Raw genomic sequence first — 57671 nt, 5'->3', positions numbered from 1 at the left:
TTTCACGGCGTTGATGATTTTCGGCAGTGCGGCCGCGGCGGCGTCGTTGGTGTCGAACACGGCCAGGCTCACATACGCGCTGTAGTTGTAGTCATCCCCGGGTTTGTCGGTGTAGACCGCGCTGGCCATCGAGATGGCTTGGCCGGCGATGGTTGCGGTGTCGGTGTTATCGACCAGGGTGCAGCTGGCCGGATCGGTCGTCTGGTCCGGGTATACGGCGGTGTCGACGTCGCCCTTCTTGGCCAGGTTCAGCAGTGTCGCCTGCTGAACCTGCTGATCGGTCGGCAGGACTGTGGTCGGTACTACCCGCACGGTCGCTGCGGACAGGGCTGTGGTTGGCACCGCGGCCGATGTCCCTGCCCCGGCGTTCGACGACGAGGTGCCCGACCCGAACATGACGTAGGCGCCCACACCGCCGGCCACCACGATGACGATGCCCGCGACCGCGCCGAACAGGACCTTGTGAGTGGGCCGTCGCGGTGGTGATGGCGGCAACGGTTGCCCCCACTGCTGGCCTTGGGGCGGGCTCGGGTGGGGGCGGTAGGGGGGGGTGGGAGGGGGGCTGTAGCTGCCTTGCGGATCGCTGGGCGGCTGACCCTGTGGGGCGCCCCATCCGTGGTGCGGATTCCAGCCCGCGCCCGGTCCACTCATCATTGATCCCCCTTGTTCGTGGCGCCTAAACACCGATATGTGCAGGTTACAAGCATTCGGGTAGCCCCTCGGTCACCTCTTCGGCCCTGGCGACGCCCGAACGTTGTCGCGGCAGGCGTGCGTGCTCAGGGCTGGACGTTCCGCAGGATTGTTGCGGGTGTGTTGTTCGGTGGTAGGGGCGTCAGTGCCCTGGCCGCGCACAGGTGGTGCACGGTTAACCGGCGCTGGCGGTTTCCGGTTGGGATGTCGACGCTGACCAGCGCCAGCCAGCTTCCTCGGGCGGATTTGACCCATCCGTGGACGAGGCCGGTGACCTCGCAGCTGACGTCGAGTCCGTCGAGTTTCGTCCACATTGGCACGGCGTCGAGTCGGAACGCGTCATCGGGCGCGGGGATCATGCGGGTGAGGTCGACCAGGACCGGGCGCGGTGGGTTCACGGCCCGCCGGACGCTGGGAGCCAGCAACCCCGCCCAACTGTCGAACATAAGTGCGAATGGTATTGGTCGACGTCTGGGCGTGTCTACCGGCGCGTCGCGGGGTCTACGGCATGCGCGGGCTGTCCAAGTCGACGATAGGGACCGGGGGCGGATCGTCGGGAATGTCACCGGCGGGGTCGGCCAGGCGCCACGACGCGGACTGCCCGCCGGCGCGGGCCGGGTGCCACTCGATGATGCCGAGCGCGGCGAGTCGCCGTAGCTGGGGATACGCCTGGGCGTACCAGCATTGACCGGGGCAGTCGTTGCCGAACTTGCAGTCACGGGGGAGTGCGGCGGGAATGTGTTGCGGGTCATCGTTCTCCCGGCGGTAACGGTGGTTGCAGCCAAACTTGATGCGGAGCCGGTTCTGGATATCGTTGGTGATCAGCGTGTTTGGGTATGCGTCGGCGAGGATGGCCAGTAGTCGTGTGCGTACACCCCGGGTCACCGGCAGGCAGTTGGACAGCACGTCATCGTTGCGATCCATGCGTTCCCCGCTTCTGTTGTCGGTCGATGGTCCTGGTGTGGATAGGTTGTGGCAGAGCGTCTTTCGGTGAATATGAAGGCTCGGTTTTGCCTACAGCCCCATGGAGTCATCTGCGCTGAGCGCGTGCAGGGTTCGTTGTTCGCGAGTCTGTAGGTAGGTGCGCAGCCAGGCTTGGTCGTCAGGGCTTAGCCCGGAGGCTTCCTCGTCGGTGTGGATGCTGTCCGCACCGCAGGTGTTGGCCCGTCCGTCCAGTGCTAGGCCGGCGCCCAGGAAGAACCTGGCGGCCACCACTTCACGCCGGGTGGCGGCGGGGTCGAGCAGCGTGGTGGCGGCGCTGTCGATCGCCGCGCGGGCGTACTGGGCTTGACGCAGGTCGTCGCCGGCGCGGAGCGCGGCTTGCGCGGAGGTGATGTCGAAGCGGGCGTCGTCGAGCGCGTCGCGGGCGGTTGTTGTGGTGGTGGGTTCGACGGTCATGGCGTCCTCCGGCGATAAATCAATCAATACGCGCACATTAACATGTTTACCCATTGTGTTGCTTGCTTCTCTCTGCAAAGATGGGGTGATGAACACACCGCGCGCCAGTGCCGAAGACTGCGGTGCCGTCTCACGGAGAGCCATCGACATTCGTGCGAACTCTGCTGGGCCAGAGCGTGTTCAGTACCCGGCGATGCGCCGACGCCCGCAGGTCTTCGCTGCCGCGCACCGGTCGACAGAACCCGTATTGCAGCACCCAGGTGAACAGTGGGCATCCGGTGTCGGCGCGCGGGTAGGGCGCTCGCGATGACTGTGTGCACCGTGCCGCACGCCGCGCAAGCGGCGCGCTCGGTGCAGCAGACCATCTTGACCCGTGACGGCGTGTCTTTGGCTGTCCACGACAGCGGCCCGGCTGATGCCGAACACACCGTCGCGCTTCTACATGGCCTGTGCCAAGGCGCGGGCAGTTGGCAGGTGATCGACGCGGCGCTGCGCGATCTGCTCGGCGGCGAGGTGCGGATCATCCGCTACGACCACCGTGGTCACGGCGATTCCGGCTGCGCGCCGATGAGCACCTACCACGTTGACCAACTCGCCGACGACTTCACCGACGTGCTGATGGCGCTGCGGGTGAGCGGCTTTCTGACGGTCGCAGGGCACTCGCTAGGAGGTATGGCGGCGATGACGTACAGCGCGCGATCGGTTGACCGGCAGCCAGTGCGTCCGCGGGGGCTGGTGCTGGTGGCCACCGCGGCGGGAAAACTGTGCGATCGTGGCCTGGGGCGGCTGTTGTCCACTCCTGCACCGGATTTCCTGTCCGCACTGGTGGCGCACACACCCGCCTACGCGGCTGAGCACGCGGTGCGGGCACTTGCCCGGCCGGTCTGCGAGCTGGTCGGTCTATGCCGGGGTTGTGCCCGGGCTGAGCGACGTGTGCTGTGCTCGATGTGCAGTGCGGCACTGTCGACGACAGCGTTGAGCACCGCTGCGGGGTTCCTGCCCCATCTGCGCCGGTTCGACCAGCGCGCCGTCTTAGGCAATATTCGTGCCGCCACCACCATCTTGAGCGGTGACGCGGACACCGTCACACCCGCAGCGCATGCGCACGAGATGGCCAGCGCGATTCCCGGTGCGCGGCATCGTCAATTCCACGGCGCTGGGCACATGCTGCTACACGAGCGGCCCGCCCAGATCGCAGACGAAATCGCCGCCACCGTCCAGTCACTGCGCACCGTCCTGAGTGGGGTGGGCGCGTGACCATCGCCCTTGCAGAACGTCCGCAAGCCAATCATCGAACGCGTCAGACGGCGACCGGCAGCCCGGCAGTCGGGGTCAATGCTGAGAACGTGTTCGCTGACGGGGTGAACGGGGCGGTGCGCGATGCGCTCTACCAATGGTACGAGCAGCGCGGCCTCACCATGGATGTGTTCGGCCCCTTCGCTTTTGAAGCGGTCACGTATGCGCGAAGGGTTGCCGGCATCGCCACGGGCGACGGTCACATGACCGCTGATCAGGCGTACCGCCGCGGCCTGTGCGTGGAATGCGCGGCATTGCCCTACAGCCCTGGCATGCTGCGCTGCGAGGAATGCCATCGCCGCTGCATCAACCGGCGAGGTGAGCGCTGATGAGCGCCATCGTCAGCATCCCCGCCGAAAAGCCTTGGTTGCGTACCCTTCTCAGCGGGCAGCCACACCAGGTCATCCGCTCCGAGCGGGGCGTCTATCTGCACCGGTACTTCCTGTGGCCGAGAAATCGTTGGCACAACTTGTATCTGCATCGCTTCGTTGGCTCCGATGATCCACCCGCGTTGCATTCGCACCCGTGGAGCTTCGCAACGCTGATCGTTTCGGGGTCCTACATGGAGGTCACTGAGGGCGGCGCGCATTGGCGCGGCCCGGGGAGCCTGGCCTTTCGGCGGGCTGGTCACCGCCACCGCGTACAGCTTCTGCGCGACAGCTCAGGGCGAGAGCAAGCGTGCCTGACCATCGTTCTGACTGGTCGCCGCACCCAGTCGTGGGGATTCTTCTGCCCCCGGCGTGACGGAACGTGGCGGTTCGTTCCGTGGCAGAACTTCGGCGCCGGCGGGTGCGGCGAGTACTCCAGCCCGACCGACGGGCATATCAGCGACACCAAAACCTCACCAGGAAAAGGATTTTGACGATGACGGCTCTGATGACGACGGCGATCGATGAAACGGTCTTTCGCTACGTGCGCCCGCTGCGCGGTGACGAACACGGTGACCTGCTGGGCATCTGGTCCGGACACGACATCCTGTTCCTGACGCGGAGCACGCCGGGGTGGGCGCTGCTCGATGCACACAATCAGGTGTGGGGCTGGCATCGTCGCGAATCGGTGTGGTCAACCGCAACTGCCGCGTTCAACGGCTTCATCGCCGACCCGATCCTGCGGGATCGTTTGGCGGCAGACGGGTTTCATGTCATCACCGACCACGGGCCGCTGCTGGAAGATTTCATCCGCGGGAACCCGAGCTATGGACTGCCGCCACTGGCCAGCGGACCCACGGGACGCCCTGCCGAGCCGATCTTGCCCAACTGGGGACACCTTCTTGATCTGGCCCAGCACGCGGTGCGCGGCGCAGACGGCCACGGTAGCGCGTCGGTGGAGGACCTGTTGCTGGCCGAGAATCGGAGCTTCGCACGGCCGGCGGTCTTTAACCGCCCTGTGATGCGGCGATGGCTGTCCAGTGATGACGCGCCCGCCGCATTGAGCGCGATGCGCGCTGCCGCCGGGCGCCACGACAGCCCCAGGACAACAGGTGAGGCATTCGCGCTGCTGGACCCCTCGGGGTGCAGCAGCTTTCCCGACCAAGACCACGTCCTGGACGTCCACCTATCGGATGCCTGCGGCGACGGCGATTGGCTGATCGGCACGTGCGCGCGCTGCTGGCACCCGATCGTCGAGCACGAACACCCAGACCTGACGGTGACCACCTGGAGCCTATTCGGCGATCTGCGCTGACACCTTGTTCCTTCAACCGCATAGGAGTTTGCGATGACCGCCGACACCCCCGAACAGACGATCATGGAAGTCGAAGCCCCCAAGGCGGTCTACGCCTTGTGCACCTTCCGGATCGACATCGAGAAATGGGCTCTGCTGCCCGTGGAGGCGGCACCGACCCAGTCTCCGTGGAAGGGGTGCGAGGCGTGGATGATCTGCGACGACGACTTTCATTACGAGCGTCCTTCCTGGTGGTGCACCTGCGGCGTGCGCGGGTACGACAGTCTGAGCAGGTTGCGCGCCGCACACCGTCAGGCCGACACGATCGTGGCCGTGATGCGGTACGACCCCACGACCTCGCTTGACGACGACAACGAGGTGCGTGCGGCCGAAGCCACCCTCGTCGCCTACTGGATCAGCCCGGACCTGCCGCTGCGTGTTCAGGCGGCGGCAGTCGTGCGCGGGCTGACCGCGCACATGTGCATCGAATACGACGACCTCGACTGCATGCTGGCGCGCTACGACATCATCGAATGGCGGGAAGCAGCAACCGATCCTGACGACGAGTTCCGGTCCGTCGGTGCCGCCGACGGTGCAGCACCCCTACCTCGGTGGGCCGGCAGGCTCGGAATGAGCCGGGCCGTACTGAACACTCGGGCGGTGCGCTCCTGGTCAACCGTCGTAGGACCCGCGCTGCTCGAATCATTCTCTGACGCAGCGCTTTACGCCAGCAAGACCACCAAGCCCATCTTGATGACGATCGTCGTCGCCTGGTGCGCCGCGTTCATCCACGTCTACATCCGCACGCACCTCACCCCGTTCGCTTTCATCGATCCGGTGCTGATGGCCGCCCATTGGCTGATCGTCGCCATCGTCGCACCGTCGGTGCTGCTGCTGACGATGTCCGCGCTGGGACTGGTCTCGCTGGTCGATGCCGTGCGCCGGGCGCGGCCGTTGCCCCGTCGTGCCGACCCGATCGCATGGGCCATGACCGTTGTGCTCCCGTTCGTCTTTCTGTTCGCCGAGAAGGTCGTGCTGGTTTTCGGCATGCTGGTCGTCCTCGCGTCGGCCAACGGGTACCCGCTACCCAGCGTGGTGGGCTGGTGCCTGGCCGTGATGTTCGTCCTGATCGTCGTGGCACGAAGCGCAGCGCCGTTGTTCGCGATCTACAGCCGGATGCGCGAACTCCGGGCGCAGTCATCCTGGGGGGCGCTGGCGGATGTATAAGGAACCTCAGACGCCGTATTGCGGCTTCCTGCGTCGATGGGTCAAGGGGCGCGAACAGCTCTATGTGGTGCGCTCGGCCGCCCATTGCTTGATCACCGCCCCGACCGAAACAGGTAAGACACGCAGGGTTCTCGCACAGGCGATTTCGTTGTGGGGCGGCCCGGCGGTGGTGGTGAACAGTAAAGACGACATCATCGACTTGGTCATGCAGTGCCGGCACGGGCCGACAGCGGTCATCGATTTCCGGCCCATCGACAACCCGACGTACCCGGCGGGGGTCCAGTCGATGATCTACGACCCGACCGCCACCATTGAAACGCCCTTGGAGGCGCTGACCATCGCTGAAAACATCATGCAGATGGCCACCGTCGGCATGGGCAGCGGCGCTGACCAGGTTTCCGATGGGGGAGTGTGGGAGTCGCAGGCATCCGGCCCGTTGGCCGCGTTCCTGTACGCGGCCTCGCCCAACGGTAACGGCATGGGTATGGACTGGGTGCTCAAAGCCGTCGACAACATGGACACCACCGAGAATGGCGCAGCAGAACCAGGCTGGTTGCAAGCGGCGGCCCTGTGCCACCAGTATGAAGTGCTCGCCATCGGCATGACAAAAATCCTGAACATGGAAGCCCGCCAGCGTGATTCGGTAGCTATCACGATGCGTAAGGCGATCACCCCGTGGCTGCGCATGAGCCTGAACATTGCCATGGGCAATGACATCCCCTGGACGTTTGACCCCTCGTTCCTCGATCACCCCCAGGCCACTGTGTTCATCCTGGCGCCCGCCGATGGCACGGTAGCGGGAGCGGCGGTCACGATGCTCGAGTCTCTCTACCGGCGCTGGCGGGAAAAGACCGCGCGCCGTGAACAGCTGCATCGGCTGCTCATCGCGATCGACGAGCTACCCAACACCGCGCCGCTGCCCAGTCTTCGCCGGATCATCGGGGAAGGTCGCGGCCTTAGCGTCAATGTGATGGCATGCGTGCAGGACTCAGAGCAGCTCGACACCGTCTACGGTCCGATCTACGCGAACGAGCTCCGCAAGATTTTTCCTGCGCACCTGATCATGTTCGGCGCGGACGAAGAAAAGTTGCTCGTCGGCCCTGAAAACTGGTCCGGCCTCACCTTTCGGCGATCGGAAAGCTACGGGCAGGCGGACGGCCACCGAAATCTGAACTCCGACTTCGGTGCAGGGCTGCGCTGGCAAGAACTCCTCCCTCCCGACCGCGAACACGCCCGCCTGATCCTGCGCGGCGGCCTCGGGCACTGCGTCGAGATTCCCGATTGGAGCCGGTTCCGCGTCCTGTACGACCAGGCGAGCGCTGCCGCCCTGCGACGAGCCGGCCGCGCGCCGCTGGTCCCACCAGGGTCCCCAGGACCTCGCCGAGAAGCCAGCCGGATGAGCCGATTACGGCAATTCATCGTCGGCGAATGACCGACTGCACAACCAATCCGACCATCACACGGAAAGATCAACTCTTGCAGAACCTCACCCGCGCCGCCCTCGCCGCCGCCGTGACCGTCACGGTCGCCGGATGCAGCCACCTACCCATCCCCGGCCTGACTGCCTCCAGCACCACAGGAGTCACCGACGGGCCGCACACCCTGATCCAGGAGCCTCAAGCCGGCTACAGCACCATCAGTTCGCGCATCGACGGCGCCAAAAAGTCGGTCCGGGTCGTCGTCTACGAGCTGGCGGACGACATCATTGAGAAATCGCTCGAGAACGCGAAGAACCGCGGTGACGACGTGAAGGTGTTGCTGGACTCGGCATTTCACGGAAAGCAAGCCAACCAACGGGCCTACGCGAGGCTGCGAGCTGCCGGGGTTGACGTCAAATGGGCGCCGGCGGACACCATCGTGCATCAGAAGACGGTGGTGATCGACGACGACACCGCCATCATCAGCACCGCGAATTTCGACGCGAAGTTCTACCCAACCGGACGTGACGCCATGATTGTTTCTACTGTGCCCGAACAGGTCTCGGCCATCGCGGCGACATTCGACGGAGACTACGGCGTCGTCGACAGCGGCCGCCTATCGCAAGCCATCGCGGCACCAGACCTGATCTGGTCGCCCGCTGCCCGGGCCGAATACATCCGAACCATCAACGCCTCGCACAGCGTGCTGGACGTAACCAGTGAAGAGTTAAAAGACCACGCTGCAGCGATTTCCATCTCTGAGGCCGCCCGCCGCGGCGTGCCATGCAAAGTCCTGCTCAACGCCGACGACGCGGACACACCCGCCGTCACTCAAGTCAAGGACGCAGGCTGTGCCGTGCGCGTCCTGCCCAAGTCAACCAAGGGACTGTATATGCACGAAAAGATCGTCCTGACAGACGATTCTCTGATCATCGGCAGCCAGAACCTATCCACCAAAAGCCTGACCGAAAACCGCGAACTGTCCATCCGGCTCGGCAAGACCACCGCCCCGAACATTGTTGCGGCAGTGCAGAACCAGTTCGCCACCGACTTCGACAAAGCCACGCCGGCGTGAGACCAAGGAGACCATCATGCCCACCGTTGAATCTGCCGCCCTAGAGACCCAAGACACCGCGCCGACCGGCGCCGGCAAGCACGACCAAGTAGTCGCAGCATGAGCACCACCCTGGCCGCGCCGACCTTCAGCGCCGCGCTGGACGCCGGGCTTCGCTGGCTCTATACCACCGAGCAGCCCGATAACGCTCTCGTCGAACGCTGCGGCGTCCGGATCATCAGCGGAGACCGAATCGTCCGGTTCCTTCCCGTGGGCGTGGAAGGCAACCCGTTGATCATCCTCGATGCCCGCATTCCCCGGTGGAGCCCCCGCCCGACATCATGTGGTATCGGCACCCTGCCTGAATGCGAATTAAACGCTGTCGCTGCACAATTGAATGAGCTCGGTGTTGCATCGAGCCGCTGGCACTACCACAGCACCACGGGCACGATCGTGCTGTCCAGCCTGGCGCACGCGTCACTGCGTGCCGCGATCGACAGGTTCAGCGCAGGGTGCCCCTGGCACCACAGCCAGGTCTGTGATGCGCCGATCGGCGTCGGGGGGCAAGGATGCACCTGGCATACCGACGGTCACAACGCCGCGGTATGGCCATCAGTAGAGGCTCTCGCTACCCACGGCTCGCCGGCGAGCTGAGTCCCGATGAGCCAGCACCTGCCCGCCGCCGCGGTCTTGGTTCGCGAGGACGATCCGGACTTCGACGACGAGATTCCCACCACCTCGGCATCGCGCCGCGGCGACCGAGGCCGCGAGCCCAACAGCCGCGCAGGCATCATCACGACCTGCCAACCGCACCACGGAGAACCTATGTCCCAGAACAGTTCTGGACCGGACAGCTGCCACGCGAACGGCTGCGACACCCCGTGCACCGGCTTTATGTGCGGTCCGCACTGGAAGCTGGTTCCCGCCGCCATGCGTATGGCCATCGAATCGAGCCCCGACCCCAGCGCCGCGGCAACCCCGATCGCCAAGGCCGCCATCGCCGAAGTCGCCCATCGAGAATCCCGGACCAAACCTGCCGCCCGGCCGCAAGTACGCCGACACCCGGTGCAGCTCGCTCTGTTCGGCGACGACCAGGTCCTGACGAAAGGAAAGCGCACATGACCAAGCCGAACGGTACACGGGCAATGCTCGCGCTCGGTGGAGTAGCTCTATGCGCAGGCGGCGTCGTCAGCACGGTCTCGGCCCTGACCAGCACACCTCGCCACGACGTGGACGCGTGGCTTCATGTCACTGATGCTCAATTGGCCTGGTGCACCCTCGAAGTGCAGGTAGTAACCGTCATCGTCATGGTGGGGTTCGGCATCGCTGCTGTCGCGGGCACGTTACTCGGACACATCGCCGCTGCCATCAAAACGGGGGTGGGCTTGTTGATGGGGCCAGCGGTGGCGATATTCGTCCTGCCACACTCGCTGTTGAGCCACCGCGCCACCTTCATCGCCGCGCCATTCGGCGGGCCAGCGCTCAGGGTGGAGTATCCGACGGACTTTGACTACCGTACCTATCTTCCTCACTTGCTCGACGCGCTGATTGCGCCGGCATTAGGGTCACTGGCAGCCGCAGCGCTCTTGGGCGGAACCTTTGCGGCAGCCGCGCGGTACTGGCCACGGCCGGCGGCGGTCGAAAAATGAGCGCCGACATGGTGATGGGGTCCTTGAGTCGGACACGCTGCCCTATGGCAGCCGAATCGCTCGGGCCAGGGCTGCGCCGAGTGGGTGAGTCGTGAACGTAATACCGGACGGGCACCGAGACGCCGCATTTGAGGTGGAGGGCCGCCGCATCGACGACGTTCATTCCCTGTCGTCCCAACAGGTTCTCGCTGCCGCTAAATCGCTGCATGTGAGGCCGTTGTGCCTGTGCAGCTACCCGGGTGTGCCGATGTACATCGCCGCGAGTGGGCAGGAGCTCATCGTCAAGCGGATGCCGGGTACGGCCGCGAGCCACCATCACCGATGCCGGTCCTGGCTGCCCCCGGAAGAACTGTCCGGGTACGGTGCGGTAGCTGAACAGTCCATCGTTGACAACCCTGCTGACGGGACAACGGCTCTGCGCCTGGGCTTTTCGCTGTCCAAGTCCGCTGGGCGCGCCGCACCCGAACCTTCGGGCACCCCGTCGGACACCGTTCAGGCCAGCGGGAACAAGTTGTCGTTGCGGGCGGTGCTTCACTACCTGTGGGATGAGGCCGAATTGTCCTCATGGCAGCCAGGTTTCGCGGGACATCGTTCCTGGGCGGTGGTGTACCGCCGCCTGCGATCGGCGGTAGACGGGAAGCTGGTTCGTAAGAACCCTCTCGGGCCGGCGTTGTTCGTGCCCGAGCCGTTTGCCGCCGACCGCAAGGCTGAGCTTGACCAGCGCCGCATCAAGGCGTGGGCGCCAGCGCGGCGCCAGCCGGGGAAGACCACGCAGCTGCTGATCGGTGTGGGCGAGGTCAAGGCGCTGGAGGCGACCAGCCACGGGTTCAAACTACAGATCCGGCATCTGCCGGGGCATCCGTGGTTCCTCGAAGAGGATTTGTACCGCAAGCTCGCCAAACGGTTCGCCGTCGAATTGGAACACTGGCAGATGTCCGAACCGGGCGATGTGCGCCTGGTGGCGATCAGCACCTTTTCGGTGTCGCGGGCGGGGTATGCGACGGTGGAGCAGTTGTCCCTGATGACTACTGACCGCAACTGGCTGCCGTTCACCGGCGATGCTGACCGAACCTTGCTGAGCACCGCTGTCGACGCGGGACGGTCATTCCGGAAAGTCCTGGCGTACAACGGAAGTGCGACAGCAATGGCATCACTGACGTTCACCGACACCACGCCGCCAGTGGCTGCGTTCATCGACCGCTCTGCTGGCGATGCCGAGGACGGCGAGTCGATAGCCGGCCTGTCAGTGTGGAACTGGCGCACGGATGAGGACATGCCGGAACTTCCCTCATTGACGTCTGATCGCGCGGATGGGAGCCCTTCTAGCGATGAGGACGCGGCGCCGGATGATGATTTCGAGCCACCACCTGATCCAGGCCCCAGCTACTGAGGTGCGCAGCTACGAAAATTGTTGTGTCCGTATCGCTTCACCGGCACTAGCGAGGGCGTGGACCGGGGTCTGGGTGTCGGTGTTCTCGCGCATCCAGCGGGCAAGCCGGTCGGGATCAGCGCCCGCGGCGATGAACACCGCCAGGATGTTGATGTCAGAGCTGCTGAGAATGACGGAGGGTGCCACGGTAGTTCGTCTTTCGGCTGGTTGGTGCTGACTGTACGGGCCAGGTCAGACACGTTCTGCGATTTCGCAGGGGTCGTCGCCGTCTCGTACGGTGAGTGTCACGGTGCCGCCGGCGGGGACCATCGCCAGGTCGGCGAGCGTTATCGACGCCGCTCGCCCCGCCGATTGATGTGGCACGGGGATGGAGCCACAGTCGACAACGGTAGCGGTGCCGCCGGCTACAGGGATGTTCCAGAGGACGGCTTGTGCCTCGCGCATGGAGTCGCCGACTCCGCTGAGTTCGTGCCCGTCGATCGAGACGAACCATCCGTCGCTCCCTAGGCCGGAGTGCCGGACGGTGACGCTGGCGGCGTGGAGGTTGACCACGCTTTCACGCATGGCCGCGCTGCCCGTCAGTATTGGACGCCGACGATAGAGATGGCGGTATGCCCGGGTACCAGCATCCGATTTGGTCGGCGAATTCAGCTGGGGTGTAGGCGCTTCCGTAGCTGACGAAGCGCAAGTTGTCGGAGGCGACGGCGAGGTGCATATTGATTGAGCGGCCCTCGCATGCCAGCGGCAGCAGGGGCTGAAGCGTTCACGGAATGTGGGGGGCGACGGTGATCAGGATGTGCGGTTCGCTGCGCGGGCTATCGAGTTTGTGGCGTGAGCTTGCCGTGAATTTCAGGGTTCTCAGAAGTGAGTGGTCGTAGACATCGAGTAGGCAGTGCGATTGCCAGCCCGCGGCCGCGGCCGCGGCGTGAAGGCGGTCTCGGTCGCAGGCCCAGTCGCGTATCCAGGTGTGCGTAAGTCCAGGGCCGTTCTCGGCGGCAGCGAAGGTCCACGGTCGAAGTGATGTTCTCGGCAACACGGGTCGAACTCCTTGAATTGGTTGAGGTTTCACGTTCAGCGCGCGATCGGGTCAGGGGGTGTCCATGACGTGGTGGAGATGGTGTCGGAGAGTGCGTCTTTGACGCCGATTGCGACCGCGCCGGTCATCCAGGCGGCGCCGATGGCGCAGACTGCTATGCCGATCTTGACCAGGTGCAGTGATTGCAGCGATTGGGTGATCTGCGTGACCGGTGTCATGTCGGCGGCCGGTCGTGGTTCGGCGACGTCGAATACCGGTGGGGCCGTGAGGTCGTCGGGGCCGAACGGTAGATCGAGATCGACAGGCGGTGGCGGCGGTGTGATTGGCCACCAAGTGGCGGACCCGTCGATGGCCAGCCATCCGTTCAAGATGCCGTAGATGCCGGCGACCGCGAACGTCGCGGGTATTTGTGCCAGCAGGTACGGCGCGAGCAGCGTCCGGTACACGGAGTCGTCCGGGCTGTAGAGCAGGACGGTGAGGACCCCGATTCCGATGGCGGTACCGAACAACGCTGGGATCGGGTAGGCGCGTAGCCGGGCGGGGATGTACCGGACAGTCAGCTCGTACAAGAGCTTGCCTGCCAGCCATCCGAGGGGCGCGAACAATGCGCTCGCCAAGATGATGATCCCTTCCAAACCGATCTCGACGGTGGACCCCCTGCGAGCCCAGTGCGGGTGAGTCAGGTTGTCGTCGTAGGGATTTGGTCGCGCACCCGCTGTCATGCGGGTGCGTTTGCGGATCTGGCGGTTCAGTTTCTCGCCGCGCCTCTTCTGGATGTTCCAGATGCCGGCGTGCTCGGTGATCCATTCGTGCCGAAGTTCGTCGTAACGATCGGGCGTGATCTGTCGCATGTGTGTTTACCTATTGTCGTTGTTGCTTCGATCTGTCAGAATCGACAGGCATAGAGGTGAGGGTAGTCGCTGGAGCGACTGTTGTCGCCGGGCAATCGAGGGGAGCTTTCGTGGGAGTGCCAACAGTCGGCGCGCTACTACTGTTTGCGCTGGTATTCGTCGTTTTTCTGGTGCTGGCATGCAGTGGCGGTGGGAGCCCGAAGCCGCCCGCCACGCCGGCGATGTGCACTTCGAATCCGGCGTGGCAGGGGTGCGAAAACATGCAGTACCGGAACACTCAACTGTCCACCGGCGGTGTTCACCAGGTACCCAGCGCGGTGGCGGCGTGGCCGTCGATGTGGGTGGGTCCGGCGCCGGTCGTCGCGCCGTCGGCCGTGGTGGTCGATGTTGTGCCCGTCCTGGTCCAGCGCCGGCAACCAAGCGCGTCGGCGATGCGTGTGATCAGTCACCGGGCCGCGTCATGACCACCTCAGAGGCACTATCGGACGAGGACTGGGGACGCGGCCTGCAGCAATACGGCCGAGGCGCCCAGGACGGCGACGATATCGCCGAAGACGAAGCCTTCGGCGATATCGATGTCGCAGCACTCATGGCTGACGACGACGATGAGCCGCCGACAGGGCCAGTGGACCTGGACGCCGGGCAGGACAGCCAGCAACCCAAAGAGCGGTTTGATCACAAGCTGCTGTGGGGGTTCGGTGGGCTGGTCGCCGCGGGAGTCGTGGCTGCTCTTGCGGGCTCGGTGATCATGTATTCCCATGACGGCAAGCCCGCGCCGAGCAGTGGCGGGTCGCTGAGTGAGCCTCAGGCGGTAGCGGTCGCCAAACCCTCCCCAACGACGACGGCCAGTGCCACCAGTGCTGGCGTGGACCGCTCGCTGCCTTACACCGCCGACGCGAAAGGGTCCTGCGCCGAAGGGTCTACGCCTGCGCAGACCATGTCCGGTGCCGATCCACACAACGCCTTTGTGTGTGTGCGCGGCGGCGGTGACGGCCAGACGATCGATATCGACTTGGGCCGCACGTACATGGTCTGCGCCGTCTCATTGACCCCAGGTTGGGTTGGACTAGATGCCAGTGGCGTTGCTCAATGGTCGCAGCACCGGGTTGTGCGGTTGGTGCAGTACAGCTTTCCCGACAACCCCGCGATCACGCCGGTAACGCAGGACACCAAGGATGTTCACGGCGAAGCGGTGCAGCCCCTCAAGTGCCTTTTGGTCTCCAAGATTCGGATGTTGATCCGCTGGACCGAGCGCCCCCCGGCCGACCCTGCCGCCGCACCCACGACAGCACCCCGCTCCGGTGGTGGCCTGGCCGGTGTGTTCAGCGAATCAGCGCCGAACGGTGCGCCGATCCCGCCGCCGAACGTCGCCCCGCTGGGCGGTCAGGGCAGCGACGGCAGCGACCCTGTCGATGCCACGTTCGCCATCAGCACACTGAAAATTCTTGGACACGAGGCGATTTGATGACGAATCAATATGACATCCACGATCAGCTTCCGCACCTCATTCGACGGGACCGCAACATCCCCGGATGGATGAACGACCAAACCGCACTGCAAACCACCGGTCGCACCCTGACCTTGTGCGCAGGCATCTTCGGGGCGATCGTCGTCGCAGGCGCGGGACCAGATCTGATGTTTCCCGCGAACATGACGGCCGCCACCTTGGGGACGTTGCCCTGGGTCGCGCTGTGGACCGTGGCCGTATTGCTCGGCGCGTGGCATGTCAACGCGGCCGCGATGCAGCACCGGATGCGCGCGGCGAGCCGTGAACTGCGCTTCGAATCGCTCAGCCGCGCCACTGATTACGCCGAAGACATCCTCACCCTGAGCGGACACGGACCCGCTGACGCGATCTGGCGTGTGATGGCAGCGGCGCCGCTGACCGCGATCGTGTACGCGGCATCCACGCGCGGAAACGGTGAAGGCATGCCGTGGGTGCGCGAGACGGTCGAACGGTTGAGCACCGACGGCGCCGCCGGGTGGCACGCGGCCGCCGATGCCGTCGCCGATATCGACGAAAGGCTGCAACCCCACCTCGACCGATGGGTCGACTCCGACGCCCGCCAGCGCGACAGCGTTGCGCTGGTCATGCGCGAGGCCGTCGGCGGCGTGGCGGGAGCGCGGGCATGAAGCTCAACAAGACATGGGAAGGCCGGGTGGGAGCGTCGTCGTCGGCGCTGCGCCGCTACGGCGCTATCGCCCTCATCGTCCTGGCCGCGATCAGCGGACTAAACACGTTGTGGCACGTCGCGTTTGGTCACCCCACTGATGTTGTCACGCCCGCGCGGACCATTGTGAACAAGTCGGCGGTGGTCAGTTCGTTCGCTGAGGACTATGTGACGACGTGGCTGACCGCTACCAGCTCGACCGGTAAGGCGCTCACCCAATTCGTGTCGGTCAATCCGGGTGATCTGCGTCTGCCGACCACCCCAGCGTTGGTAATCGGTTCCCCGACGGTGGTTGCGGTGACCGCCGAGGGGACCGCCGGCAAAGATGATGCCGCCGAGGTGTATTCGGTTGTCGTCGGGATCAATCAGCGGCCCTATGATGCTGCCGCACCGATTCGAGCGATGTACCGCGTGGCGGTGTTGTGGTCGAAGTTCGGTCCCCGTGCCACAGGGCTGCCGTACCGAGTGGAGGGGCCGGGGCCGGGCGCGGACCTGGCCCAGACCTACCCGACGACGCTCACTCCGTCGGACCCTGCCTACCAGGTGACCTCCGGCTTCATCACCGCGTATCTGACCACCGCGGGCGGCGTCGAGCGGTTCGTCACGGCGGACTCCATGCTCACCGGTCTGGGCGGACAGTACCTGGCGCTCAAAGACAAAAACGGTAACGACCTACCGCTAGTCACCGCCGTCACCGCAGCGGCAGCTGTGCCTGCGCAGCCCGCCGATGGCCAAATCGCCCAGGTGCTCGCGGCGGTCACTGCCGTGTCCTCGCAATACGCGAACGTCTCAATGAGCTACCCGCTGACCTTGCGCGGAGTGGGCGGGCATTGGTCGGTCGCCGGTATCAACCGCGCACCGCTGCTGTCGAGCGACGACGACATCGTGCCGGTCCCGGCCGGCAACCAACAGTCCACGAACTGACCACCGGCAGTTCGCTTTTCACGACCGAAGGAGCACAAAGAACATGAGCGTTACCAACACATTGGCGGCGGGAGACATTTTCCAGGGCGTCGTCTCGCTGTGGGACGGCTTCCGCGTCCCCGGATCGATCGGCTTGACGATGGCCGGGATCATCGGCGCGATCGTCGGCTACAACAAGGGATTTGGGCACGCGGCAGGGAAATTGATTGGCGGCATCGCGCTGGCTGCATGCGCGCTGGGTGCGGTCGGCCTGGTCAACTCCGTTGAGCAGACCGTGGACAAGCACGGCGGCCACATCATGAGCGGCAATTACGGCGGGTAGTAACACCCAATTCTTGAGGGGGATTTGCACGTGACTGGCGACTACGACGACGACGGCACCGCGCGTTCTTTTGGCGGTGTGACGGACTTCCCAATCCGTTTGGGCTATCTGGATGAGCACACCCGACTTCTGTTGGGGCCGTGGGGAAGATATGACGGTGCTGCCGTCGTCCTCGTCGGTGGCGGCACGTTCTGGGCGACCTATCATTGGTTCGACTCCGGGCACGCCCGCTCAATCTTCATCGTCGGCCTCGTCCTGACGGCCTTCCTGGTGTTCCTGGCGCGGCAAATCCCGATCAGCCGGCCCACCCCGGAGTACCGGATGTTGTGGCTGCTCAACAGTTTGATCGGTACCCGCAGCCGCGCCGACGTCACCGGCAAGCGCGACCCGTGGAAGTCGCCACCGAAAGCGGTGATCGACAATCTCGTGTTCACCAAAGGTGGTGTGTACGCGGACTTTATCGTCTCCGGCCAGGCCAGCGGGATGGAGCCGTTCGAGCAGCGCCGCAAACTGGCCAATGATCATCGTCCGCTGGTGCGCCAGCTGCCCTCAGGCATGGTGTTCTGGGGGATGTCGCCTCAGTTGGACCCGTCGCTGGTCCTACAGCGGATGCTCAAAGGCCGCGAGCACCAGCCGCGCTGGGTGCGCGAAGTCCGCGAGTGGGAACCCTACGTGCGAGAAAACCCCTTCTACGAAGATGTTTTCGGTGTCCGGATACCGGTCGATGCCGGTATGGCAGGACGCAGTGGTGCCGGCATGGTCGCGAAATTCGCCAGCACAATCGCCGGGCGTGACCACGACGCTCCCGACACGTTGGAAGACTTCCAAGAGGTCATCGACGAACTGCTGAGCAAGATTCCCGGACAGTTCGAGGCGCGTCCTGCGACGCCGCACCAAATCCAGTGGCTCTACGAGCGGCACTGGACCAGAGGCGTGGTGTCTCGGCCCTTCCCGCACGGCACCGGTGGTCCCCGACGCCTTTCTGCCGCCGACTTCTCGTGGATGCTGCCGATCGAATTCGACGAGGGCGACCAGCAGGCCCGAAAAGCCCATCGGTCGCGGTGGCGACGGTTGTGGCCATCGCGCAAACCCGTTGTCGTGCTGCGTGGCCCGGCCGGCGCCAGCTATCAAACCCTGCTGCCGGTCTCCGAATTGCCCCGGGGCGGGCTGCGCTTTCCGGGCGCGGAGATTCTGCAGTCCGCCTACGACGTGCATTTCGGCGATGACGTCGATTGCGACTGGTACCAGTATGTAAGCACGACGGCGCGAGAGAAGGAACTCAACCGGGTCGAACGCGCGCAGCGCAACCTCAACGACCAATCGTTCCAGACCTCAGGCTCGCGCGACGCCGACCTGGCCGACCGCTATGCCGCTGGGGAAGACTACGAGCGGGAGTTGAACTCGAGCTCGCTGGAACGGGCCACGCATTCGACCACGGTGCTGGCGATCGGCGCTGCAAACGAAGCAGCGCGGTCCGATGCCGTGCAGCAGCTCACGACGCACTTTGCCGAAGAACTCGACACGGTGCTCGCCGCGCGCGGCGGTGCGCAGACCTCGCTGTGGGAGGTCGGCCACCCGGGCAGCGAAGGGCGCGCACCGCACTCGCAGTTCTCCCAGCCGACCACCACCCGTCAGTGGGCGCGCTACGCGCCGCTGGTGTCTACGGTGCTCGGGCACGAGACGGGAATTCTGTTCGCCAAGAATCTCGCCACCCGCCGAACAAAACCCGTGCTGCTGGACTTTGAGGGCATGAAGGAGCGGCGCGGCGCGCCGGGAATGTTGTGGTTTGGCGCGCCCGGCGGCGGAAAGTCGCAGTCCTGCAAGCGGGTTGTGGACGGTCTTCTCAAGCGGGGACACCAGGCATCGATCATGGACCCCGGCACCATGCGCGAATGGGTGCCCGCCCTTAAACACCACGGCGACCGTGTCGTGTTGATCGACCCCGCCGCAGGACGCTGGTCCCTCGACGGCCTCAAGGTTTTCCCAGGCAGCAATGCCGTCGAGCACACTCTCGATCACCTGCTGCCGATGATGGGCATGGACGCGGTGTCGGCGCCGGCACGACAGTTCGCGCGGCTGTTGCGCCCCGACGACCGGGTCGCGACATCCCTTGGCGAACTGGTCCGTTGGTTCAAGGGGCTAGAGCGCAAGGAATACGCCGAGTTTGAGGAATTGGCCGACAGCCTGATCTATTTCTCCGAGAAGGACTACCTGCGGGCCATGTTCGACGAGTCGTTGCCCGCACCGCCGCTGGCAGAAAAGGATGCGGTGATCTGGACAGTCGGTGGGCTGGAGCTGCCGTCGACCTCGGAGACCGAGGACGTGCACCTCTACCGGCGGCAGTCGCCGCGTGCCCGGGCGGGTTTGGCGATCTACGGCATGATCGCCTCGCTGACCCGGCTGACCTACACCGATCCGCGCACCCGCCGTCCGGACGCGTTCGGGTTCCTGGTGGCCGAGGAAGCGCGGGAGTATTTCGCCTCACCCGTTGGACGCAAAGACGCTGAGCGCATGGGTTTGCAGGGCCGCAGAGAGAAGTATGGCCTGTTGGCGATTTCCCAGTATGTCGAGCATTTCGAGGGCATCGGCATACAAAACCTGCCCATGCGGGTGATCACCCCGTTCAAGCCGACCGATCGCGAGTACGCGCGGGATTCGTTCCGGCGCTTGGGTATTAATCCTGACGAGTACCCGGAGGTGCTCGACACCCGTGTCCAGCCGGGGCGAGGGCTGGCGTACCTGTTCGACGACCTAGGTCGCGTGGGCCTGGTCGACATGCTCGAACCGGTGCAGCAGGAGTTGGTGGAGGCGTTCGACACCCGGGATATGCACGACGAGGGGTGGGCGGCATGAGCGACGTCATCGCAGCATGGATGTACACACGGCCGCGAGCCCGGCGCGTGTGGTTCATGTTCCAGGCAATTTGGGCCTTCTCGATCACCGCCGTCTACTTCGCACCGCGCGCGACCGCCGATACCCTTTCCGCGGCATGGGGTTTCACCGGCCTGCATGACAGCTACGGCGTACCGATTGGCGCCCACTTCGTGGCTGTCGTGCCGCTGACGGCAATGATCGGCAACAACGGGCCGCAATTCGGGGTCTCACCGGATACCTGGGGGCCGGCAATCATGTCGTCGCTGGCGACCGCGGGGACCTACGCCCAACTCAACGAAGCGCTCGCCGCCGAGACCGCGTTCCTGATTTTCATTTGCTCGGTAGGCATCTGGATCATCAAGTTCGCTCTGGGGGTGGTCTGGCTGGGTTGGCTAGCCGCCATCGCCGCACCGATCGTCGACACCCTCAAGATGATCGTCGCCAAGACCCACCTGCTTGAAGGCGGCATCATCGTATGCATCATTGTTGGCGGATTCGTCTGCCTGACAACGGGATACGCGACGGGCATCGGCATCATCGTCAGCGGGTTTGTGGCCCTCATCCTGTTCTGGGTGCTGCTGCGCGATCCTGTCGGCGAATTGGTCAGCGACAACGGAGTTTTAGGCATGGGCCGTTCCCTTGGCTATTCGATCGCCCAGGGTGTGGTCAACAACGGACCTATCTCCGCCGGCGACACCAGCAAACAGCTGGACACCCTCTGCTCCTGGCTCGTCGACGTCCTGGTGCGCGACATCATCCAACTGCTGACCTTCGGCCAAGTGATCGACGACATCCCCCACTGCGCCGACATGTACAACGCCGGACTGCTCAGCGGCATCGGCGACGCCCCCGCGACCTACATCAAAGCGTGTGCGCCACAGGCTTACGATCACGCGCTGCACCTGGACTTCCTTACCGTGGGTCTGTTCTTCTGCTGCAACCTGGGAATCTGCGTCATCCTGCTGGCCGTCGACTACATGGGCATGGAGGCCTTCCGGGTCGGGTTCAAAGCGTTCTGGAACGTCCTGATCCTGGTACCAGCCGCCGCGATGGCCACCTTCCCCGGCCCGCCGCGCCAAGCCGCTAAGAAGGCCGCCGCCCGCATGCTGCTTCACGGCGCCGAAATGATCGCCGGTACAGCCGGTCTGGGAATTCTGGTGCTCATCATGGCCGGCGTGACTCGCGGCACCCTGCCGGGCACGATCGGCATGACCGACCCGCTGGCCAAGGTGCTGGTGATGACACTCATCGCCGTCGCGGGCGCGTTTGCCTTCCGATTCGCGTTGCTCAAGATGTTCGGTGATCGCGGCATCCCCGGCCCCATCCGCGCGGTCAAAGGCACCTTCCGGACGGTCACCGGGGCCGCACGCACAGTCAACGAAGTCGACTACGCCGGGCGTGTTCTCAAAAGCACCGGGGGACGGCTCCAGGAACTGCGTCAACAGCGCGCCCAAGCACGCAAGGGCAAGGGCGAGGACGACGCTGACGGCACCGGTCCGAAAGCGCCAGGGCGCAAAGCCCATCCACCCACCACCGGGCCAGGAAGGGGCACATCGGCCAGCGGCGCGGGTCCGAACCGGCCCGGCGGCAACAGCCCGACCGCGCCCCCCTCGGCGCCCCGGTCGCCGAGGCCTCCCACCGGAGACGGGGTCGCGCCGGCGCCGTCAAGCGGTTCCCGAGCCCGGTCGGCCGTTACTCAGGCTGGACGTACAGCGGCCAAGGATGCCGCGTGGGCCGGGGCGACCGCTGTCGCTCCGGAGGTCGCCGTCCCAGCCAAAGCCGCCGCCGCAGTGGCTCATCGCCTCCACCACGGCAACGGGCACAGCAGCGGATCGCACGGTGCGGCACCGGGTCGCGCGGCGGGAAATCAGGCCGCAGCACCCGCCCCGAGCCGCTCCAGCGAGCCGCACACCGGGTTCGGGCACAACGGCAGCGCGACCAGCAAGCCCCAGCCACCGGCAGCGGATACACCGCCACCGGCGCCGCCCGGGCGCAACACCCCACGACCCGACCAGCGCCAGTAATCGGCGCATCGCCAGGACAGAGAGGAACGGCCCATGACAACGGCACTAACCGGCCACTGGGCGCCGATGAACACCGATATTGGACCGCAGCCACGCATGCACCGGCCCGACCACCCCGCCGCCTCCGGCGCGGTATCGGTGGACTCTGGAACCGATTTCGCCAACCCCTTCGAAGCCGACGCCCGAAACGATGAGCAGCGCCGCGCGGCGCTGCTCCAGTACGCGGTCTGGCTGGCCGCTCAACCGAGCCAGATCGGGGCGACCCGCCAGCTGGGCGGTCATGACCTGTCCTGCACCTGCGCCCTGGGCGATAGCACCTGCCACCGGAACGTGCTGCTGGACATCGCCAACCCACCACGCGATGCGTTTGCCGCCGAAGGCCGCGCCATGGGACTGACGTTGCGTCGGCCGTGGGCATCGCTGCTGCTTGTTCCGGAAACATTGGGCGGCAAGACGATTGAAAACCGCACCTGGTCCACCGACTACCGCGGCCCGGTACTGATCTACGGCGGCACCCGCATCGACAACGCCGGCGTGGCGGCGGCCCGCCGCGCCGGGCTGGACACCGACTGGCACGTCGATCAGCAGGGCTGGCTCGGCGCGGCGATGTTGGTCGACGTGCATCGCTCACGCGGCTGCTGCCGACCGTGGGGACAACCCCATGTCCGCGACGACGTCCCGGTTTATCACTGGGTTTTCACGCATCCGCAGCGGCTGGCCAGCCGCACCTGGGGGCGTGGCTTCCATGGCCTTCGCCCCACCTCCTGGTCAGTTCTGATCCGCCGCCGACTCCTGAACACCACCACAACCCAGAAAGGCGCCCACCGATGACCGCCCTGTTCGATGACTACTACACCGACGCCGAGCTGCGGATGAATGCTGAGCGGGTGGCTCAGCAACGGGCACGGAAGCGCCGAGACAAACTTGTCACCCGGATCGATGTGCTCGATGAGCTGGTCACCGGCCGGACAGAGGCACTGCGCCGCGCACGTCCCTCACTGGGCGAGGTCGCCGAGTTTTTCGGCATCGACTGCGGTCCACTGCACACCCTCCTGCGGCTCCGACGTGAGGAATTCCTGTCCGACGGGTGGCGTCACGACCGGTGGACCGATGAGGCCATCATCCGGGCGGCGCTGCTGCTCGAAGATGGCGAGTCTGAAGCTGCCGACGAAATCCGCTATCACCTGCGCGAGAGCGAGCTGCCCGTGGTGTACAGCTCGCAAGCGCGCCGGATTGACCAGTGCGCCAAGGACTATGAGCGTGCGATGAGTCTGATCGAGGCTGTTCACGGGGGTGAGAGTGCACACGATGTGTGGCGGCGCCTTCAGGACATGCCCCGCTACGAGCTGCAATCGCTGGCTATCGCGGCCGCGGCGCTGGTGCCTGAGGATGCCGACAACCTTGGCGCTTTCCTGAAATCGATCTGCGGCAGAAATGGCTCTGTGGCACAAGGCCTTGCACTGCTGATCCCACGGCCGTCCAAGCTGTATCGGCGGCGCCGCAATGCCGGCAGACGACGGTACATTGACCAGCCGGGCGGTGTCTCAGTGACTGCGCAGCGATGACCACAGCCGACACACTGCTGCTGCGGGACAAGCTGATTGCTGAACTTCGCGCTAGCCCGGTCGCAGTGGCGACCGCTGAATTGGCCGCCCGGATGCCCGGGAAAGTGGAGCGCAGCAACGATTCCTGTGCACAGCTATGTCACCGCAGCACTCTCGGCCCGGGGTTGAAAGTGCTTGAATGCCACCGCAGTTGGCATCTCGTCGAATATCGACGAGCCACCCACGGATACACCGGAATTTACCGCCATCTGCGGGCGCTGGAAGCCCAAGGGCTGATCTGACGCACCGTCCGTGACGGCCGCAAACGTGTGTATTGGATCCACACCGGCCCCGATGATGCGGCCGCATCACATGACTACACCGGCGACGGTGGTGGTCGGCCGTAGCCCGGGCGGCCACCACCGATCACACACCCGCTCTGGAAGGGACCAACCCGCATGTCCACCGACGACCGCATGCCCCTGACCCCGTGGGCGATCAACCTCATCCGGGTGGTGGCCGCCCTGCTGGCGATCGGCGTCGGCTACGCCGCGATTCGGCTTAGCTTCAGCACCCTCAAGGACATCGCCACCCGCGCGCACGTGCCACCCGACCAAGCCTGGCTGTGGCCAGGCGCGCTGGACGGCGCCACCGTGCTGGCCACCCTCGGCGTCGTCGTCGGCAGCAAGCGCGAGAAGCGCTTCTTTTGGGGGGTACTGGCCGGCGGCCTGCTCATCAGCATCATCGCCAACGACCTGCACGCGATCCTGCCGCCAAACCAGGAATTGCCGCTCATCTGGCGCGCGGTAGTCGGGTGGGTAGCGCCGATCTTCGGCGCACTCACCATTCACGGGTTCACCATCTTGCTCAGCATGAAATGGCACCGCGGCACCGCAAAGCAGCCCAACAACGCGCCCGCACCAGCGACATCCGTCGTTGCCGAACGGGCCGCAGCGGAGACTAACGCGCTCACCACGCGACCCGATACGAGCGCAGTTGCCTCGGTCGATGAACCCGCTCACGCCCCGGCGTTGACCGCCCCCGGCAACCAGGCCGGCGGGGTCAAATACGCCGACCTTGCGGGCAAAGTGCTGTCGGTCGTCAATGTCAAAGACGTTGCTGCGGAAGATGTTTCAGAAGTGCTGCGGATGAGCTACGACTTGAACATGGCGAACCGTGATATCGGCCGACGGCTGAGCATCGGACACCACACGGTCGGAAAGATCATCGACGCAAGCGCGGCTGTCCTGCGAGACGAACCGATCGCCGTCGCATCCTGACCAGAAAATTGGGGTCCGACACCCCCCGCAGACGCCACTATCATCGGAGGCAGGGGGTTGTCGTGGCCCCATCCGTTTTGCCGACCAGTGATGTGGAGCTACACCGATGACGATCATTCTCGACGCCACGGGTCTGACCGCCGCGGCCGGACAACTGTCGGGCAGCGCGGGACTGCACACCCCGGCGGTTGCCGAACCACCCGGACTCGACCTCACCTCGGTTTCAGCTGCCGCACAGATCAACGCGGCCTCCACCGCGCTGGCCACCCTGCTCAACCACGGCAGTGCGCTACGGGAAGTGGGTGGGCTCGCCGTCGCCGGCACCGCCTCGACCTTGCAGGGCCAGGACGAAGCCAATGCGTCCTCGATCCTCAACGGCAGCTCGGCCTCGGGTCCGGCCACCAGCGCGCCCACCATTCCATCGGTACCGCACCCGGACGTCCCGGCGATCCCGTCGGTTCCGACAGCTCCGGCTCCGCTGCCGGGTGAGGCTCACTCACAGGCGCTCTACGGTGGCCCGGGGTCATCGAGCCTGCACCAATTCGCTGACCAATGGGCCAACCACGCCCAACAGCTACGCCGGCAGGCCGAAACGATCATCAACGCCGGGCACGCCATCGACGCCAGTTGGGATGACGGCCACCAACGCGCTGGCGCCAACACCCGCGAGCACGCCGCCTGGCTGGACTCGATGGGGGATCAGGCCGAGAAACTGTCAGGCCACGCGCGCACTGTCGCGCAAGGCTTCGACACCGCCAAAGCCAACACCCCCTCGCCGCACGAGTTCGCCCAGGCCCATCAAGACCTTCAGGTCGCGATGCAGCGGTTCGCCGCGACCAAGGGCGCGAACGCGGCGGAAGTGCAGATGCGTACCCAAGACATCGCGCACAAGCAGACCCAGGCAACGACCGCCATGACCGACTACCACACTCAGGTGGCCGAGGGCAGCCTGTCCTCGGCGACTGAGTCTCTGAAAACGGCGCCACCCATCGCCAGGGGCGGCACTGGCAGTACGGACGCCGGCAGCAACGCCCCAGGTGTTCAGGCCGTGGACTACAAGCCGGGCGACGAGCACCACTACGCGCCGATCATTCGCGGACACAATGGCCTGGGCCCAGCCAACACCCCCGACGGACCGCGATGGGTTGAGCTGGGCGACGGCACAGGCAACTGGGCGCGCCAGGACGAACTGCCCGGCCTGCAAATCCTCAAGCCCGGTGCTCCCGGGCCGGCCACGCTGTACGACGGGCATGGCAACCCGGTGCCTTGGGTTGAGCTGGGAAAGGGTTCCGGCGCCTGGGCTCCGCAATCGGACTTCCCGAAGGCCCAGTTCCTGCCTCCCGGTGCCCTCGGCCAGTACGGTTGGGACGAGTACTTGCCGCACTCGGGTATCTGGCTCCCCGGCAAGGATTTGAAGATCGACCCGCTGGACCCGTCGCCGCCTACGGGGGCGGTGCTGCCAGCCTAATCAAACGACCCCGTACGACTACGGTTGATTACGTAAAAAATTACGTAAAAAATTACGTAATGCCCGTGACATGGCGCGATGGCGGCGATAGGGTCGGATCATGCGTATCGACATGAGCGATCTCGTTTCGGCGACCGATCTGGCTCGGCAGTCATCCTGGATGCTCAAAGAGGTTGCCGCGGGCCGGCGGTTCGTGATCGTCAAAGGAAACACGCCAGCAGGTGCACTGGTTAGCCTCGCGGACCTGGAAAAGCTCAACGCGGCCGAGGCCGACTCTGCCGGTGTCGGACAGGCGTGGCAGGCGCTTCCGGCCCAAGTGGCATTCGCCGACCTCGAACCGTTGCCCCCTTCCGCGCCACGGCATGCACTGCCGATCGGGGTCGGCGAGGACGAGATGAGCACCGTGTGGCTGGACTTGGAGCAGTACCCGCACGTCTACTGCACCGGCTCCAACCGGTCGGGGCGCACCACGTTCCTCCAGGCGGTCTGTGCAGCGATCATGGCTCGCTACACCCCGGAAGAAGCGCAGGTGGTGGTGTTCGATCCGGATATCCGTCTGTCCGATGAACTAACCGACGACTACCGCACCGTGTACGAGTACGACCCCAAGCGCATCGCGGTCGCCGCCGACCAGCTCGCCTGGCTACTCGATCAGCGCCGGCCGCCGCCCGAGTTGACGCCTGAACAGCTTCGAGAGTGGAACCCGGTTCGGCCCAAGTGGTTCGTCGTCATCGACGACATGCACGTACTGACGGCCGGCAGCTCGCTCTCCACGATCCTCGCCCCACTGGTCGAGCCGGTTCAAAGCGCCCGCCTCCTGGACCTGCACGTCATCGCCGCCATCACATCCGATAATTGGAATGCCAAGGGCCGCAGCAACAAACTGATCAACGCCATGGACGTCGGGGGCGCGACCGTCGTTGTTCTCGACGGCAGCCCCCGCGAAATGATCATCGACAACGTGCGGCCAGGACCGCGGCTTCCTGGGCGCGCCGAACTGTATGAGCGCCGTACTGGCGGCCGGATGATCCAGATCGCGGCACCGCACGCAGTCTCGGAGAACGCCATACTCGAAGACCCCGATGATGATCCACCGCCGCTGCGGATGCCCGAGCCGATCAGTCCGGAGAGTTTTCTTCACGCACTGGGCATCGACCACGTAGCCAGCTGGCAGCCCCGGTGGGCTCAATCAGCGGTCAGCAGCGGTGATGTCGTCGTGCCTTTCGGCGTCGCCGACTCGGGGTCGGCGCTGCTGAACGTGACCAAACTGGGCCACAACGCTCTGCCGGGGCTGATCGTCGGTCGCACCGGAACAGGCAAGACCGAAACACTCAGGACCATCCTGGTGGCGCTGAGCGCGCTCTACAGCCCGGACCAGGTACAGGTGATCGTGGGCGCGCGCTGGCCCAGCGCATTCACCGAGGAGGCGCAGCTACCGCACATCACCGTGGCAGAGGATTGGGCCGCATTCGGCGACGTCGTTCGTACGGAACTGGAAAGGCGCGAGCAGGCCGGCGCGTTGGACGCAGAGCCCGAACTGCTCGTCGTTGTCGATGAAGTCGACGATCCGTGGTTCGAGCAGGACGGCTCGGTCCTGGCAGTGCTCGCCGAAAGTTACCGGCTCAAAGTGCATCTTCTCGTCGCTGCGCAGAGCCTGAGACGGCACCTGGACCGCATCTGGCCCGGCCAGCGCACCATCAGATCGTCGGCGTTCCGGCTCGCGCTGCCCTCCGCCGTGGATAACGACTGGCGGGCTCTGATTGGCTCCACAACCATCGCCGACCCGCGAGCCAGTTGCGGGGCAGCATTCCTGGCCTCGGCCGACGAAGGCGAGGCGACACCGCTACGGGTCTTCTACACCGCCCAAAGCCACAGCACAGCCGACAGGCCGGATACGAAGACAGTCGGCGACCAGCTGATCGAACGCATCAAGGCGATTGGAACACCGCGATTGGTCCGGTAGATGCACCACCCGCTGACGTTAACCGCCCTCGCGCAAGTCGAAATAGGCTGGGGTGAAACATGTTTCGCAATCAAGGTTTCCGATATTCGGAACTCGATACTCGAGTGGAGGGATCGCAAGTGCAGTTCGACGACCTTGATGAGCCGGAGCGCACGCTAGCGTCCGCATCGGTATGGCATGTGCCGATGGTGTCGATGGCGGACTTCGCGGCCAAGTTGGGTGTGACGGTGCGCAGCGTCCAAAATTATGCCTGTGGGGAGAATAGTTTTCCCGCGCCCTCGGTAGCTGGTCGTGGGAAAGCGAACCTGTGGACATTGGCGCAGGTGTTTGACTACTGCGCGACCTCCCGGGCCAACCGACGGGCACCGCATCGCGGCATTCCGCGTGCCTATCCACTGTGCTGGCCCACGCCCACCAGCTCGGGTGGCGCCAGTCGCTTGGTGCGGGCGCAATTCGTTGCGGCCGAGCCTGTACCCGACATCTACCGCTATCTGAAGCCGGCGCTGTGCGCCCGCCCGGACAGGATGCCGATCGTGCACTACTGGACCCCGGGAGACGGCAGGGGAACGCTAGCGGTGGTCTAGCACGCAGGTGATGCCGAACTGGACCGCTGGGATGCGCGCGACCTGGCGGTGAGCGCCGCGCGCTACCTCCATTGCCGGGAAATAGCGTCGGCGGCGGTCGTCATCACCGACGAGAACGATCGGCAGGTTCCGAACCGTGAAGCAGATTCCCAGCGAACAGTCATCGTGGCTGAAGTCGCCGAGGACCCCGTGTGGCTGCCGTGGAACTGTGTGGCGAAACCGACCAGTCCGGGCAGATCATGGCGACCCAGCCGACTCGATCTGGCCGCCGATCCGCCGACGTCGGTGTACGACATCGGTTGGTACGACCTTCGGTACCTCCTGCGCGGTGACGTCCCGTGGTGGCCAGCCGACTCGCGGCACATTGATGTGGTCCGGGGCTGGACGCCCGCCAGGCCAGTAGGCCCCGGCGTTCCTCGTCACCCGCGTCCTATGCAGCTGGGTGTCTGGTAGGCCGTCGGAGGTGAGCCGGTGCGTTCGCCCCGGCCGCGACGTCAGCGTCCGTCGACGGATGGCATTGCCTGCGCCGTGGCGCACCGCTGATCGCCGGCATCGCCGGTAGCATTCGGGCGTCGCGCGAAGGAGGTCGTCGCCGTGGAATTGTCCGTCGACGGATGGCTAGCGGCCACGGGGATGGCCGGCTCTGAGGTGCATCGGGATTTGCTGCTGAAAGGCTTGAGTCCGACGGTGCCCGACCGCGAACCGCTGGCCTTGGCTGATCCTGATTCTGAGGACGCGGCCGCGATCGTGGCTCTCCTGCACAAGGGACAAGTACCGACATGCCGGGCCGTGGCGGCGCGGGCGGCAACCCCGCAGCATCGAGCGCCGTTGCGCTCCTGGTCGGTGGACGAGATTGACCTCTTTGGTCACGTCGGCGCGTGCTGGGTGCACGCATTCGACCGCTCGCCAGCGGGAGGCCCGACCTGGACAGAACTGTTCAGCAGCCCCGAGGTTGAGCAGGTCCTCGTCGGGTTCGGGATTCAGCCTGGCGGCGAAGGCGGACAACGCGATCGGCGGCGGGATCGCGATTTTCAGGCGTTGATGAGCGGCGCGCGGCGACGTGGGTGGCTCGCATGGAACGGGCAGCCGCGCAGTTTGTGCGCCGGCCCCAGCTTCTTCGCCAACGAAGTTCGAGCACCCGCACAATTGGGCCGGCGCCTGGCATCAGCGGTCCGGCGGTACAGGCATACCCACGGCGGGGATCCGCGGTGGAGTGACATCGCCGACGGTCTCGACCCCACGGGGACCACGGCGTTCAACGGCGGTGACCCTCAGGAGCAGTCCTTGTGGCTGCAAACCGAAGGGTGGATCGTGGTCACGGCTGGGCGAATATCGCTGGGCGACACGGCCGAACGTGAACGCTCCCGCCGTACATCGCCAGATCGCCACCGGCAGTCGAGTGGGCGCGGTCAGCAGGCACGACAAGCAGTTCCACCACGTCATCCCTAGATCCGCAACAACCGGGAGGCAAACCGATGGGTTGGGATTCAATTCCGGGAACCGAAAGTGGCGCGCGGCCACGTATTTCAATCGAGGCTGCATTGCGTGCGGAATACCCAAACGCCGTCGCCATCGACGCCAGTGTCGCCAAGGGACGTGCTTACCTTGCGGTCAGCTGTTCGGACGGACAGGTGCGCCCGGTGTATCTGCTACTGGACCGAGAGGGTTTCGCCGATCTGGCTGATCCGGGCGATGATCCTGTGTGGGCGAAGCATTATCCGTTGGACGAGTCGCCGATCCGCTGGCCGAAAAAGGTTGCAGAAGCACTTACCACCTGGGACTGGTGATGCCGCGAGGCTGCCGCGAAGCGATGCCAGATGGGCGGTTGCGGCTGATCAGCACTGACTCCGGTGTGGCCGGCTCAGCGTTCTCGGCCAGTGTCGCGTGTGCGGTCTTGGTCATTGTCGGCCAGGCGCCAGCGTTCATTGTGGAATCGGGTGCCGGATTCGTGGTCGCGGCGTAGGCGGCGCCGTTCGTCGAGAGCGTCGGTGACCTCGTCGGTCAGGATTGCCGGGTCGCAGCGTTCGGCCTGGTCGAGTATCGCGTCCCGGTCGGGCTGTAGGGCGCGGCGAGCCGGGGTGGCCGACTCGACGGAGAGGGTGACCGACCAGGGCAGGTCGCGGTGCAGCAGTTTGAGCATCGGCGCCGAGGGCGCTGGGGGCCAGCCGCGGTCGTCGCCGTCGACCAGAACGACGCGGGCACGGCGTTCGTCGGCCTGCTCAGCGAGGTCGGCCAGCACGTCGGGTGCAGCCAGGCCTGCGCGGTCGACGACGATCGTGGTGTCCGAGTCCAGCTCGTACTGGCCGGTGGCGATCTGCTGGTGAGCCTGCTCCACGGTGAGCACCGATTCTGCCTCGTCGGGTCCGACGATGCGGGCGGCCCGCTCGGTGTCGGGGCTGCACCACAGGATGCGGCGGCCCTTGGCCGCCGCGGCGCTGTGCAGGACACCGAGCGCATCCAGGGCAACATTGTCGTCGCCGGCGTGCACAGCGGTCACGGTGAATCCGCTGCGGGTGATCGCATCGAGGCGATGCAGCGTGTCGCTGGAAAGCGCCTCCCCGACGGTGGCGGGGACAGTGAAGCCCCGTTCGACGACGTAGGCACCGGCCGAGCGGAGCATGTCCATCTCGGTGCGCAGCGCCGCGACGTTCTCCAAAACGTGTACGGCGTTGCGGGTTTCGGCTTCGGCGAAAGCTATGGCGGTGGCGCTTTCGGCGCGGTCGAGTTCACGGGCGAGGCGGTCGCGCTCAACCCGCGCGGCTGTGACCGCGTCCGAGTCGTGTGTCATGGCCCGGCGGCGTTCGGTGTCCACGTCTTCGGCGGTGACGATCCGGTCAGCGCCCCCGGCGGCCTGGGCGCGGCGGGTCAGCGCCTCGGTCAGGTCGGCGTGGAATTGTTCGGCGGGGGTCTGTTCGGGAAGTGTGGACATCGCGAGTGCCACCGCCGAACGGGCGAAGTCAACGGCGGCTTCGTCGGCGTTGGGATCGGCCTGAAGCTGCGACAACTGGGCGCGTTCGTGCGCCACGATAGCCATGATGGCGTCGTAGTGCTGCTCGGCGTCCGCCCACCGCGCCATGACTTCTTGCACGGTGAGCATGTACGGGCGGTCAGCGTCGGCGCGGGCACGCAGTTCGCGCAAGGTGTCCTGTGCGGCGGTCATGGCCGGTCCTTGATCGGCCATCACCGCACGGCGCAGGCGTTTGAGCAGTTCGCCGGCGGCGTGGTAGCGGCCGCGGAGCTCGATGACGTTCGCCAATACGTCGGCGACGGGTCGGGTGAGTGGCCGTTCGATGAGCAGGTCCTCGAACGCCAAGGCGTCCTCGCCGGCGTAGCCGTCGTACTCGAATGGGTCTGGCGGGATGTCTTCGCCCAGGGTCGGGGGGATGAGGCTGCCGCCGTAGCCGAGGCCGAGCTTTTCCAGCAGGGCATCGTCGGAGAGGCCTGTGTGGGTGTCGAGATGTTCGAGGGGGTGCTCGGGATCAGGGAACCGGTGGGCCAGTTCCTCGTGTTCTTCGACGCTGAGCGGTTCTTCGTGGGGGACCGGGATGTCGATGTGGTCGTACGGGTTCGCGGTGCCGAAGAGGTCGATCGAGTAGGTGAGCAGCAGGGCGTACTCGTCGGGCCGGATCGGGGTTGAGTGCTCGGAGTCGACATCGCGCAGGTGCTCGTGCGCGACGTGCAGGAGGTCGATCGGGTTCCACCGCAGCGGGTCAGCGTTGTCGACAGCGGCGACCAAACGGCCGAATGCCGGGTCGGCGATGATGGTTTCGGCGATCGCTGTCCCGAACACGACGCTCAGATCGCCGAGCCACGTGGGCTTCAAGTAGGGGGTGGACGCTTCGAGGGCGGCGGGCTGCACCCGTCCAGCCAGGCGCCACCACAGAGCGGCACCGGGCATCAGGTCCGGCAGCGGTCCGTCAGATGCAGCATCGTCGATGAGCTGCGACAGGTCGATGTCAGTGCGGGCAACCTTGGCCAGATGTGCGGCCAGTTGCGGCCAGTACGGGTCGCGGCGCACGCGCGGGTCGACCTTGTCGACGAGGTCGTTGAACCGGGTGGTATCCGGCGCGGTCCGACCGATTTCGGCGGCGGCCAGGTCTTCGAGAAGGCGCTGAATCTTGCGGTCGCGCACCGCGTATTGGTCCGGGCCGGTGAGACGGGTATCAGGTTCGGGGACGTCGTGCGCGGCGCGGAAGACGGCGATTTCGCCGCGCAGTTGTGGGTTGGCGGCCAGCAGTGGGCGGGCCCACGCGGGCGCGGTGGCTGCGTCCCATTCGGCGGCGGTTTTGCGGATCGCGTCGGCGAGTTCGGTGACCAGATCGGCGCGCTCCCGCAGATAGACGTTCTCGGTCTCGCTCAGCCCGGCGGGCAGGTCAGGCAGCCAGCGCAGCGGGCCGGTGTGCGCGGAGTGGGCGCCGCTGGAATCCAGACGCCAGTCCAGCACCGCCGCAACATCTCCGGCGGTGGCGAGTTCGCGGCGTCCGGCGGAGATCTGCAGGGCGACGATCGGGTCGTCCCCGGCGACGGCGATGGTCGCCAGGTGCATACGCAGCGTGGGCCAGGCCGGCATGCGCGTCAGTCCGGGATGGACCTGGTCGGCGGCGGCGTCGATCGTTGCCATGGTCTCGGGGCCGAGTTTGTTCTCGGCGAGCGCGCCAACCGAGTGCGCATACCGGCGGGCGTTGTCGGCCAAGCGGGTGAAGGGGTCTTTGGCAACGCTGTCGGCGGTGGTGGCCGAGACCTGGGCGCCGTCGGTGGCGAGCACCTTGGTCAGCACGTCGATGGCGGTATCGGGGTGGGTGGCGCGTGGGGTGAGAACTTTGTGCGCGTCGGTTTCGGCGGTCTCGACGTAGACGTGGCTTTCGTCGGTGGCCCGAGTCATCGCGACGTACAGCTTCTGGCGGGTGAGGTTGGCCGATCCGATGACGTGGCAGGTGCCTTTGGTCGTGCGCGACCCGATGGTCATGCCCTGGGAGGCATCAATGGTGGAGGCATAGCCCAAGGTGACGTAGGCATTGATGTACCAGGCTGGAATGGTGGTTTTTTGCCCATTGTCGAGTCGGGAGACCTTCAGATTGCCGTCGCTTGTGACCGCGTCTACCCGCCAGCGTTGCCCATTGCGGACGTAGTCTTTGCCGCCGGCCAGGCGCAGACGGCGGTTGTTCTTGCGGGTGGCGATGATGTCGCCGGCTGATGCGCGCAGTCCGTCAGCGAGGGTGGTTTCTCTCATCTGGGCCGCTGAGCGGGTGGCGGTTTCCGGGTCGGCGGCGAGCGCCTCCAGGCGATCCAGGCGGGCGCGCTGGTTGAGTTCAGTGACGATCGGGTTGGTGGGCGCCAGCATCGTGGAGTCGTGCCCGGCGGCAACGTCAGCGGCCCAGCGGGTGTAGGCGTCATCAATGATGGTCTCGCCCGAGCCGACGTGGATTCGGCCGGCATCGGCGTAGAAAGCCAGTGCGGAAGGGTCCCCTTCGCGCAGCGCCAAACCGGCTTGGGCTTCCGCGCGGGACTTGAACCGCATGACCTCCGTGAGGCTGAGCGCACCGTAGATTCGCTCAACATCGCGCAGGATGCCGCCCGCCGAGATGGACCCGAGTTGGCGGTCATCGCCGATCGACTTGATACTCGCGCCGCGCGCTTCGGCGAAAGTGTTTACCTCATCAAGTTGCAGTGTCCCGGCTTTGCCTGCCTCGTCGATGAGGATCAGGGTGTTTGCGTCGATCTTGTCGAACCACTCGCGGGCCGGGTCGTCAGTGGCGTACGGGCGGCGCAGCAGCCAAATGAGCTTGTCGATCGTGTCGGTGGTGGTCTTGATGTCGTCGCGCAGAATTTGGGCGGCACTGGCGCTCGGAGACAGGCCCAGGACGTTGCCACCGGATTCCTCCCAGGCCCGCGAAAGCACCGACATGGCGGTGGTTTTGCCGGTCCCAGCGGGGGCCAACGCGAGCTGGAATCGTGCCCCAGAGCAGGCCATCTCCCGCACCATCGCAGCCTGGCCGGCATTCAATGTCCGTCCACGCTCGGCTGTTTCGGCCAGCAGTGCCATCTCGACGGTCTCACGGTCCACGGTCCGTCCATCGGTGCGCCCGGCGGCGACCAGAATCCGCTTTTCGGCGGCCAGAATTTCAGGGGAGGTGAACAGTTCGGTTCGGTGGGTGGTGTAGACGCTGGACCCGTCGCGGCGGCGCAGTACGTCCGGTTCGTTCAGGTCTGCGTCGCCGACCCGAGCGTGGGCGAGGCTGTTGGGTTCATCGAGTGCGGCAGCGGTCACCGCCTCCACGAGCCCCAGGTCGGTGGCCCAGCCGGCGGCCCGTACCGCGCGCAATGCCTCGGCATAGATGTGGTTGTACTGCCAGCTCGAACGCGATTCCGACACGATCTCAACGACTCCAGCGGCCGTCTCAGACACCCACTGGTCGGTGATGTCCTCGACCGTGCGGCGGCCGGGGGTGCGGACCTTGACGAGCATGGAGGCCAGCGCATGTTCGCTGCCAAGAACCTCGATGGCCTGGGTTCGCCACTGTTGGCGCTGTTCGGCCAGGGAGCGCGGTTCGTGCTTGGCTACGCGGGTTTCCAGGTTGGCCCGCTCGTGCAGCGCGATGGCTTCGGCGGTGGTTGGTTCGCGGCCGTGGTCGGCCTGAAATGCCTTGGCCAGTTCGGTGTAGCGGTGGGTGATCATGTGCCGGCGCGACGAGAAGTCCTCGTTCAATTCACTGGGTACGCCGACAATTTCGCGGACCGGACGCTTGCCTCGCTCAGTGGGCTCACGGTCGGAAAATTGCAACCCAGCCCGCTCAACACCGAGCGCCTCGATCCGCGAGTTGTAGAACTCTGATGCGGCAACAGTGCCCTTGAAAAGCGGCCGCCCGTCGATGGCCAGCCACCGGTAAATGCCGTCATGGCCCTTCGCGCGGACTTTGTTGCTGATCGGTACGTGGGTGTGTAGATCGGGGTCTCCGGCGCGGCTGTCGCGGTGAGTGAAGGTCGCCGCGATGATTCCGTCGGTGTCCAGTTGGGCCACTCCTTGTGCGCCCATACGCGTGAACACCATGTTGTTTTCGATGTATTCGATGGTGTCGGCGACGGCCTGATCGTGAATGCCTTCAAGGGTTTTCGCGAACTCTGGCGGTGCTACCGCCCACAGCACGGAGAAGCTTTTGACGGGGCTGAATGTGAGGTCGTAGCCCGCGGTGGAGGTGGTTTGATCGCGTGTCTGTGTGGCGATGAAGCCGGTCAGTTCGCGTTCGTCCAGCGGTGGACGGTCGTACTCGGCCTCGAACATCTCACGGGCGATGCTGGTGCGCATCTGGGCGCGCAGCGTCTCGTCGATCGGCGAATTCCACGGCAAGGACTGGCTCAGGTTGTGGTCCCGGTACGCCACGGCCAGGCGCTGTTGCAGCTCGGTGGCGGCGTCGTTGATCACGAACGGGCGGCCAAGGCTCACAGCAGCGTTCGCTGCGGCTTTGCCGCTGCCGTCCATGATCATGTGTTCGGCGATTTTGGCCGCGTTCGGGTGCAGTCCCAGCCCGTAGAGGGCCTTCATTTGGTCCTCGGTGACCATCGAACCGGGCTCCACGCGCCACATCGCGCCTTCGGCGTCGGTGGTCAAGGTTCGTGAGGGCAGGTCGGACAAACCGGCGAGCCCTTTGCCGACCCACTGTCCCGGTGATTCGCCCTTTTCGGCGTAGTAGTCGCCAAGTGAAGTGCGGCCACGGTTTTCGGCATCCTGCGCGGCGGTTTGGCGGATGAGGTAGAGGTACCCGTCGCCCGCTGAGAGCTTGTGAATGCTCATCATGGCCGCATCACGAGGTGACCATAAAGGGGTCGGTGCACGCTTTTTCCCGGCGTTGTAACGGGCTACCGCAAATCCGACCGTTACCGTTTCGTGACCTTAGTGCAAGAGGTGTGTGGTGCGAAGCGGAGGGCAAAAAGGTAGAGGCAGGTCAACGGCCTGGTGGTGGGAAACGCGAGGTGAAAGTGAAAGCTGACGGCAGGGGGTAGGCGAACGACAAAAGGTGACGAGAATCGGTCACCAGCAAACGACTGCTTGAAGAGTGAAAGACGACGAGATGGAGGTGTGAAAGCCGGGCCGAGGGCCGTGCGGCCGCCGACCGCACGCAACAACGAGAAAAAGCGTGCACGGCTGGCCTTACCATCGGGCGCCATGGACAAGACCACAAGCCGCAAGGAGGCGCGTCGGCGCCTGATGGAGCGGCAGCAGAGCGTCGCTGAGGCGCGAGAAGCACGCGAGCGAGCCAACATTGGCGACTTGACGGAGTTCACCGTGCGCACCGCACAAGTGGACGAAGTCGATACCTGGCTGGCCGATCGAATCGAAAAGCTCAAAGGCGAAGCCGACCGCAAGCGCCAGGTGCATCGCACAGCGGCAGGGAAAGCGTTGCACGCGATGCGTCTGCGCGGTGAGACGCTTGCCAGCATCAGCACTGCGACCGGGTACAGCGTGCCTCGGCTGCGCGAATACCTGAAGTACGCCACCGAATCTGCGGACAGCGAGAATGCGGAGGCGCCGAGCACCGGGGGACAGGTCCTCCCGCTGCCCAACCGGACGCCAGTCGATGAGGACGGGACGCCGCCAGGCGATGCCGCCGTGGGCGCCCAGTAACGCAGGGGATCGAAGATGTTGGGCAACGGTAGAATTCAGGCGGCGACACGACCTCGGGGACGTTCGCAACCGCTACCGTTGCGCGTCGACCCCATCGAGCACGCCGAAGAAATCGCACGGTTCCGCAGTCGGATTGTCGCAGGCCCACTCGATAGCGACTGCTGGGTGTGGAGCGGCGCGTTGAGCGACGACGGGTACGGCGTTTTTCGGATAAGGCGCGACGGGGTGCGGCGGGTCGTGCGCAGCTCGCGGTACGCATTGGCGCTGTCACTGGGCGGGAAGATTTTGGCGCCAACAATTTTGGCGCTACACACCTGCGACGACCCGGTCTGCGCCAGGGTGACTCCGCTGAACGACGTGGAGCGCGGCATCGCCGAACACGTAGTCGGTGGCACCCAGCGCGACAACATGGAGCGCATGGTGCGTATGCGCCGCGGTGGCGGAAGGCCGGCCATCATCGCACGCGGTGCCGGTGTCGCGGCGCGAGCAGAACGCTCACGCGCGATCCGCGCGGCAGTCGCCGACGGCTGGGACGCGGACCGGGTGTACGCGGCCCTGCTCGGTACGGCGCAACCGACGCTGTGGTGAACGCGCGCAGCACCGGTCGTTCGCGCGACCGTTGCGCGTCGCACGAACGGATGACATAGACAACGAGTCCGGGGTATCCGCCACTTTGTGGTGGGTACCCCGGACTCGTTGTGCCGGTTGTGTTGTGTGGCTACGGGTTCGGAGTGGGCGCGGCCTGGTCGTCGCTGTAGTGCGCTTCGGCGAGCTGGCCGAGCACCCACGTGGTCAGCTCATCGGCAGACCCGGCGGCGACATCGACGTAGCCGTGCAGCCAACCATCGACGAGGTACTCCTGCCGTATCCAGGTCACGAAATCCTCGGGCGCAATGCGCTGCAAGGTGTTGGCAGCGCGGTCCAAGACGGCGCGGCTGATGCCGTTGCGTTCGGCATTGGCGTAATGACCTTCGACGCTGTTGCCGGCGTGACGGTCGGCCAGGAGCTGGTGGGCCAGCTCGAAGATGTAGGGGCGGTTGTAGCTCATGGCAGGACCTTTCTGGCGTCGGTGAGTAGTTGGTTGGCTTGGTCGCAGATGTTGGTCAGGTACAGCCACAGCGCGTCGCGCGGCTCGTCGGCGGGGTCAGGGTAGGTCAGGTGGGTCCAGCCGGTGGTGAGTCCGGGTAGGTCCGGGTTGCTACGTGGGCGCACGATCAGGACGTAGCCGGGTCCGGGTGGGTCGTCGGCGGCGATGAGTTGGAGCTCGACGCGGCGGTCGCCGACGATGGGGCCGATCGCGGCGGCTTCCTCGACGAGGCCGCCGAGCAGCGCGGCCGGTCCGGGCTGCTCGCGCCTGGGCAGCTGGTTTTCGAAGGTGTCGGCTTTGAGTTCGATCCAATCGTCGAACGTGGCGCTGTCTACACGGAAAGGTGCCAGCGGCGGCGTTGTGGTGACACCAGGGGCGATCATGCGGCCGTCGCCTCCTGCTCGGCGAGCTCGATGGTGGCGGTTGTCACGACGCGCTGCTGCGCCAGGCACAGCAGGTCGTAGCTCCGGTGCGTGGTGGTGACCTGGTTGGGTATCGGCTCGCAGTCTTGAGCGCTCAGGTAGTCCGCGAGCGCGGCGGCGGCGGCCTCGGGGTCTGGGTGGGTGCTCAAGACTGCGGGCCGGTGGGCGGCCTGGTCGATCGTCAGTCGGTACATGGCGTGGTTCCTTCCGGTCGTTCAGGCGATGTCGGCCAGGTCGAGCAGCGCGAGCTGTGGTTGCAGTCCGCGTGCTTCGGCGATGATGTCGGCCATCGACAGGTCGGCGCGGAACTTATGGCCGGCGGCGGCTTCGACGGCGGCGTACTGGTCGGCCAGGGCTGGGTTCATGCGCGCGGAGCACACGAGGTCGGCGCGGGAAGCGAGGACGCAGAATCTGCACGAGAGGCGAGTCATGCCTGCTGCGTAGGCGGGGTGTTGCCGTGTGCCGGCGGTCGTGATGCGGTCCCACACGTCGGCGACGCTGTAGTGGTGGATGGGGTGCCAGTCGTCTACGTGGCGACGGCCATTGGATGCGGACGGGTTGGCGGCGTACGGGGCGCGGCGGGCGCGGGCGGTGCTTTCCTCGCCGCGCAGCCCCATGACGTTCAGTAGGCGCACGGGGCGGCCGGTGACGCGGCCGCTGTCGCGCAGTTCGGCAACCAACTTGGTCATCACCTTGCGGATGGGGCCGCGCTTGTGGTCGGAGGTGCACCAGCGGCGGGCCGCGTCGGGCCACATGCCGCGCTGGGCGACGCGCTCGAGGATGGTCTCGGTGTGCCCGTCGGCGGCGATGCGGCCGGTCAGCTCGAAGCGCAGACCGTAGTGCGCGGCGTGTTCGGCAGCGAGCTCGGTGACGCCATCCCATTCGGCGTCGCCCAAGTCGGCGTGTACGACCACGATTCGCTCGAGTACGCCTGCGGCGCGGGCGTACTCGACAACGACATCGAGGGCGGCCTGTGAGTCCTTACCTGCGCTGGAGTTGACGAGGATCACGTCGTAGTCCGACAGGTTGGGGGTGGGCGCGCTGGTGACGGTCGCGGCCCGCGCGGTGTCGCTCGGCGTGGTGCCGGGTTCGTCGGCGGCGCAGCTGAATGACAGGTGGGCGGTGGTCATCGTGGTCACCGCCGGGCCAGGTTGCTGGAACTGGTCTTGGTGGGGTTGCCGTCGTCTTTTCCGTCGGCGCGCAGCATGGTCACCATGTGGCCTTCGGTCGCGGTGACCTGGTACACGACGCGGCCACCTCGGTGGGTGACGTGTTGGCCGACGGGGAATGACATGGTGATCGCTTCCTGTGGAGTCCGGGTAGTCAGGCGGGCTGGTGGTGGGGTCCCGGTCCGGCGGCGTTGACCGGCATGGACCCTTCGAGGGTTCGTTCGTTGAGGATGGCCAGGATGGCGGCGGATGCGGCTTTGAGGTCGCGCGCGCTGTCCGGCTGGCCCCACTGGGTGGCCAAGGCGCGCAAGCGCTGCAGCGTGGCCGTGAAGGGCCAGGCTGCGCGGCTCTGGTCGGACCGCATGAAGGACATGCGGATGCCGACGGTGATCAGTTGTGCCCGTGCGGCTTCGAGTGCGGTGGCCAGGTCGCGATGCAGGGCATCGGAGCAGTAGTACTCGTTGCGGGCTCGGGCGATCAGGTCGCTCGCGTCGGGCAGGTCGTCGGTGGGCAGCGTGGCGAGGGGCCAGTCGAGCAGGTCGGCGAGCAGGTCTTCGCGTCCGTGGCTGCGCAAGTGGTCGGCAAGCGCCATCACCGCATGATCGGAATGATCCGGTGCGAATGACACGGTGGGCTGATCGTTCGCCCAGCCTTCGTTGACGTGCCGATCGTTCGGAATGCAGTGCACGATGCTGTAGTGAGATTCTGAGGGCGTCGTTCCGGACCACTGTCCTTTGCGGCCGCCAAAGCTCAAGATGTGCTGCTCGGCGTCGTCGAGCGCGGCCCGCTTGTCTGAACTCCCATGTATTTCATAGCTTTTGAGGGGCACCAGGGTGACGCCTACATGGGTGTAGCACCGCTGCATCAGCATCCAGTCGTGATCACCCTGGTACACAAACTCGTGGGTCGTCAGGGTGGTTCGCAGGGGCCTGCCCGGGTGCAGCATTGGCGCACTGGATGCGGTGGCATCTGACTGACGCAGCTCGGTCTGGCCCCCGTCGCCGTTGCTGACTTGCGCGTTCATGCGGGCACCGCCATGGCCTGGTTGACGATCGCCTTGATCCGATCGGGGCGGAAGCCCGACCAGTGCTCGTCGCCGGCCACCACGACCGGGGCCTGCAGGTAACCGAGTCCCAGCACGTACTCGCGAGCTTCGTCATCGATGCTGATGTCGACCTTCTCGTAGGCGATGCCCGCCTTGTCGAGCGCCTTGTAGGTGGCGTTGCACTGCACGCAAGCCGGCTTGGTGTAGACAGTGATCGTGCTGTTCATGATGAACTCCTAATTGGTCTAGCAAACTGTTGTGGTGTGCTTCAATTGTATCGTATGTATGCAGGTCAAGCACTATTTGGAGAGATATTCTTAGAGTATTTTAAGCAATTCGTTTCTGTGTGTTTGCTTTTGAACTATGGCCCGCGAATCCGCCATATTGCATTTTAATAGGTGGGCGATTTTTCCTTTTCCTTGCCATTTCGGAACTGGCGCCGATGCCAACCGCGGTCGCTTCGGGTACCGGAGTGCTAAGACAGGTCGTCGAACAGCGACAGCTGGCGGCTCGGCCGAACTGCAAGAACCCGATCGCGCCAGTTCAGGGCATATTCAAGGCAATTCGCGCATGATGAGTGGGTGTGTCCGGGGAGGGGCGGTTCCCTGCGGGCCTGGTACGACCATGCGAGTGAGTCGGATGTGTAGATCTTGCGGCCGTAGAGCCTGAGGCCACCTGCTTTGACGCCGAATGCGTGCAGGGGCATGCCTGGGCCGCGGCGCAAGATGGTGGAAATAACGGCGTCGATTTGCGAACTGGCCTGCCGACGGCACACGGAGCCGACACCGACTATTGGATAGTTTGTTAAATCGACCCCGTATTGTTCGTACATATCGAGGCACCGCAAATAATCCTCTGGCAACCATCCTTGGATTACTGGCATGTACGGATTGTCGTAGTCCCTGCCGGTCCACAGGTCCTGGAGCTCGACGAAGTTTTCGACGGTGCGCCGCTGGTGGTCCTGGACTGTGAGACCGGTCTTGGCCAGCATCTCCGGCTCGCACATGAGGTCAAGCGGCGAGACCCATGACAGTGAACCGATTTCGTCGTCGTACCGGCGAACAGCTCGGTTGTACTCGCGCACTGTCAGTCGCCATTCGCCATAGAGCGACAGTTCGGAGAATGCGCCCGAGTCCAGTGCCCATTCGGCGGAGGCGCGGGGCAGGGTTTTGCGGCCGGCCAACCGGCGGTGCGAGATGAACAGGGGCACACCAGCTGTGGCGAGCCAGTGGGGCATGTGCGAGCCGAGGTAGAAAGTGTGCATCGTCAGGTCCTGTTAGTAGTGGTCGATGCCGAGGCGGACTGTGTAGGTGCCGTCAGCGTCGAACAGGTGGTGCTCGTGGCGGCGGCGTCCGCGCAGCGCGAGCCCGATCAGGTCGGGGAGTTGTTCTGCGGGGGCGGTGTGGTGGGTGACGCTGGCTAGTCGGGTGCACGAGTCCACCTCGGGGACGGCCGGGGCGGTGGACGCGACGGTATCGGCGGCGCTGAGGTCCAGGGGCGGGGCGCCGGCCTCGGGTGGGTAGATGGACACCTGCCAGCCGATGTGTCGCCCATCGGCTTCTGCCGCCACACGGCGGGGGCGCGGGGTGACGTCGCAGTCGGCATCGGTGATCCAGATGAAGTCGCCCCCTTCGAGCCGCGACTCCAAAATCATGATGCCGCCGCCAGAGTTGAAAATTGTTGGGGTGAAGCCGAATCGGTGCTGGACCTGGGTCAGGATGTCGTCGTAGCCGTGCTCGTAGGCGCCCATCGGGGTCTCCTTTCGTGGGGTGTCGGTCAGGAGGGGATGTCGCCGGTAATTGCGCGGCGCGCGTGTACGTCGGGGACGAACTGGGCGACGAGCTCGTCGGCGATGTCGATCAGTTCGCGGAGCTTCTCGCTGATTTCTGCGCGTTCGTGGGTGGACAGCAGCTCTTTGGTGCGCAGGTCGTTGATCCGGTCCCGGGCTGGAAACCAGTCGATCAGCAGGTTTTTGACCGCTTCGGTGAGTACCGGGGCGGTCGCGGCCGGGGGGGCAGGTGCCCGGCGGTGGCCGGCATCGGCGGCCACGGCGCGCTCGGCGGTGCGGCGCACTCGGGCGACGTGTTGGTGGGCCTGGGCGTCGGCGATGCAGTCGGCACGCACGAGGGAGTGGTAGCGCGCCCATCCGGCCTCGTCGTCGACCTGCCAGCTGTCGGCGAACACGTCGTCGACGTCGCGGTAGCAGTTTCGGCAGACGACGCTCGGGGTGCCGTCGGCAACGGAGCCTTTGCCTGAGGCGCCGCAGCAGCTGGTCAGGTAGTAGAAGTGGCCTTCGAAGTAGGCCAGCGTGATCGGCACGGTGGCCAGGATGGCCTGGCCGTGTTCGTCGGTGGTGAAGGCCGGGCTGGAAGCCTTGGCGGACATCGTGTTTGGTCCCTTCGCGGTGCTGGGGGTGGGGGTGTGGAGGAGTTGCGCCGGGGGTGGGGGAGGCTGGGTCACCCCACCCCCGGGAAGCTGTCTCAGGCGGCGACGGTCTCGCGGTGCAGGGCGGCGCGCAGGCGGTTGGCGATCCATTCGCCGACCTGGGGGGAGACGGCGTTGCCGTAGCCGTCGACCTGGTTGCGGGCCGATCCCCAAACCACGAAGGTGCCCTTGTAGTCGTTGAAGTCGACGTCGAACCCGCATCCTCGGCCGATTTCGTGGGGCGCCATCATCCGGAAGTAGCAGTCTTCGAGCGGCAGGTCGGCGAGCATGGCGCGCCATTCGGCGGTCATCAGGGCGGTGGTGTCGGCGGCGGTGATGGTTCCCATCGGGTCCGTCAAGGGGTGCGGGGCCGTCTCGTTGCCGGTGCTGCCGTTCTGCTTGAACCAGCCGCCGAACAGGACACCCTGGGTGACGGCCGACCCGACGACCGTGCCCATCGGCTCGTCGAGCGGGTAGCTGCGGTACTTGGCTTCCTCGATGGAGCCGTTGCACTGGATACGGCCCGCTGCGGTGAGCAGCCCGGGAATCTGGTCGGACGTCACGGTCGGCATCGCCTCGGCCTGGGTGGTCGGAACAGTGTTCTGGCGGAAGGGAACTACACCGGCTGACAGCAGCGACAGTGTCTCCGAACCGCCCTGCGTGGGCAGTGGCTCATCTGTGCCGCGAGGTGCTCCCTGGAAGTTGTTGACCGCCAGTAGAACGGCCTTCTCGTGCGTCGAGGTGACGGTGTCCATCGGCTGGGTGATGTGCTTGCCGTCGCCGTTGTGGCGGTGGGCGACCAGGACCTGACCCGTCACCGCAACCGAAGGGGTCAGCAGGCCGGTGGCGTTGGTTGCGGTCTGCGCCCACAGCGGCTCGCTGAGGTCGCGGCTGCGGCAGGTGGAACCGGGCCGTTCGAAGGTGTGTCCGGCTGCGGCGACCAGGGCCCCGGTCGACAGGATCGAGGTTTCCTGCTGGCTGGTCTGGGTGGCCATCGGCTGCCACGGGTGGCGCTCGGTGCCGTGCAAGGCCTTGGCCGGCATCAGCACGGCCGGGAACTCGGCGAACCGCTGGCGGCAACGCTCGGCCCGGGCGAGGGTGGCCCGAGCCAGCGGCGAGCGGTATTCCTCGCCGGTCTTCTTGTCCTTGATGGTCTTGAGCGGCATGTCGCCAATGCGCTGGCCGAGGTTGGTCAGGTCCATCGCCGCCAGGGACGGCGTCACACGAGGGACCACAACTTTCCTGCAGGAGGGGCAGCGGTATTCGTACTGCTTGCCGTAGCGCACCGACCCGGTGGGGGGCACGCCGGTTTTCCAGGTCCACACGGCCTCGACGAGCTTGTCGCAGAAGCTGCACGTGGTCAGGGGGCGGTGGTCCAGGTCGGGGGCAGGAATCTTCTTGTCCCAGAACGCGATGTACAGGCGGTCGCGGGACTGGGGAACTCCGAAGAACATGCTGTTGAGGTAGAGCACGCGGTGGTTGTAGCCGAGCAGGTCGAATTGCTTGAGCCACCAGCGGTAGGTGCTGCCGTCGCCGACCTTGCGCTTGCCTTGGATAGCCGGTCCCCAGGAGGTCAGCTCGGTAGTGCACTCGACCAGGATCAGGCGCGGGTGGTGCTGGGCAGCGTAGTGCAGAACGCAATTCGCGGTGGCCCGGTCACGCTCGGAGCGGGTGACGCTCTCTTCGAATTCGGTGTCCTCCAGATCGAACAGCGACAGGCCCTGCTCGTAGGCTTTTTTGGTGTTCGCCTGGGAGTGGTTCACGCAGCTCACTCCTGCGGCCAGCAGATCGGCTTTGGGCAGATCACGCACGGAGTGGTAGGCCGTGGACTTGCGGTCAACCAGGTCGGCGATCCAGTGTTCCGCTTCGGGGTGGTTGGCCTCGTGAACGGAGATCTTGTATTCGTTGTGGTTGGCCGTTCTCTTCCCCCAGCGACACCTGTTGGAGATGCATGGCTGATGGCCGGAAGTCAGGCACGATGTCTCAACGGCGGGGTGTTACGAGGAACGGAGGAGTCTGGTGGATCAATACGTTGGCGAGGGCTGGTGGCTCGAGTTCTACGATCGCCGCAAACCCTTCGCGACTACAGATGGGGCGGCTGGCCTAGTTCCTTCCGAGATGGCTCGACAAAATGGAGCCATCGATGGCACACCGTATTTCGTTGGCCCTGACGGTCGGGCCGATGCACGGATCAATCTCTTCTGGCGCGACCCATCAGTGAGAGCGATGGCGACGGGAACGCAACGGCGCTATGCGTTTTCGCTTCGTGTGTGGCTGAACTTCTTGAACGCGATCGGTGTGCCGTGGGATCGGGCCGACGCAACGACGCTGGGTGATTTCAAGATTTGGCGCATGTCCGCCGAAGCGGCGGAACGTCATGTGGCTGCGAGTTCGTTCCAGTTGGATCTCGCTGCGATCAGCCGCTTTTACGAGTGGGCGGCCGCCACATGCGACGGGGTCAGGAGTCCTGTCAGGTTCCGGCAGGTCTATCACGCCAACCACCATGAACTGGTTGAGGAGCGAGAGGCACGCCCCGCTGGGATACGGCGGGCCGATGTGAAGTGGTTGACACCGTCGGCATTCAGGCTTTGGCGCGACGTTGGGCTACGGGGCTTCACAACGGGAGGTCTTCCCGGCGAGTCGTGGTCGGGCACCGTCGAAGATCGCGACGTCGCGTTCGTTGAGGGCTTGTTCGGAACTGGACTGCGGTGCGGCGAATGGTCCAGCGTGTTAACGGTCGAGCTCCCACAAGCACCCGACCGTCGCCTGTATCGCAGCTGGCTTGCCTCTGCGTGTGCGAAACGCGGTGCAGGAAGGCCCTATTGGCTACCGAAGCGAGCAGCGCAAGCTGCCAATTTCTACCTCGGTGAGGGAGGTCGTGCCGAAGCGGTCGCGTTCGCTCAATCAAAGAATCTGTACAGCCGGATTCCAGAGATCCTCATTGTCGAGGAGTTCCGCGATGGAGAGGTGACCGTCCGCAGCGCTGATCAACCACGTCGCATGAATGTGGATGCGCTGTCACCACCGAAACGCATGCGTCTGTTCCGAGAGACCGACTGCGGGCTCGAGCCATTGTGGTTGTGGCTCAACAACAATGGCCTGCCACGACCAAAGGCTGCATGGAGCAAGACGTTCGCCGTCGCGAACGGCCGGGTGACACGAACTTTGGAGAAATCAGACGGAAGCTCGCCGCAGTTGTGGGCGCGTCCGCACATGCTGCGACACAGCTTTGCGTTGCGCTGGTTTTCGGTGGCGACATTCGTTGCCTGGGAACGCATGTCTGGGCTCACGGTGGCTGAGCAGCGCGATTTCCGTAACCAGTTGGGCGATGTGTGGTTTCTTCTGTCCACTTTGCTCGGTCATCGCAGCGTAGAGACGACTCGAAACATCTACTTGGAGCCGTTCCAAAGCTTGCAGGTCGACCAACTGGTGGCCGTGATGGATTCCGATGACCGGGCGGCCCTGGAGCGACTGATCGGGGTCCTCAGTGCGAATGAACCTCGCGTGTTGTCGGTAACCGGGCCGTGAGTGCCCGGCGGGGCCGTAGCGCGGCATTGCCTTCCGCGTCGTGGAAACCCGAGTCCCGGCGTGACGGGACGATGTTGCTGTTTGTTAGCGAGGACGGCAGCCAAAAGCTGTCCGTCGATTTTTCGAAATATCCTGTGCCCCAAAGTATTCAGCTAGAACTGGCAACCGGCGCTGCAACCGCTATCGGGCCGATGGGCACCTGGAAGCGTCTTGGGACGGCGAAAAACATCCCGCCGACGGTTGCGATCATCACGCGATGGATTGCTACGACGCGGCCTGAACTCACGACGTTGGCCGATCTGACTGTCGCGGATGCACGCATGCTCGCCCTCAGCGACCCCGACAGTCGCCGGTTGGGGACGATGCGCGCCTTGTTCCGTTATTGCGCCGAAGTGCCAGAGGAGGTGGTGTATGAACTTGCGCGCCATCGTATTCCACGTCCGGATAGTGCTCGGGAACCGTACACCGACGCCGAGCTTGAACGTATCTGTTCGGTCATGCGTAACATCGCGCGCGAAGCCCAGAATCGAATCCGCACACATCGTGCATTGATCGCGGATCTGCGGGCAGGCCGCCTGGATTCCCTGCCTGATAGTGACCCACAACGGAAGTTGGCAGTGGCGTTAGATCACTGCGAGCGAACAGGCGATCTACCTCGATCAAAGGTCACTGGCGCTCCGAGCACGGAGGCGCGCCGCCTTGCACAGGGCATCGGGCGGGGCCGGCCAGGATTGATGGCGCTCATTCACCTAACGACAACGGAGGCTTGGGCGTTGGCGGTGCTGTTGGCCGCACTCACCGGTTTCAACGCCTCGGTACTGAACACATTGCCAGCGCGCCACCTTCGCGCAACCGGCGACGATGAAGCCGTTGTTGCGCTCGTAGAAACCAACAAGCCGCGCCGTCGAGCCAACGCCAAGGTGACGCTGCCGCTGACATCGGACTCCTTCGATGGGCTAAAGCCGTCCCTGACGACACCCGTCGGGGTATATCTCACCGTGCTTGAACTCACTGAGCTGACCCGTAAGCAACTCGGTACCGATAATGCGTTTGCTTTCTTCACCGGTAAGCACTACACCGGCAAAAAGAACAGTAAAGCTGCACCATTCCGCGCGGGGTTACCTAATTCGATGGGCCGCATTCCCGACTGGGTGGCGCCGTGGCTGACCGGGGACGCGGTCGTCGATGAGATGTTGTCCACGATCAGTCTCGACCGGCTGAGGAAAACCCGGATCGAGATGTCTCGCGTGCCCATCGGGCAGTCTCGCTCGATGCACCACCACTATTTGCGGCGCATGAAGAAAGTCCGTGAAGAGGGCTACGGCATCGTCCAAGAAGCACTCAATGACCAGGTCACCAAGGCGTTGGCCCGCCGCCAGATCACCGTCACACCGGAGCCCTCCGCGGCCGAGGCCGCACCGTCGTCGAACGACACTGTGCTGGGAGAGTGCAGCGACTTCGAGCATTCGCCCTTGGACAACGATCGCCCGTGCCGGCAGGCATTCTTGACATGTCTGGATTGCGTGAACGCCCGCGCTTTTCCCCGCCATCTGCCAGCCCAGCTGCTGGTCGCTGATCGGATTCGCGACCAGCAAGCCGAACTCCCTGCCGAAAACTGGATTCGCCGTTACGCAGGCCCGCTGGCCCAGCTCGATGACATCTTCACGTTCTACACCCCGGCGCAGATCAACAAGGCACGTGCAGAAACCACGGACAAGGATCGGCAGCGTGTTGATCACCTGCTGCGAGGAGACTTCGACACGCCATGACAGTTCCGTTAGCGCCAGATGCGGCCGCGGTCATCGCCGATATCGCGGTGACACCCAATAGTGTTGTGCTGCAATCCCGTTCATTGAGGCCCGAGATCGATCGCGACACGTTGTCCGTTTTCGGCGATACGACATGGAACCTTGACCCTGGCATCCCTGATCGTCATGCTGCAACGTTGACGATTCGCTGGAGTACCTACCCCGAACGACTACGACCGAGCGTAAAGCTGTACGTCTTTGCCCTGCTCAATGTAATCGACGACGCGCCTCGTCTGCCGTTCGCGCGCAGCCCGCACCCAGAGGTGAAGACGATCGCCGCTGACCTTCCCTTTTTGCGGGAGTTCCTGCGGTGGCTCGATGAGCGCGACATCGCTCGCTTTGCCGACGTCACGTCCGATCACCTCGATGACTACCGCCTGCACGTTCAGCAACTCACCAAGACAACCGCATGGCGCCGGCGGGCTCTGCTGGCCGTACAGCGGCTGCACGCCTACCGTGATCATCTACCCGAGGACTGCCGGCTGCCTTCGCCGCAACCTTTCGGGCCCACCACCGCCGCCCGACTCGTCGACGATCCCGGACCCGGAGTCATCAATCGCACACCCCGGATCAGTGCCGATGTGATGGAGCCACTCCTATCGGCCGCGCTGTTCACGGTATCGGCGATCGCGAAAGATATCGCTACCGTCACCAATCGCCTGTTGACGATCCGCGGGATCGCACAGTCTGTGGCATCCGACGAGCGCCGGTTGCTGGCACGTGAGTTCTACCGATGGCCAACGTTGATCGATCAGATCGATCGTTTGATCCCCGCGATGATCGACAACAACCTGCCTGTCCCTGCGGTCCGTACCGCTGAGGGGCTCGTGCCCGACGCCGTCGGTTTCAGCGTGGCTGCGTGGGTCGACCGCGACACGATACTCAATTCTGAGGTGCGGAATCGATTGGTGGACAGTGGGCTTCCTTTCAAGCGGGACTGGCTCATTGTGAGACGATTCACCGCGCTGAACGGCCGATGGCGCAATCGTCCACTCGATGTTTCAGAACTTCTGCCCGTCATCCACCACGTCGTCACCGCATGCTTTCTCGTCATCGCGTACCTATCAGGGGTTCGTACGGGCGAGGCGCTCAATCTGCGCCGCGGCTGCATCACCCGCGATAAGCGCCTTGGTCTGATCTTCATGTCGGGCGAGCAGCTCAAGACCACCCCGGAACGCCGCAAGCGTTCCCCTGCAACCATCCCCTGGGTGGTGGCCAACGAAGTAGCCGACGCCGTAGCCGTCCTGGAATCGATCACTCCCGGCGATTTGCTGTTTCCTGGCGGGAAAATACGCTCCGGGAACTGGTACGAGTCCGCTTCCACCAAGCCGCGAACTCCAGGAAAAATCAATGTTGATCTGCGTGAATTCATCATGTGGTTCAACAAGGAAATCGCGCCGGCCACCGGCCATCCCGCCATCCCGGCCGATCCCGACGGCGACATCACCGCGCCGCGGCTGAGGCGGACGCTTGCTTGGCATATCGTGCACCGGCCCAACGGAATCATCTCTGGGGCAACGCAATACGGGCACGTTCGCACACAGATCATGCAGGGCTACGCCGGGTTGGCCGATGCGGGATTCACCGGTGACCTCGACTTCGAAGCACTGCTGCTACGCGCCGAGCAACTCCATGACGATGCAGAACGCTTACGCAACGGCGAACACGTCTCGGGACCAGCGTCCGACAGCTACCGCACACGCCTCGATGGCCGGCCCCAATTCGCCGGCACGACGATCACCAGCGCAGCCCAACTGCGCAGAATCGGGACAAACCCGGCGTTAGATATCCACCACGGCGCCCTCCTCACCTGCGTCTACAGGCAAGAGACCGCCGCCTGTCGGGACCGAGGCGATGAAACCGGCCCTGACTGGGCGCGTTGCCGCCTCTCGTGCGGCAACATCACCTATACCGACCGCGACATCATCGCCGTGCAGAAAACCGTCGTCACCCTCAGCGAACAGGCCATAGACCTGCTGCTACCAACACCGCTACGCACCCGCCTGAAGCAACGTTGTCAACGTCTGCAACTGGCCATCAATACCCACACAGCCACCAACGAATCGAACTGATCAGAGAGGCAGAGATGTTGGCAGACAACGACATCGAACGGAAACACGTCGAGGAAGCCATCGACCGCCTCATCGCCGGCACCCCCCTGCACACTACTGGCCACCACACCGTCGTGGCCCTCGCCAAAGAGTCCGGAGTCCAACGCACACGTCTCTACGAACAGTACCCCGACCTCATCGCCGACTTCAAACAACGTGCACAACAGGCCATTTCACCGCGGCTCATCATCGCGACAAGCGACGAGCTCACACAAGCACACCAGCGCGCCAAGGAGCTTATTGCCGAGAACACCCAACTCCGCCAGCGCATACGGACACTCTCGGCCGTGATCGCCGAACTGTCGATCGAGCGCGACCAGAACAATGTCGTCCGCCTCCGTACCTGACCTTGCGGGCTGGCGTGATTCACTCGTTCGCATGTGCAAACGGGTAGTCAATTGGGCTGCGGGGTTCGCAGCACGTCGGTGGCCACACGCGTTGATCCTCGCGACGGTGTTCGTCTCTGCTTTCTTTCTCACGTACGGACTCGCGGCGCATTGGGGCTCGTCACAGTGGGGCAGCTACGGTCAATGCGTCGGGAGTGCCTCCACGTTCGTAGCCGTTGTCATCGCACTGCGTGAGGCCCTACGCGGGCAGCGTGCCAGGGCAATTGACCATGAGGTAGCAAGACGGCGCGAGAACATGAAGGCTGTTGCCGACGTGTGGACAGGCCTAGCTCAAATGTCCTTGTATTTCATAAGTTTCACCGACTACCTGCAGAATCTCCCGGAACAGTTCAACCCGAACTTGCCGAGGCAAGATAACGTGCCTGCGGACCATCCTGGGGAGGCAATCGCCTTCGACATTGGGTTGCGCGTCGAAAAATTCGTCATCAAGTGGACGGAACTCGTTGAGCCACCGTTGTTTATCGCACTCGCGCTATTGAAAAACTCCCCCCTCGATCAATCAATGAAGGAGATCAACACCGGCATCCGCGACATCATGGAGAACGAGCTCCCGAAGGTTCTTAAGATCGAGGTCGATGGACGACGCCCTGACATCACGGAGTTGGACAAAAGGTGGGGCGACGTTCTACGGAATCGCGAGGAGCACTTGAATCTTGCGCGTGCACATTTCGACATTGATCTTAAGACTGTCGAGACGGACATGCGCTACTGACCACCGCGACTCGCCGGCTTTAGCTGCCGCCGAATGTGAATCCGAGCTGTCCGTCCACGTCCTCGGTCTGCTGGTCCTGGTTCGGCGGCCGTGTAGTTGGGGCGGCGCCAGGCGTCGTTGGCGGTGGGGCCACGCCAGGTCACTCCGGCGATGGCGAGGCCGGTGTAGCTCGCGACCGATTTGGCGAGGATGGCGTTGAGTAGGTCGGCCTGGGCGGGCTCCATCTCGACGAGGCGATTGATCACCGACAGCGGGTCGATGAGTTCGCCGTTCCACACGGTCGGCCAGGTCGTGGCGTTGAGGTCGTCCAGGGAGCTGGTGCGGCGGCCGGCGGGGTTGGCTTTGCGGTAGTTGAACCAAGGATTTGACGATTTCTCGGCCTCCGACAGTGTAGTCCCAAACCTCTTGCGGGACAGGACCGAATGAGCCTCCGCCGAGGTGGATGGTGGTGGTGTCGGAGTCGGGATGCAGCAACCGTAGCGTGCAGCCTCCTCGATTGTTGAAAATGGTGCACATCAGGGATCAGCCGAGAGAACACGATGCCGGGACCGTCGCTGATCGGATGTGAGTGAAGTTCAACGATGAATATTTGTTTGGTGATCCGTACGGCGGCCCACAGCGGCGGGCGCGGAAAGTCAAGGAACCGGCTGTCCGCGACGATCCATTGGCGGTCGAAGGACCGATCGCCGTATCGCCCGACGCACGCTTTGCGGTGTATGCGACGTTTTCTGCTGCGAACGGACCGCGGCGATGCAGCGTTTGGCACAACGGGAGCAGTCCGCACTCCCCGCCATTCGACCGATAGGATTCCGCTCCTCGGAGGATAGTGTCGTACTCGACGGTCTGGCAGGTCTGTCTCTTGAGCCAGCCGGTCCGCGTGCGTAGGTCGGCGGATTGCTGCTGTAGCAATCGTTACCACAGTTGTGTGGTTTCTTCTGCTACGGTTCTGGTCGTGACCGCTCGCGGAGTGATCCCACCCTCAGAGCTTGCGCGCCTCAGGGCCGCCGCCGATAACATTGGCGTCGCCGGCGCCGAGCTAAAGGCTGCAGTGTGCGCCGCATGGGAGGCTGGTGGCTCGGTACGAGAAATTGCCGACGAGCTCGGCAAATCAACCCGCACGATCCAGGACTGGATCCGCGGAAGCGATCCGCGATGACCTCTTTTGAAAGAGGCCAGCGAGTGCGGGTCGACGCCGCAGGCGTCCCAGAATTCGCAACCGTGCGCTTCGCTCTGCCCGGGGACGAAGACGGCTCCTGGGACCTGATCCTCGTTGACGATCAAGACCGCCGACACGAAGTGAACCTAGCGGCCGGCGACACCACCACCGTGCGGACCCTAACCTCGGACGGCCATGGGAATTCCGCCCGTGTACTCGCCGCCATGTGGACCCAATGGATGGACGCCGCCGCAACCAACGCCGAGACCAGCGCGATGGCCGCGACACCGCTGAAACCCTTTGCACACCAAACAACTGCGGTCTACGGCGCAATGCTCCCGCAACCACTACTGCGCTTCCTGCTCGCCGACGAACCCGGAACCGGCAAGACCATCATGGCGGGCCTGTACATCAGGGAAATGCAACGCCTCGGACTGGTACGCAGGGCGGTGATCGTGTGCCCCGCCAACCTCGCATCCAAATGGGTGGACGACTTCGACCGCCTCCTCGGCGGCGGCCTACGACAGATCACCGCCGCAACCATCCGCGAAGATGCGCTGAACTCCAACGATTTATGGGTGGTGTCCCTGGAGCTGGCGGCAGTCAACCCCGCAGTGCAGGATGCGCTGCGCCCAGACAAGGCCGGCTGGGACCTGGTGGTGTTCGACGAAGCCCACCGCCTCACACCCACCGCGGCGGGCTTCCACCAAGTCGGGCGGCTGCTGGCCAAGAACACACCGCGAGCACTACTGATGACCGCCACACCACACCGTGGAAAAGAGTGGCTGTTCCGGCACCTGCTTCACCTCGTCGACCCCGACATCTATCCCGACCCCGGCTCCGACCCGAACGTGCCGCTGTCGGTACTGCGGCCCGGACCAATCCACTTTCTGCGGCGCATGAAGGAAGACCTCGTCGACTACGACGGCAAGACACGGCTGTTCAAGGGCCGCACCGCGCACAACCACAACGTGGCCCTCTCGCAAGCCGAATTCGGTTACTACCAAGCCGCTTTGGACATGGTCGAACAGTTCTTCCCACCGACAGCGCAACCCCTGGCCCGCATGGTCTACGGCAAGCGAGCCGCGTCCAGCCTGTTCTCCCTCGCCGAGACCCTGCGCCGCCGCTCGTCGCACATGGGCGAGATGAGCGAGGCCGAGGCCGCGCTGATCGCCGAAAGCGACGGCCACGGCGACGAATCCGAGGTCGACGAAGCCAAAGTCGTGCACACCGCCTCGACGTCCACCCGCGCCGAGCGGTCGGCAATCAAGGCGCTCGTCGAACGCATCGACGCCACCATCGCCAACCCGGACTGGCTGCCATCGAAGTGGCGACGGCTGGTCGATGACTGCCTCGTCAAGCACAACATCCTGCCCGGCAACGGAGAACAGGCCGTGGTCTTCACCGAGTACGCCGATTCGGCACAGTGGATCGCCGACCGGCTACGCACCGAGGGATACAGCGCCCAGTTGTACTCCGGCCGGCAAAGCAAACCCGACCGTGACGAAGTGCGAAAAGCCTTCATGCGGGGCGATTTTCAGGTCATCGTCACCACCGACGCCGGCAACGAAGGCATCGACCTGCAAGCAGCGCACGTCCTAGTCAACTACGACATCCCATGGTCACTCGTCCGGTTAGAGCAGCGCATGGGCCGCATCCACCGAGTCGGCCAGACACGCGAAGTGTTCCTGTACAACCTGGTGGCCACCGACACCCGCGAAGGCGACACGCTCCTACGGCTGCTCGACAACTTCGTAACCGCCGCCAACGAACTGCACGGGCAGATGTTCGACAGCCTGTCCGCCGTCGCAGAGATCACCGGCGTCGACTACGACCGCTGGCTGACCGACCTGTACGGCAACGACGACACCAAAAAAGCAGCCGCCAGGGACGCCGCCCGGGCCGTACAAGCTCAGGAACTAGCCCGCGCAGCACGCCAGGTCCGCGACAACGAACGCCGCCTGGCCAGCCAGGTAGACGCCGTGGCGGCATTGACCCTGCTGCAGCGCGATCTGTTCGCACGCATCAACCCCGCGATCGTGGAGGCCTACCTCGATCGCCTCTCAGCAGCCGGCGTGCTGTCGGTGACACCCACCGCCGCCGGCCCCGGATTCCGCCGACTAGCCGCCACCCATGGCGTCCTGCCAGCCGGTCTCGGCGGCCGCGCCGATGTCCACGTGGCCACCAGCGGCGAGGCCGTAGCCGCAGCCGCCGGCAGCATCGACATCGGCGACACCATCACGCTGGGACCGGGCGAGCCGGCGTTCACCGACCTGATCGCCATGGCAGACCACGCTCTCGCCGAAGACCTCTATCAGTCCGGCGCAGTAGAGGACCCTTCCAGCCTGACCCCCTACGACCTGTTCGCCTACGAGGCGACGATGACCGAAAGCGACGGCAAACGGGCCAGCGTGTGGGCCACACTCGTCAAAGTCGACGACAGCGCCCACGCCCGCGCCGTGCGCTGGGAAACCCTCGCCAACCTCGTACCCAGCGACGCGGCGGGCACCGCTGCCCACCCAGCCCGCGAAGGGGCCGCCATGAGCGTGGCCTGCGAAGTCGCCGAAGCCACCGTCGCCGAGCACCGGCGGGTCCGATCGGACTGGTTCGCCCAAGCCCGCAGGGATTTGAACAACCTGCCGGTGAGCTTGACCGAAGACATCGCCGACCGCGACACCCGAGTGGCGTTGCGCCGGCAGTTCCAGACACAGACCGCCGCCCGCGTCGCCGAATTGGAGCGCCTCACCGAGGTGACACTGACTGAACCCAAACTTGTCGGCAGGATACGAGTACTCGCCGCCGCCGACGCCGGCGTCCAAGCCGAGACGGACGCCGAAATGGTGTCGATGCGCCATGTGCGGCAGCTGCTGGTCGAGGATGGGTGGGTGGTCGACGACGTGCACACCGAGGGCCGCGGCTACGACCTCGAGGCACGCCGCCACCAGCAGGTCCGCCACGTCGAAGTCAAGGGCGTGATGGGCAGCGCGGCCAGCAACGGCATCCGAATGACCGGTAACGAGGTGCTGATCGCGACCCAACATCGCGGCAACTATTGGCTCTACGTCGTCGACGAATGCGCCGACGGAAGGGGCCGATTCTTCGGCGCCTACGCCGACCCGGCAACGTTGTTCTCCACCGACATGACCGGGGATGCGATCTTCCGGGTGCCGGGATCGAGTTTGAAAAACGCACCAGGAAGCAACGTATGACGAAGATGATCGAGCGATGGTTTCCCTGCGCGGAAGTCTCACTCAACAGTGATCGCGGCTGGGGCTCCGGTAACGCCGAAATCTCGTTGTTCATGTGGTTCGCGAAAAGGCCTACCGCACAAGCAAAAGCCGCCACCATCTGCTCCCTGCTGAACTGGCCGGATGACGAGCAAGAACAAAAAGATCTGCAACAACTCGTTCGCGCAGCAATGACCGGCCGGTACGCCGAGTGGAACCGACTGCGCGAAGAGATCGCCAAATCCAATCCAGAAGGAGCCGCCACGCTAGACCCATTCGTTATGCGCAATCTGGATGTCTCACGAGACACTCTCCTGGAACTAGGTCGCAGAATCGCAGCAGCGTGACTCCGGTCGCTCACTTCGTGAACTCGCTGATCAATTTCCCGAGTTTCTCACCGTTGCGCTGCTTTACTTGTGTCCAGCGTTGAGGTGGGATCGGGTCAAGATCCGAGCCGAGATCACCGGAGATGAGTTGCCCGAGTGGAACTCCAAGCCGGTCTTGCATCGCTCTCGCATATGCCCAAGGGCTGGTGCTGTCAGAGCCCAGGCTGTACCAGATAGTGATGGGGTCAGCTCCGCCACCGCCGTCATGCCGCGAGGCCGCGCAGCCGACGCCGATTGTCTCGCGCACTAAGGAAGTGAACCGTTGACGCAAGTTATCGATAGATTGCCTCTGTTGTAGTGCAGCCAGTTGCTCCTCATAACTGCGGCGGTACTCTCTGGTCGCGGAAGCCACTGATGCAGCCAGTGTTTCGGCTTCACCACGAGCTGTTGGGGGGCCTAGTTGATCGACGTCGGCAAGGCTAGTGATTAACGCTGGCGGTGTCCGATCCGCTCGAACCGCTGCTACGGGGCCCTCGTTCCCTGGCGAGAGAACAAGTGCACTGTCGTCGGGTAGGTGTTCGCCGGCGTGTTTGTCTAGGACCGGGTTGAGCCGCGGGTGACCGTATGTGGCCAAGGCAGTCCATGACTGGGGGTCGCGAGACGCGCGGGATGGCGTCCAGGTGACAGGCCGGTTTACGTCGTCGAGGACCGCGGCGAACCGATCGACCAGTACGTCCCTCAGATCCGCGTGCGTGACTGGCGATGGCGGGTAGACGGGCAGCGGCAGAGGGTCTTCTGCCAGTG

At 64.8% G+C, this 57671-nt stretch carries 57 protein-coding genes (1 of these 57 running past the window's edge); 36 read left to right on the top strand and 21 right to left on the bottom strand.

Translation table 11 applies throughout. The features are described 5' to 3' along the window. From A7G45_RS31960 to A7G45_RS31945, 4 genes are all read right to left on the bottom strand, one after another. Positions 1–495 carry the 5' portion of a sensor domain-containing protein gene (locus tag A7G45_RS31960; protein WP_260943478.1) on the bottom strand. Its footprint begins 267 nt before the window's first position, so the window shows 495 of its 762 coding nt (coding positions 1–495); its start codon is at positions 493–495; its stop codon lies beyond the left edge, outside the window. Positions 496–776: 281 nt separating this feature from the next. Continuing rightward, positions 777–1136, bottom strand: a complete 360-nt coding sequence (locus tag A7G45_RS31955) for a hypothetical protein (protein ID WP_260943474.1) — start codon at positions 1134–1136, stop codon at positions 777–779. Between the two features lie 55 nt (positions 1137–1191). After that, positions 1192–1614: a hypothetical protein gene (locus A7G45_RS31950; RefSeq protein ID WP_260943473.1), complete on the bottom strand. Its 423-nt coding sequence runs from the start codon at positions 1612–1614 to the stop codon at positions 1192–1194. 90 nt (positions 1615–1704) lie between these two features. Further along, on the bottom strand, positions 1705–2088 hold the full coding sequence (locus A7G45_RS31945) for a hypothetical protein (protein ID WP_260943472.1): 384 nt from the start codon (positions 2086–2088) through the stop codon (positions 1705–1707). 306 nt (positions 2089–2394) lie between these two features. Here A7G45_RS31945 and A7G45_RS31940 point away from each other — a divergent pair, with 306 nt between their 5' ends. The 11 genes from A7G45_RS31940 to A7G45_RS31890 all read left to right on the top strand — a co-directional run bounded on the left by A7G45_RS31940 (position 2395) and on the right by A7G45_RS31890 (position 11784). Next, a complete protein-coding gene (locus A7G45_RS31940) occupies positions 2395–3345 on the top strand; it encodes an alpha/beta fold hydrolase (protein ID WP_260943471.1) in 951 nt (316 codons plus the stop codon). Next, entirely contained in the window at positions 3342–3713 is a 372-nt protein-coding gene (locus A7G45_RS31935) for a hypothetical protein (protein ID WP_260943470.1), read from the top strand. Before A7G45_RS31940 ends, A7G45_RS31935 begins: the two co-directional genes overlap by 4 nt. Next, a complete protein-coding gene (locus A7G45_RS31930; protein WP_260943468.1) occupies positions 3713–4246 on the top strand; it encodes a hypothetical protein in 534 nt (177 codons plus the stop codon). The genes A7G45_RS31935 and A7G45_RS31930 overlap by 1 nt, the downstream gene beginning before the upstream one ends. 2 nt (positions 4247–4248) lie before the next feature. Beyond that, complete coding sequence (locus A7G45_RS31925) at positions 4249–5067, top strand: hypothetical protein (protein WP_260943466.1); 819 nt, start codon at positions 4249–4251, stop codon at positions 5065–5067. Between the two features lie 33 nt (positions 5068–5100). Then, a complete protein-coding gene (locus A7G45_RS31920; protein ID WP_260943464.1) occupies positions 5101–6273 on the top strand; it encodes a hypothetical protein in 1173 nt (390 codons plus the stop codon). Then, positions 6266–7705 carry a type IV secretory system conjugative DNA transfer family protein gene (locus A7G45_RS31915; protein WP_260943462.1) on the top strand — a complete coding sequence of 480 codons (1440 nt, stop codon included), beginning with the start codon at positions 6266–6268 and terminating at the stop codon, positions 7703–7705. The genes A7G45_RS31920 and A7G45_RS31915 overlap by 8 nt, the downstream gene beginning before the upstream one ends. Positions 7706–7785: 80 nt before the next feature. Then, entirely contained in the window at positions 7786–8766 is a 981-nt protein-coding gene (locus A7G45_RS31910) for a phospholipase D-like domain-containing protein (RefSeq protein WP_260943461.1), read from the top strand. A gap of 99 nt (positions 8767–8865) precedes the next feature. After that, on the top strand, positions 8866–9399 hold the full coding sequence (locus tag A7G45_RS31905) for a hypothetical protein (RefSeq protein WP_260943459.1): 534 nt from the start codon (positions 8866–8868) through the stop codon (positions 9397–9399). Positions 9400–9405: 6 nt separating this feature from the next. Further along, positions 9406–9867, top strand: coding sequence for a hypothetical protein (locus A7G45_RS31900; protein WP_260943457.1), 462 nt, complete (start codon positions 9406–9408; stop codon positions 9865–9867). Continuing rightward, a complete protein-coding gene (locus A7G45_RS31895) occupies positions 9864–10394 on the top strand; it encodes a hypothetical protein (RefSeq protein ID WP_260943455.1) in 531 nt (176 codons plus the stop codon). Before A7G45_RS31900 ends, A7G45_RS31895 begins: the two co-directional genes overlap by 4 nt. Before the next feature lie 91 nt (positions 10395–10485). Further along, positions 10486–11784 carry a DUF1173 family protein gene (locus A7G45_RS31890; RefSeq protein WP_260943453.1) on the top strand — a complete coding sequence of 433 codons (1299 nt, stop codon included), beginning with the start codon at positions 10486–10488 and terminating at the stop codon, positions 11782–11784. Positions 11785–11793: 9 nt separating this feature from the next. On the opposite strand, the gene A7G45_RS31885 is transcribed toward A7G45_RS31890, so the two are convergent. From A7G45_RS31885 to A7G45_RS31875, 3 genes are all read right to left on the bottom strand, one after another. Then, a complete protein-coding gene (locus A7G45_RS31885) occupies positions 11794–11970 on the bottom strand; it encodes a hypothetical protein (RefSeq protein WP_260943451.1) in 177 nt (58 codons plus the stop codon). A gap of 45 nt (positions 11971–12015) precedes the next feature. Beyond that, on the bottom strand, positions 12016–12348 hold the full coding sequence (locus A7G45_RS31880; protein WP_260943449.1) for a hypothetical protein: 333 nt from the start codon (positions 12346–12348) through the stop codon (positions 12016–12018). Between the two features lie 507 nt (positions 12349–12855). Beyond that, a complete protein-coding gene (locus A7G45_RS31875; RefSeq protein WP_260943447.1) occupies positions 12856–13671 on the bottom strand; it encodes a hypothetical protein in 816 nt (271 codons plus the stop codon). A 260-nt stretch (positions 13672–13931) separates the two neighbouring features. Between A7G45_RS31875 and A7G45_RS31870 the strand changes: the two genes are divergently transcribed. The 15 genes from A7G45_RS31870 to A7G45_RS31800 all read left to right on the top strand — a co-directional run bounded on the left by A7G45_RS31870 (position 13932) and on the right by A7G45_RS31800 (position 30612). Continuing rightward, positions 13932–14135 carry a hypothetical protein gene (locus tag A7G45_RS31870; RefSeq protein ID WP_260943445.1) on the top strand — a complete coding sequence of 68 codons (204 nt, stop codon included), beginning with the start codon at positions 13932–13934 and terminating at the stop codon, positions 14133–14135. Next, positions 14132–15136: a hypothetical protein gene (locus A7G45_RS31865; protein WP_260943443.1), complete on the top strand. Its 1005-nt coding sequence runs from the start codon at positions 14132–14134 to the stop codon at positions 15134–15136. The genes A7G45_RS31870 and A7G45_RS31865 overlap by 4 nt, the downstream gene beginning before the upstream one ends. Next, complete coding sequence (locus A7G45_RS31860; RefSeq protein ID WP_260943441.1) at positions 15136–15804, top strand: hypothetical protein; 669 nt, start codon at positions 15136–15138, stop codon at positions 15802–15804. Before A7G45_RS31865 ends, A7G45_RS31860 begins: the two co-directional genes overlap by 1 nt. Continuing rightward, positions 15801–16766 carry a conjugal transfer protein gene (locus tag A7G45_RS31855; RefSeq protein ID WP_260943439.1) on the top strand — a complete coding sequence of 322 codons (966 nt, stop codon included), beginning with the start codon at positions 15801–15803 and terminating at the stop codon, positions 16764–16766. The genes A7G45_RS31860 and A7G45_RS31855 overlap by 4 nt, the downstream gene beginning before the upstream one ends. A gap of 43 nt (positions 16767–16809) precedes the next feature. After that, positions 16810–17088, top strand: a complete 279-nt coding sequence (locus A7G45_RS31850) for a hypothetical protein (protein WP_260943437.1) — start codon at positions 16810–16812, stop codon at positions 17086–17088. Positions 17089–17118: 30 nt separating this feature from the next. Further along, the gene (locus A7G45_RS32625; protein ID WP_260943435.1) at positions 17119–19941 is read left to right on the top strand and encodes an ATP-binding protein; all 2823 of its coding nucleotides are present in this window, start codon (positions 17119–17121) and stop codon (positions 19939–19941) included. After that, positions 19938–21986: a hypothetical protein gene (locus tag A7G45_RS31840; protein ID WP_260943433.1), complete on the top strand. Its 2049-nt coding sequence runs from the start codon at positions 19938–19940 to the stop codon at positions 21984–21986. Before A7G45_RS32625 ends, A7G45_RS31840 begins: the two co-directional genes overlap by 4 nt. Before the next feature lie 33 nt (positions 21987–22019). Continuing rightward, positions 22020–22817: a DUF4326 domain-containing protein gene (locus A7G45_RS31835; RefSeq protein WP_260943431.1), complete on the top strand. Its 798-nt coding sequence runs from the start codon at positions 22020–22022 to the stop codon at positions 22815–22817. After that, entirely contained in the window at positions 22814–23551 is a 738-nt protein-coding gene (locus tag A7G45_RS31830; RefSeq protein ID WP_260943429.1) for a hypothetical protein, read from the top strand. The genes A7G45_RS31835 and A7G45_RS31830 overlap by 4 nt, the downstream gene beginning before the upstream one ends. Further along, positions 23548–23832 (top strand): hypothetical protein, encoded by a 285-nt coding sequence (locus A7G45_RS31825; protein ID WP_260943427.1) that lies wholly within the window; start codon positions 23548–23550, stop codon positions 23830–23832. Before A7G45_RS31830 ends, A7G45_RS31825 begins: the two co-directional genes overlap by 4 nt. A 213-nt stretch (positions 23833–24045) precedes the next feature. Beyond that, positions 24046–24810: a DUF2637 domain-containing protein gene (locus tag A7G45_RS31820; protein ID WP_260943425.1), complete on the top strand. Its 765-nt coding sequence runs from the start codon at positions 24046–24048 to the stop codon at positions 24808–24810. Positions 24811–24916: 106 nt separating this feature from the next. Then, complete coding sequence (locus A7G45_RS31815; protein WP_260943423.1) at positions 24917–26278, top strand: PPE domain-containing protein; 1362 nt, start codon at positions 24917–24919, stop codon at positions 26276–26278. 100 nt (positions 26279–26378) lie between these two features. Continuing rightward, positions 26379–28241 carry an FtsK/SpoIIIE domain-containing protein gene (locus A7G45_RS31810; protein WP_260943421.1) on the top strand — a complete coding sequence of 621 codons (1863 nt, stop codon included), beginning with the start codon at positions 26379–26381 and terminating at the stop codon, positions 28239–28241. Positions 28242–28360: 119 nt separating this feature from the next. Further along, positions 28361–28825: a hypothetical protein gene (locus A7G45_RS31805; protein ID WP_260943419.1), complete on the top strand. Its 465-nt coding sequence runs from the start codon at positions 28361–28363 to the stop codon at positions 28823–28825. Between the two features lie 1475 nt (positions 28826–30300). Beyond that, entirely contained in the window at positions 30301–30612 is a 312-nt protein-coding gene (locus tag A7G45_RS31800; protein ID WP_260943417.1) for a hypothetical protein, read from the top strand. A 74-nt stretch (positions 30613–30686) separates the two neighbouring features. On the opposite strand, the gene mobF is transcribed toward A7G45_RS31800, so the two are convergent. Beyond that, the gene (gene mobF, locus A7G45_RS31795; RefSeq protein WP_260943415.1) at positions 30687–36614 is read right to left on the bottom strand and encodes a MobF family relaxase; all 5928 of its coding nucleotides are present in this window, start codon (positions 36612–36614) and stop codon (positions 30687–30689) included. 372 nt (positions 36615–36986) lie between these two features. On the opposite strand from mobF, the gene A7G45_RS31790 reads away from it, so the two are divergent. Both A7G45_RS31790 and A7G45_RS31785 read left to right on the top strand, forming a co-directional pair. Next, the gene (locus A7G45_RS31790) at positions 36987–37445 is read left to right on the top strand and encodes a hypothetical protein (RefSeq protein WP_260943413.1); all 459 of its coding nucleotides are present in this window, start codon (positions 36987–36989) and stop codon (positions 37443–37445) included. A gap of 225 nt (positions 37446–37670) precedes the next feature. Then, the gene (locus A7G45_RS31785) at positions 37671–38033 is read left to right on the top strand and encodes a hypothetical protein (protein ID WP_260943412.1); all 363 of its coding nucleotides are present in this window, start codon (positions 37671–37673) and stop codon (positions 38031–38033) included. A 130-nt stretch (positions 38034–38163) separates the two neighbouring features. On the opposite strand, the gene A7G45_RS31780 is transcribed toward A7G45_RS31785, so the two are convergent. The 11 genes from A7G45_RS31780 to A7G45_RS31730 all read right to left on the bottom strand — a co-directional run bounded on the left by A7G45_RS31780 (position 38164) and on the right by A7G45_RS31730 (position 45565). Next, entirely contained in the window at positions 38164–38493 is a 330-nt protein-coding gene (locus A7G45_RS31780) for a hypothetical protein (protein ID WP_260943410.1), read from the bottom strand. Beyond that, positions 38490–38915: a hypothetical protein gene (locus A7G45_RS31775; protein WP_260943408.1), complete on the bottom strand. Its 426-nt coding sequence runs from the start codon at positions 38913–38915 to the stop codon at positions 38490–38492. The genes A7G45_RS31780 and A7G45_RS31775 overlap by 4 nt, the downstream gene beginning before the upstream one ends. After that, positions 38912–39148 carry a hypothetical protein gene (locus A7G45_RS31770; RefSeq protein WP_260943407.1) on the bottom strand — a complete coding sequence of 79 codons (237 nt, stop codon included), beginning with the start codon at positions 39146–39148 and terminating at the stop codon, positions 38912–38914. Before A7G45_RS31770 ends, A7G45_RS31775 begins: the two co-directional genes overlap by 4 nt. Positions 39149–39169: 21 nt before the next feature. Next, complete coding sequence (locus A7G45_RS31765) at positions 39170–40084, bottom strand: phosphoadenosine phosphosulfate reductase domain-containing protein (protein ID WP_260943406.1); 915 nt, start codon at positions 40082–40084, stop codon at positions 39170–39172. A 5-nt stretch (positions 40085–40089) separates the two neighbouring features. Next, the gene (locus A7G45_RS31760) at positions 40090–40248 is read right to left on the bottom strand and encodes a hypothetical protein (RefSeq protein WP_260943405.1); all 159 of its coding nucleotides are present in this window, start codon (positions 40246–40248) and stop codon (positions 40090–40092) included. A gap of 29 nt (positions 40249–40277) precedes the next feature. Continuing rightward, positions 40278–41147, bottom strand: a complete 870-nt coding sequence (locus A7G45_RS31755) for a hypothetical protein (RefSeq protein WP_260943404.1) — start codon at positions 41145–41147, stop codon at positions 40278–40280. Next, positions 41144–41395: a glutaredoxin-like protein NrdH gene (nrdH, locus tag A7G45_RS31750; RefSeq protein ID WP_260943403.1), complete on the bottom strand. Its 252-nt coding sequence runs from the start codon at positions 41393–41395 to the stop codon at positions 41144–41146. The genes A7G45_RS31755 and nrdH overlap by 4 nt, the downstream gene beginning before the upstream one ends. A 248-nt stretch (positions 41396–41643) precedes the next feature. Further along, positions 41644–42432, bottom strand: a complete 789-nt coding sequence (locus A7G45_RS31745) for a deazapurine DNA modification protein DpdA family protein (protein ID WP_260943402.1) — start codon at positions 42430–42432, stop codon at positions 41644–41646. A gap of 12 nt (positions 42433–42444) precedes the next feature. Further along, the gene (locus A7G45_RS31740; protein ID WP_260943401.1) at positions 42445–42918 is read right to left on the bottom strand and encodes a hypothetical protein; all 474 of its coding nucleotides are present in this window, start codon (positions 42916–42918) and stop codon (positions 42445–42447) included. A 26-nt stretch (positions 42919–42944) separates the two neighbouring features. Then, the gene (locus A7G45_RS31735) at positions 42945–43553 is read right to left on the bottom strand and encodes a hypothetical protein (protein ID WP_260943399.1); all 609 of its coding nucleotides are present in this window, start codon (positions 43551–43553) and stop codon (positions 42945–42947) included. 95 nt (positions 43554–43648) lie between these two features. Next, positions 43649–45565, bottom strand: a complete 1917-nt coding sequence (locus tag A7G45_RS31730) for a DNA cytosine methyltransferase (protein ID WP_344257708.1) — start codon at positions 45563–45565, stop codon at positions 43649–43651. A 46-nt stretch (positions 45566–45611) separates the two neighbouring features. Here A7G45_RS31730 and A7G45_RS31725 point away from each other — a divergent pair, with 46 nt between their 5' ends. The 5 genes from A7G45_RS31725 to A7G45_RS31705 all read left to right on the top strand — a co-directional run bounded on the left by A7G45_RS31725 (position 45612) and on the right by A7G45_RS31705 (position 52158). Continuing rightward, positions 45612–47120: a site-specific integrase gene (locus A7G45_RS31725; protein WP_260943395.1), complete on the top strand. Its 1509-nt coding sequence runs from the start codon at positions 45612–45614 to the stop codon at positions 47118–47120. A 71-nt stretch (positions 47121–47191) separates the two neighbouring features. After that, a complete protein-coding gene (locus tag A7G45_RS31720; RefSeq protein WP_260943393.1) occupies positions 47192–48889 on the top strand; it encodes a hypothetical protein in 1698 nt (565 codons plus the stop codon). Further along, complete coding sequence (locus A7G45_RS31715) at positions 48886–51000, top strand: site-specific integrase (RefSeq protein WP_260943391.1); 2115 nt, start codon at positions 48886–48888, stop codon at positions 50998–51000. The genes A7G45_RS31720 and A7G45_RS31715 overlap by 4 nt, the downstream gene beginning before the upstream one ends. Before the next feature lie 17 nt (positions 51001–51017). Further along, entirely contained in the window at positions 51018–51386 is a 369-nt protein-coding gene (locus tag A7G45_RS31710; RefSeq protein WP_260943390.1) for a hypothetical protein, read from the top strand. Positions 51387–51492: 106 nt separating this feature from the next. Continuing rightward, on the top strand, positions 51493–52158 hold the full coding sequence (locus A7G45_RS31705; RefSeq protein WP_260943388.1) for a hypothetical protein: 666 nt from the start codon (positions 51493–51495) through the stop codon (positions 52156–52158). Here the strand turns inward: A7G45_RS31705 and A7G45_RS31700 are convergent. Both A7G45_RS31700 and A7G45_RS32835 read right to left on the bottom strand, forming a co-directional pair. After that, on the bottom strand, positions 52152–52436 hold the full coding sequence (locus tag A7G45_RS31700) for a hypothetical protein (RefSeq protein ID WP_260943385.1): 285 nt from the start codon (positions 52434–52436) through the stop codon (positions 52152–52154). The genes A7G45_RS31705 and A7G45_RS31700 overlap by 7 nt on opposite strands. Next, on the bottom strand, positions 52400–52924 hold the full coding sequence (locus A7G45_RS32835) for a type ISP restriction/modification enzyme (protein ID WP_377042090.1): 525 nt from the start codon (positions 52922–52924) through the stop codon (positions 52400–52402). The genes A7G45_RS31700 and A7G45_RS32835 overlap by 37 nt, the downstream gene beginning before the upstream one ends. Before the next feature lie 60 nt (positions 52925–52984). Between A7G45_RS32835 and A7G45_RS32830 the strand changes: the two genes are divergently transcribed. The 3 genes from A7G45_RS32830 (at position 52985) to A7G45_RS31690 (ending at position 56888) form a co-directional block, all read left to right on the top strand. Further along, entirely contained in the window at positions 52985–53314 is a 330-nt protein-coding gene (locus A7G45_RS32830) for a helix-turn-helix domain-containing protein (protein WP_377042089.1), read from the top strand. A 62-nt stretch (positions 53315–53376) separates the two neighbouring features. Further along, positions 53377–56523, top strand: a complete 3147-nt coding sequence (locus A7G45_RS31695) for a helicase-related protein (protein WP_260943384.1) — start codon at positions 53377–53379, stop codon at positions 56521–56523. Then, entirely contained in the window at positions 56520–56888 is a 369-nt protein-coding gene (locus A7G45_RS31690; protein WP_260943383.1) for a hypothetical protein, read from the top strand. Before A7G45_RS31695 ends, A7G45_RS31690 begins: the two co-directional genes overlap by 4 nt. Positions 56889–57671 lie beyond the last annotated feature (783 nt).

Source organism: Mycolicibacterium llatzerense (assembly GCF_025331195.1).
Classification (GTDB): Bacteria; Actinomycetota; Actinomycetes; order Mycobacteriales; family Mycobacteriaceae; genus Mycobacterium; species Mycobacterium llatzerense.
The sequence above is the reverse complement of the archived record's forward strand: the minus strand, read 5'-3'. Positions and strand labels throughout refer to the sequence as shown.

Excerpts from the sequence above, each read along its gene's own strand:
- A7G45_RS31810 (WP_260943421.1), top strand. The coding sequence starts at position 26,379 with ATGCGTATCGACATGAGCGATCTCGTTTCGGCGACCGATCTGGCTCGG.
- A7G45_RS31760 (WP_260943405.1), bottom strand. The coding sequence starts at position 40,248 with ATGTCATTCCCCGTCGGCCAACACGTCACCCACCGAGGTGGCCGCGTC.
- A7G45_RS31830 (WP_260943429.1), top strand. The coding sequence starts at position 22,814 with ATGACCGCCCTGTTCGATGACTACTACACCGACGCCGAGCTGCGGATG.
- A7G45_RS31865 (WP_260943443.1), top strand. The coding sequence starts at position 14,132 with ATGACCACCTCAGAGGCACTATCGGACGAGGACTGGGGACGCGGCCTG.
- A7G45_RS31930 (WP_260943468.1), top strand. The coding sequence starts at position 3,713 with ATGAGCGCCATCGTCAGCATCCCCGCCGAAAAGCCTTGGTTGCGTACC.
- A7G45_RS31735 (WP_260943399.1), bottom strand. The coding sequence starts at position 43,553 with ATGTCCGCCAAGGCTTCCAGCCCGGCCTTCACCACCGACGAACACGGC.
- A7G45_RS31900 (WP_260943457.1), top strand. The coding sequence starts at position 9,406 with ATGAGCCAGCACCTGCCCGCCGCCGCGGTCTTGGTTCGCGAGGACGAT.
- A7G45_RS31835 (WP_260943431.1), top strand. The coding sequence starts at position 22,020 with ATGACAACGGCACTAACCGGCCACTGGGCGCCGATGAACACCGATATT.
- A7G45_RS31755 (WP_260943404.1), bottom strand. The coding sequence starts at position 41,147 with ATGAACGCGCAAGTCAGCAACGGCGACGGGGGCCAGACCGAGCTGCGT.
- A7G45_RS31740 (WP_260943401.1), bottom strand. The coding sequence starts at position 42,918 with ATGGGCGCCTACGAGCACGGCTACGACGACATCCTGACCCAGGTCCAG.
- A7G45_RS31800 (WP_260943417.1), top strand. The coding sequence starts at position 30,301 with ATGGGTTGGGATTCAATTCCGGGAACCGAAAGTGGCGCGCGGCCACGT.
- A7G45_RS31690 (WP_260943383.1), top strand. The coding sequence starts at position 56,520 with ATGACGAAGATGATCGAGCGATGGTTTCCCTGCGCGGAAGTCTCACTC.
- A7G45_RS31840 (WP_260943433.1), top strand. The coding sequence starts at position 19,938 with ATGAGCGACGTCATCGCAGCATGGATGTACACACGGCCGCGAGCCCGG.
- A7G45_RS31815 (WP_260943423.1), top strand. The coding sequence starts at position 24,917 with ATGACGATCATTCTCGACGCCACGGGTCTGACCGCCGCGGCCGGACAA.
- A7G45_RS31745 (WP_260943402.1), bottom strand. The coding sequence starts at position 42,432 with ATGCACACTTTCTACCTCGGCTCGCACATGCCCCACTGGCTCGCCACA.
- A7G45_RS31765 (WP_260943406.1), bottom strand. The coding sequence starts at position 40,084 with ATGACCACCGCCCACCTGTCATTCAGCTGCGCCGCCGACGAACCCGGC.
- A7G45_RS31895 (WP_260943455.1), top strand. The coding sequence starts at position 9,864 with ATGACCAAGCCGAACGGTACACGGGCAATGCTCGCGCTCGGTGGAGTA.
- A7G45_RS31860 (WP_260943441.1), top strand. The coding sequence starts at position 15,136 with ATGACGAATCAATATGACATCCACGATCAGCTTCCGCACCTCATTCGA.
- mobF (WP_260943415.1), bottom strand. The coding sequence starts at position 36,614 with ATGAGCATTCACAAGCTCTCAGCGGGCGACGGGTACCTCTACCTCATC.
- A7G45_RS31875 (WP_260943447.1), bottom strand. The coding sequence starts at position 13,671 with ATGCGACAGATCACGCCCGATCGTTACGACGAACTTCGGCACGAATGG.
- A7G45_RS31945 (WP_260943472.1), bottom strand. The coding sequence starts at position 2,088 with ATGACCGTCGAACCCACCACCACAACAACCGCCCGCGACGCGCTCGAC.
- A7G45_RS31780 (WP_260943410.1), bottom strand. The coding sequence starts at position 38,493 with ATGAGCTACAACCGCCCCTACATCTTCGAGCTGGCCCACCAGCTCCTG.
- A7G45_RS31915 (WP_260943462.1), top strand. The coding sequence starts at position 6,266 with ATGTATAAGGAACCTCAGACGCCGTATTGCGGCTTCCTGCGTCGATGG.
- A7G45_RS31850 (WP_260943437.1), top strand. The coding sequence starts at position 16,810 with ATGAGCGTTACCAACACATTGGCGGCGGGAGACATTTTCCAGGGCGTC.
- A7G45_RS31715 (WP_260943391.1), top strand. The coding sequence starts at position 48,886 with ATGACAGTTCCGTTAGCGCCAGATGCGGCCGCGGTCATCGCCGATATC.
- A7G45_RS31955 (WP_260943474.1), bottom strand. The coding sequence starts at position 1,136 with ATGTTCGACAGTTGGGCGGGGTTGCTGGCTCCCAGCGTCCGGCGGGCC.
- nrdH (WP_260943403.1), bottom strand. The coding sequence starts at position 41,395 with ATGAACAGCACGATCACTGTCTACACCAAGCCGGCTTGCGTGCAGTGC.
- A7G45_RS31920 (WP_260943464.1), top strand. The coding sequence starts at position 5,101 with ATGACCGCCGACACCCCCGAACAGACGATCATGGAAGTCGAAGCCCCC.
- A7G45_RS31880 (WP_260943449.1), bottom strand. The coding sequence starts at position 12,348 with ATGCGTGAAAGCGTGGTCAACCTCCACGCCGCCAGCGTCACCGTCCGG.
- A7G45_RS31950 (WP_260943473.1), bottom strand. The coding sequence starts at position 1,614 with ATGGATCGCAACGATGACGTGCTGTCCAACTGCCTGCCGGTGACCCGG.
- A7G45_RS31905 (WP_260943459.1), top strand. The coding sequence starts at position 8,866 with ATGAGCACCACCCTGGCCGCGCCGACCTTCAGCGCCGCGCTGGACGCC.
- A7G45_RS31825 (WP_260943427.1), top strand. The coding sequence starts at position 23,548 with ATGACCACAGCCGACACACTGCTGCTGCGGGACAAGCTGATTGCTGAA.
- A7G45_RS31770 (WP_260943407.1), bottom strand. The coding sequence starts at position 39,148 with ATGTACCGACTGACGATCGACCAGGCCGCCCACCGGCCCGCAGTCTTG.
- A7G45_RS31790 (WP_260943413.1), top strand. The coding sequence starts at position 36,987 with ATGGACAAGACCACAAGCCGCAAGGAGGCGCGTCGGCGCCTGATGGAG.
- A7G45_RS31940 (WP_260943471.1), top strand. The coding sequence starts at position 2,395 with ATGACTGTGTGCACCGTGCCGCACGCCGCGCAAGCGGCGCGCTCGGTG.
- A7G45_RS31775 (WP_260943408.1), bottom strand. The coding sequence starts at position 38,915 with ATGATCGCCCCTGGTGTCACCACAACGCCGCCGCTGGCACCTTTCCGT.
- A7G45_RS31925 (WP_260943466.1), top strand. The coding sequence starts at position 4,249 with ATGACGGCTCTGATGACGACGGCGATCGATGAAACGGTCTTTCGCTAC.
- A7G45_RS31720 (WP_260943393.1), top strand. The coding sequence starts at position 47,192 with ATGTTGCTGTTTGTTAGCGAGGACGGCAGCCAAAAGCTGTCCGTCGAT.
- A7G45_RS31870 (WP_260943445.1), top strand. The coding sequence starts at position 13,932 with ATGCAGTACCGGAACACTCAACTGTCCACCGGCGGTGTTCACCAGGTA.
- A7G45_RS31855 (WP_260943439.1), top strand. The coding sequence starts at position 15,801 with ATGAAGCTCAACAAGACATGGGAAGGCCGGGTGGGAGCGTCGTCGTCG.